At 41.8% G+C, this 54,470-nt stretch carries 47 protein-coding genes and 5 pseudogenes; 16 read left to right on the plus strand and 36 right to left on the minus strand.

Annotated features, from left to right (window positions below):
* On the minus strand, window positions 1-292 hold a 292-nt coding region (locus H509_RS25915; RefSeq protein WP_036698163.1), incomplete at its 3' end, for a transposase.
* A gap of 189 nt (window positions 293-481) precedes the next feature.
* Between H509_RS25915 and H509_RS0118735 the strand changes: the two genes are divergently transcribed.
* From H509_RS0118735 to H509_RS27315, 6 genes and pseudogenes are all read left to right on the plus strand, one after another.
* Window positions 482-676, plus strand: coding sequence for a hypothetical protein (locus H509_RS0118735; RefSeq protein WP_028546432.1), 195 nt, complete (start codon window positions 482-484; stop codon window positions 674-676).
* Window positions 677-1,191: 515 nt separating this feature from the next.
* Window positions 1,192-1,974 carry an MBL fold metallo-hydrolase gene (locus tag H509_RS0118740; RefSeq protein ID WP_028546433.1) on the plus strand — a complete coding sequence of 261 codons (783 nt, stop codon included), beginning with the start codon at window positions 1,192-1,194 and terminating at the stop codon, window positions 1,972-1,974.
* A gap of 112 nt (window positions 1,975-2,086) precedes the next feature.
* Window positions 2,087-2,524: a tyrosine-type recombinase/integrase gene (locus H509_RS28490; RefSeq protein ID WP_245596180.1), complete on the plus strand. Its 438-nt coding sequence runs from the start codon at window positions 2,087-2,089 to the stop codon at window positions 2,522-2,524.
* Window positions 2,525-2,750: 226 nt separating this feature from the next.
* Window positions 2,751-2,930, plus strand: coding sequence for a tyrosine-type recombinase/integrase (locus H509_RS28495; protein WP_245596212.1), 180 nt, complete (start codon window positions 2,751-2,753; stop codon window positions 2,928-2,930).
* Between the two features lie 368 nt (window positions 2,931-3,298).
* Entirely contained in the window at window positions 3,299-4,156 is an 858-nt protein-coding gene (locus H509_RS0118750) for a P-loop NTPase family protein (protein WP_028546434.1), read from the plus strand.
* 105 nt (window positions 4,157-4,261) lie between these two features.
* Window positions 4,262-4,348, plus strand: a pseudogene (locus tag H509_RS27315) (NUDIX pyrophosphatase); the annotation flags it as partial.
* Window positions 4,349-4,566: 218 nt separating this feature from the next.
* Here H509_RS27315 and H509_RS0118755 read toward each other — a convergent pair.
* Complete coding sequence (locus H509_RS0118755) at window positions 4,567-5,655, minus strand: alpha-helical endospore appendage domain-containing protein (RefSeq protein WP_028546435.1); 1,089 nt, start codon at window positions 5,653-5,655, stop codon at window positions 4,567-4,569.
* Between the two features lie 409 nt (window positions 5,656-6,064).
* Here H509_RS0118755 and H509_RS27320 point away from each other — a divergent pair.
* Window positions 6,065-7,172 (plus strand): annotated as a pseudogene (locus H509_RS27320) (IS3 family transposase).
* A 36-nt stretch (window positions 7,173-7,208) separates the two neighbouring features.
* Window positions 7,209-7,553: pseudogene (locus tag H509_RS25925) on the plus strand (NUDIX domain-containing protein).
* A 582-nt stretch (window positions 7,554-8,135) separates the two neighbouring features.
* On the opposite strand, the gene H509_RS0118770 reads toward H509_RS25925, so the two are convergent.
* The 4 genes from H509_RS0118770 to H509_RS0118785 all read right to left on the minus strand — a co-directional run bounded on the left by H509_RS0118770 (window position 8,136) and on the right by H509_RS0118785 (window position 10,159).
* The gene (locus H509_RS0118770) at window positions 8,136-8,579 is read right to left on the minus strand and encodes a GNAT family N-acetyltransferase (protein ID WP_028546437.1); all 444 of its coding nucleotides are present in this window, start codon (window positions 8,577-8,579) and stop codon (window positions 8,136-8,138) included.
* A gap of 168 nt (window positions 8,580-8,747) precedes the next feature.
* Window positions 8,748-9,143, minus strand: a complete 396-nt coding sequence (locus H509_RS0118775; RefSeq protein ID WP_028546438.1) for a VOC family protein — start codon at window positions 9,141-9,143, stop codon at window positions 8,748-8,750.
* 177 nt (window positions 9,144-9,320) lie between these two features.
* Window positions 9,321-9,548 (minus strand): hypothetical protein, encoded by a 228-nt coding sequence (locus tag H509_RS0118780; RefSeq protein ID WP_028546439.1) that lies wholly within the window; start codon window positions 9,546-9,548, stop codon window positions 9,321-9,323.
* 116 nt (window positions 9,549-9,664) lie between these two features.
* Complete coding sequence (locus tag H509_RS0118785; protein WP_028546440.1) at window positions 9,665-10,159, minus strand: DUF6022 family protein; 495 nt, start codon at window positions 10,157-10,159, stop codon at window positions 9,665-9,667.
* Between the two features lie 161 nt (window positions 10,160-10,320).
* Between H509_RS0118785 and H509_RS25930 the strand changes: the two genes are divergently transcribed.
* Window positions 10,321-11,070 carry a MerR family DNA-binding transcriptional regulator gene (locus H509_RS25930; RefSeq protein WP_051287393.1) on the plus strand — a complete coding sequence of 250 codons (750 nt, stop codon included), beginning with the start codon at window positions 10,321-10,323 and terminating at the stop codon, window positions 11,068-11,070.
* A 31-nt stretch (window positions 11,071-11,101) separates the two neighbouring features.
* On the opposite strand, the gene H509_RS0118795 is transcribed toward H509_RS25930, so the two are convergent.
* The 6 genes and pseudogenes from H509_RS0118795 to H509_RS25940 all read right to left on the minus strand — a co-directional run.
* On the minus strand, window positions 11,102-12,103 hold the full coding sequence (locus tag H509_RS0118795) for a hypothetical protein (protein WP_028546441.1): 1,002 nt from the start codon (window positions 12,101-12,103) through the stop codon (window positions 11,102-11,104).
* Window positions 12,104-12,247: 144 nt separating this feature from the next.
* On the minus strand, window positions 12,248-13,090 hold the full coding sequence (locus H509_RS0118800) for a hypothetical protein (RefSeq protein ID WP_028546442.1): 843 nt from the start codon (window positions 13,088-13,090) through the stop codon (window positions 12,248-12,250).
* 134 nt (window positions 13,091-13,224) lie between these two features.
* Window positions 13,225-14,382: a phosphotransferase gene (locus tag H509_RS25935; protein WP_051287395.1), complete on the minus strand. Its 1,158-nt coding sequence runs from the start codon at window positions 14,380-14,382 to the stop codon at window positions 13,225-13,227.
* Between the two features lie 176 nt (window positions 14,383-14,558).
* On the minus strand, window positions 14,559-17,249 hold the full coding sequence (locus tag H509_RS0118810; protein ID WP_028546443.1) for an S-layer homology domain-containing protein: 2,691 nt from the start codon (window positions 17,247-17,249) through the stop codon (window positions 14,559-14,561).
* A gap of 539 nt (window positions 17,250-17,788) precedes the next feature.
* Complete coding sequence (locus H509_RS0118815; protein WP_028546444.1) at window positions 17,789-18,277, minus strand: DUF2199 domain-containing protein; 489 nt, start codon at window positions 18,275-18,277, stop codon at window positions 17,789-17,791.
* 155 nt (window positions 18,278-18,432) lie between these two features.
* A pseudogene (locus tag H509_RS25940) lies at window positions 18,433-19,620 on the minus strand (alpha/beta hydrolase family protein); the annotation flags it as partial.
* A 306-nt stretch (window positions 19,621-19,926) separates the two neighbouring features.
* Between H509_RS25940 and H509_RS0118825 the strand changes: the two are divergent.
* Window positions 19,927-21,066, plus strand: a complete 1,140-nt coding sequence (locus H509_RS0118825) for a DUF11 domain-containing protein (protein ID WP_028546445.1) — start codon at window positions 19,927-19,929, stop codon at window positions 21,064-21,066.
* Window positions 21,067-21,210: 144 nt separating this feature from the next.
* Here the strand turns inward: H509_RS0118825 and H509_RS0118830 are convergent, their stop codons facing one another.
* Window positions 21,211-21,669: a cupin domain-containing protein gene (locus H509_RS0118830; RefSeq protein ID WP_028546446.1), complete on the minus strand. Its 459-nt coding sequence runs from the start codon at window positions 21,667-21,669 to the stop codon at window positions 21,211-21,213.
* 471 nt (window positions 21,670-22,140) lie between these two features.
* Window positions 22,141-23,001, minus strand: coding sequence for an alpha/beta fold hydrolase (locus tag H509_RS0118835; RefSeq protein WP_028546447.1), 861 nt, complete (start codon window positions 22,999-23,001; stop codon window positions 22,141-22,143).
* Between the two features lie 357 nt (window positions 23,002-23,358).
* Here H509_RS0118835 and H509_RS26895 point away from each other — a divergent pair, with 357 nt between their 5' ends.
* Window positions 23,359-25,422 carry a S8 family serine peptidase gene (locus H509_RS26895; protein ID WP_051287397.1) on the plus strand — a complete coding sequence of 688 codons (2,064 nt, stop codon included), beginning with the start codon at window positions 23,359-23,361 and terminating at the stop codon, window positions 25,420-25,422.
* A 124-nt stretch (window positions 25,423-25,546) separates the two neighbouring features.
* Here H509_RS26895 and H509_RS0118845 read toward each other — a convergent pair whose 3' ends face one another.
* The 5 genes and pseudogenes from H509_RS0118845 to trpB all read right to left on the minus strand — a co-directional run bounded on the left by H509_RS0118845 (window position 25,547) and on the right by trpB (window position 31,658).
* Entirely contained in the window at window positions 25,547-26,077 is a 531-nt protein-coding gene (locus H509_RS0118845; protein WP_028546448.1) for a GNAT family N-acetyltransferase, read from the minus strand.
* A gap of 179 nt (window positions 26,078-26,256) precedes the next feature.
* Window positions 26,257-26,418 (minus strand): annotated as a pseudogene (locus tag H509_RS27325) (alpha/beta fold hydrolase); the annotation flags it as partial.
* 116 nt (window positions 26,419-26,534) lie between these two features.
* Entirely contained in the window at window positions 26,535-28,751 is a 2,217-nt protein-coding gene (locus H509_RS0118855) for an NPCBM/NEW2 domain-containing protein (RefSeq protein ID WP_028546449.1), read from the minus strand.
* Window positions 28,752-29,186: 435 nt separating this feature from the next.
* Complete coding sequence (locus H509_RS0118860; protein ID WP_028546450.1) at window positions 29,187-30,392, minus strand: hypothetical protein; 1,206 nt, start codon at window positions 30,390-30,392, stop codon at window positions 29,187-29,189.
* Window positions 30,393-30,497: 105 nt separating this feature from the next.
* Window positions 30,498-31,658 carry a tryptophan synthase subunit beta gene (gene trpB, locus H509_RS0118865; RefSeq protein ID WP_028546451.1) on the minus strand — a complete coding sequence of 387 codons (1,161 nt, stop codon included), beginning with the start codon at window positions 31,656-31,658 and terminating at the stop codon, window positions 30,498-30,500.
* Between the two features lie 262 nt (window positions 31,659-31,920).
* On the opposite strand from trpB, the gene H509_RS0118870 reads away from it, so the two are divergent.
* Window positions 31,921-32,253 carry a DUF1904 family protein gene (locus tag H509_RS0118870; RefSeq protein WP_028546452.1) on the plus strand — a complete coding sequence of 111 codons (333 nt, stop codon included), beginning with the start codon at window positions 31,921-31,923 and terminating at the stop codon, window positions 32,251-32,253.
* Window positions 32,254-32,611: 358 nt separating this feature from the next.
* On the opposite strand, the gene H509_RS0118875 is transcribed toward H509_RS0118870, so the two are convergent.
* Window positions 32,612-33,952, minus strand: a complete 1,341-nt coding sequence (locus H509_RS0118875; RefSeq protein WP_028546453.1) for an erythromycin esterase family protein — start codon at window positions 33,950-33,952, stop codon at window positions 32,612-32,614.
* Window positions 33,953-34,128: 176 nt separating this feature from the next.
* Here H509_RS0118875 and H509_RS0118880 point away from each other — a divergent pair, with 176 nt between their 5' ends.
* The gene (locus H509_RS0118880) at window positions 34,129-36,390 is read left to right on the plus strand and encodes a PQQ-dependent sugar dehydrogenase (protein ID WP_028546454.1); all 2,262 of its coding nucleotides are present in this window, start codon (window positions 34,129-34,131) and stop codon (window positions 36,388-36,390) included.
* A 113-nt stretch (window positions 36,391-36,503) separates the two neighbouring features.
* Here H509_RS0118880 and cysC read toward each other — a convergent pair whose 3' ends face one another.
* Genes cysC through H509_RS0118910 form a run of 6 tightly spaced genes read right to left on the minus strand, consistent with a single transcriptional unit; the run spans window position 36,504 to window position 42,147 of the window.
* Window positions 36,504-37,013 carry an adenylyl-sulfate kinase gene (cysC, locus tag H509_RS0118885; RefSeq protein WP_028546455.1) on the minus strand — a complete coding sequence of 170 codons (510 nt, stop codon included), beginning with the start codon at window positions 37,011-37,013 and terminating at the stop codon, window positions 36,504-36,506.
* 17 nt (window positions 37,014-37,030) lie between these two features.
* Entirely contained in the window at window positions 37,031-37,885 is an 855-nt protein-coding gene (locus H509_RS0118890) for an STM4011 family radical SAM protein (protein WP_028546456.1), read from the minus strand.
* On the minus strand, window positions 37,882-39,258 hold the full coding sequence (locus H509_RS0118895) for an STM4012 family radical SAM protein (RefSeq protein WP_028546457.1): 1,377 nt from the start codon (window positions 39,256-39,258) through the stop codon (window positions 37,882-37,884). Before H509_RS0118895 ends, H509_RS0118890 begins: the two co-directional genes overlap by 4 nt.
* Window positions 39,259-39,276: 18 nt before the next feature.
* Window positions 39,277-40,062 (minus strand): STM4013/SEN3800 family hydrolase, encoded by a 786-nt coding sequence (locus H509_RS0118900; protein WP_028546458.1) that lies wholly within the window; start codon window positions 40,060-40,062, stop codon window positions 39,277-39,279.
* Between the two features lie 19 nt (window positions 40,063-40,081).
* On the minus strand, window positions 40,082-41,299 hold the full coding sequence (locus H509_RS0118905; RefSeq protein ID WP_028546459.1) for an STM4014 family protein: 1,218 nt from the start codon (window positions 41,297-41,299) through the stop codon (window positions 40,082-40,084).
* 2 nt (window positions 41,300-41,301) lie between these two features.
* Window positions 41,302-42,147, minus strand: a complete 846-nt coding sequence (locus H509_RS0118910; RefSeq protein WP_028546460.1) for an STM4015 family protein — start codon at window positions 42,145-42,147, stop codon at window positions 41,302-41,304.
* A 280-nt stretch (window positions 42,148-42,427) separates the two neighbouring features.
* On the opposite strand from H509_RS0118910, the gene H509_RS0118915 reads away from it, so the two are divergent.
* Window positions 42,428-42,976, plus strand: coding sequence for a methylated-DNA--[protein]-cysteine S-methyltransferase (locus tag H509_RS0118915; RefSeq protein ID WP_028546461.1), 549 nt, complete (start codon window positions 42,428-42,430; stop codon window positions 42,974-42,976).
* Window positions 42,969-43,682, plus strand: a complete 714-nt coding sequence (locus H509_RS0118920; protein ID WP_028546462.1) for a 2OG-Fe(II) oxygenase — start codon at window positions 42,969-42,971, stop codon at window positions 43,680-43,682. The genes H509_RS0118915 and H509_RS0118920 overlap by 8 nt, the downstream gene beginning before the upstream one ends.
* Window positions 43,683-43,954: 272 nt before the next feature.
* Here H509_RS0118920 and H509_RS0118925 read toward each other — a convergent pair whose 3' ends face one another.
* Complete coding sequence (locus H509_RS0118925) at window positions 43,955-44,590, minus strand: pentapeptide repeat-containing protein (RefSeq protein WP_028546463.1); 636 nt, start codon at window positions 44,588-44,590, stop codon at window positions 43,955-43,957.
* Between the two features lie 263 nt (window positions 44,591-44,853).
* On the opposite strand from H509_RS0118925, the gene H509_RS0118930 reads away from it, so the two are divergent.
* On the plus strand, window positions 44,854-45,666 hold the full coding sequence (locus H509_RS0118930; RefSeq protein ID WP_028546464.1) for a class I SAM-dependent methyltransferase: 813 nt from the start codon (window positions 44,854-44,856) through the stop codon (window positions 45,664-45,666).
* Window positions 45,667-45,809: 143 nt separating this feature from the next.
* Here the strand turns inward: H509_RS0118930 and H509_RS0118935 are convergent, their stop codons facing one another.
* The 9 genes from H509_RS0118935 to H509_RS25950 all read right to left on the minus strand — a co-directional run.
* Window positions 45,810-46,595 carry a stalk domain-containing protein gene (locus H509_RS0118935; RefSeq protein ID WP_245596184.1) on the minus strand — a complete coding sequence of 262 codons (786 nt, stop codon included), beginning with the start codon at window positions 46,593-46,595 and terminating at the stop codon, window positions 45,810-45,812.
* A 236-nt stretch (window positions 46,596-46,831) separates the two neighbouring features.
* Window positions 46,832-47,482 carry a HEAT repeat domain-containing protein gene (locus tag H509_RS0118940; RefSeq protein WP_245596186.1) on the minus strand — a complete coding sequence of 217 codons (651 nt, stop codon included), beginning with the start codon at window positions 47,480-47,482 and terminating at the stop codon, window positions 46,832-46,834.
* A 235-nt stretch (window positions 47,483-47,717) separates the two neighbouring features.
* Entirely contained in the window at window positions 47,718-49,121 is a 1,404-nt protein-coding gene (locus tag H509_RS0118945; RefSeq protein ID WP_028546467.1) for a hypothetical protein, read from the minus strand.
* Window positions 49,122-49,190: 69 nt separating this feature from the next.
* Window positions 49,191-49,811: a suppressor of fused domain protein gene (locus H509_RS0118950; protein WP_245596187.1), complete on the minus strand. Its 621-nt coding sequence runs from the start codon at window positions 49,809-49,811 to the stop codon at window positions 49,191-49,193.
* A gap of 356 nt (window positions 49,812-50,167) precedes the next feature.
* Window positions 50,168-50,647, minus strand: coding sequence for a DUF4265 domain-containing protein (locus H509_RS0118955; RefSeq protein ID WP_028546469.1), 480 nt, complete (start codon window positions 50,645-50,647; stop codon window positions 50,168-50,170).
* Between the two features lie 74 nt (window positions 50,648-50,721).
* Window positions 50,722-51,441: a suppressor of fused domain protein gene (locus tag H509_RS0118960; protein ID WP_028546470.1), complete on the minus strand. Its 720-nt coding sequence runs from the start codon at window positions 51,439-51,441 to the stop codon at window positions 50,722-50,724.
* Window positions 51,442-51,481: 40 nt separating this feature from the next.
* The gene (locus tag H509_RS28035) at window positions 51,482-51,646 is read right to left on the minus strand and encodes a hypothetical protein (RefSeq protein ID WP_169450960.1); all 165 of its coding nucleotides are present in this window, start codon (window positions 51,644-51,646) and stop codon (window positions 51,482-51,484) included.
* Between the two features lie 5 nt (window positions 51,647-51,651).
* Window positions 51,652-53,619, minus strand: a complete 1,968-nt coding sequence (locus tag H509_RS0118970; protein ID WP_028546471.1) for an AraC family transcriptional regulator — start codon at window positions 53,617-53,619, stop codon at window positions 51,652-51,654.
* Window positions 53,620-53,809: 190 nt separating this feature from the next.
* Window positions 53,810-54,470 (minus strand): exosporium glycoprotein BclB-related protein (locus H509_RS25950; RefSeq protein WP_281169758.1); only part of this gene is annotated, 661 nt, incomplete at its 5' end.

The raw sequence follows: 54,470 nt of genomic DNA on the forward strand, positions 1-54,470 counted from the left end.
CGTTAGAACGCCTATATGGAGCTACAGTCTGCTGCTTAAATTCGCCATTACGATCTCTTGGAATGTTGAGTCGTAAGTCGCCATACTCCGTGTGAAGTGTACGCGTATATCCACCGTTACGCGAGTTTCCTGAGTTCACTCCAATGCGGTCATACTTCTCATAGTCAAGAAATGCAGTCAATTCGGTTTCTAATAAACGATTCATGGCTGCTTCTAGATGAGAACGAAAAACTTCAGTCACATCTTGCTTGGCGACTAGAGCTTGGACTAAATCTGATGTAAAATGATTCATAGGGAAGACCTCTTTTCTGTGAATTGTGTTGTGGTGACTTAATTTTACAAGAAAAGGTCTTCCTTTTTGCTATTTATCTATTTACACAAGATATTTTACGCTCTCAGGATATGATGTGTCACATCATATCTTATTATTTTATTTAAAAAGAATAGGGTATAACAAGCCTATCAACAATGGTTACAAGTAGTGGGGCAAATCGCAAGTGGGCATGAAAAATATGTTGAAACAAAACTTACTCAAGTTGGCCTGATTCAAAAAGAGTTCGAAGGCGGAATTGTAGAAGGTGAGGGCGTTGGAAAACCGGTAATAAAACTAACTGAATTCGGTAAGAATCTGATCAATTACTTCAAGATTCTCGAGATTGATCAAATTCAGGAATAATGCAGGCGGTTTGTTTTTGGATTATTCCCCGGGTTTGTCCATTAATTCATGAATATCATTTGGGCATGGTAGGTTGAATGAAGGAACGTGGAAGCGGAGACTCTTGAAGGATCAACGGAGTATGTTTCTGCGCTTTCTTCCCCTTCATATATTTCATTTAGTTCCATTAGATACTAAAGACTAGTTGTCCTTTAACTAAGAAACATGACTAAATTCTAAGAAAACATGATATCTTTATTTGTGCGACCTAGAATGGAATGTAATTGGTGACACCATACACTACTTACTACAAGAAGCAAAAGAATGTGCTACCCAAATCAAATATGTCCACTATAAAGTGAAATGATACAAAAAGTTGAACCAACAAGACACGATAGCTAAATAAAAACTAAAACGTGGCTGCTAGCATAGATCGGCAGCCATGTTGCGCTAACGGGCAGAATAGTTCGAATCTATAAATACGGTATTATATAGGTTATAACAAAGACTTAATTATCAGCAAGCGGGAGGATACTATGATTAAAGATGACTGGTTTACGGTGCAATTTATTGATGAAAATACGTACGCAATTAGTGAATATGGACATTGGGAGAAGGTTCATTCATTTTTATTATTAGGAAGTAAGAGAGCAATTTTAATTGATACAGGGCTTGGTATAGATAATATTAAGAGGATAACAGACCAGTTGACCACTATGCCTATCGAGGTTATTACTACCCATGTGCATACTGACCATATCGGAAGTCACGCTGAATTTGCACGTATCTTTGTTCATAAAGGAGATGAAGACTGGTTAATCAATGGAATTAAAGGATTGACGATTGAACAGATTAGGAAAGACATAAGACGAGATATAACTATACCTACACCAGTAACATTTAATCCTGACACATACCGGCCATTTCAAGGAAAGCCGACAGGAAATTTGAATGACGGCGATGTATTTGACTTAGGTAACAGAAGATTAATTATCTATCATACTCCAGGTCATTCTCCTGGGCATATTTCCGTTTTTGATGAAACCAATGGTTATCTCTTCACAGGGGATTTGCTGTATGATGAAACGCCAGTATATGCATTTTATCCTTCAACAAACCCTGCTGATCTAGTAAAGTCATTAGAAAGAATTACTGGGATACCTAACGTTAAAATGGTATACGGTTCTCATAATACATTAGGATTAAAACCAGTAATATTAGAAGAAGTAAGAAATGCAGTTGAATATATGAGAGATAATGATCTCATCAAGTTCGGGACTGGAATTATTACCTTCAATGGTTTCAGCGTTCAGTTCTAATGCGCAAAATGTTAAGCTAATGTGAAACGCTAGTTCAACACGCCCTGCTAATTATTAAAACCTCTCCTTATAAGCAAACTAGATTTAATAGCTTCTATAGGGAGGTTTTGTTATGAAATTAAATGAGCTGTGGAGGTTGTATGAAGCTGACAAGCGCATTCAAGGATTCAGTACGAGAACATTAAAAGCATACGCCCTTCAGCACAAAATGTTGATGCAAGAGCTTGGTAATCTCGATATCACAGAGGTAACGTTAACCATGCTGAAGGAGTACTTGGCAAAACAAGCTGATCGTTTGAAGCCAAGCAGCCTGGGTTATCGCATTCGGTTTGTTCGTTCTCTTTTCCGTTACGCTTATGAAGAGACGTATCTGACTTCAAATCCTTCTCTAAAATTAAGAGAACCTAAATTAGATAAGTGCATTCCAAAATTTTTGATTGAGGAAGACGTCATCTACTTAAAGATCTCTTGTCAGTCACTCAGGGAAAGAGCGCTGCTGGAGTTTCTGTACAGCACCGGCTGCCGTGTTGGAGAGATGGAAAAAAATTAACATCGATAATCTTAACTGGGAGAAATGTTCAGCAATTGTTAGTGGCAAGGGATCGAAGCAAAGAGAAGTTTATTTTACGACAGAGTGCAAAGTATGGTTTAAGAAGTACCTGGCCAGCCGTGAGGACTCCTGCAAAGCCTTGTTTGTTACTGATACGCATCCAACAAAATGAATGGCCATACCTACGATTAGGTGAGCCTTAAAACGGCTTGCAGACCGGGGAGAAATTGAAGCGAACGTATACCCGCATCGCTTTCGGCATACTTATGCATGCCAGCTCCTTGATAACGGTGCCCCCTTAGATTTCATCCAAGGCATGCTCGGTCATGAGAAAGCATCGACCACTCAAATTTACGCACAGCTCCGCGGCGAACGTAGGAGAGAGCTTTATCGACGGTTCTTTTAAGTGTTCATGGCGGCGGATCCCATTTAGAATTCCGCCGCTGTTCAACTAAAGGGCAGATTTGTTTAGAAACTGATTGTATTTATCTATACCTAATGCTAATCTTAACATTAGAGATGCAAACAAAGGAGCATAAACCTTATCATGTGGATTATTCTGTAAAGATTAACAATTCGAAAGGATGCCTGTAATAGTGACTACACTATTTTATTAGGCGTGCTTTTCTTTAATCTTACAGGATATGCAGGGAAAGGTGTATCATAAACCCATGCTGCGGATACCTGATGGTATCCGCTTTTATTCGTGGGAAACCGCGTCTCTATTGATTCTTACCTGCTTATCCTCCTACTAGCGAATGGAGGAGCTTTATTATGAGATCGAAGAAGTTAGTTTTGATTGAGGGAATTCCAGGATGTGGGAAAACAACAACTACTCAACTCGTTCATGAAATTCTTACGGAAATGAACATTACATCCCAGCTGTTTTTAGAAGGAAATCTGGAACATCCTGCTGATTATGATGGAGTCGCTTTCTTTAAGAAAGATGAATGCGATGAATTATTGAGTACCCATGAAAAGTTTAAAGATTTGTTGAGTAATCTCATGATTAAACAAGGTAACGATTACTTCCTAGAATATCGGAAAATAAAAAATGAATACGGGTCAGATTTTCCAGATGAATTGCTTCATACAGTTTTCAAACATGATATTTATGAATTGTCGCTAGATCAAAACAGGAAACTGATAACAGAACGATGGAAGAAGTTTGCGGATCGAGCTTTGAATGGCACAGACACCTTTGTTTTTGATGGTTGTTTTATACAAAACCCTGTAACCATAGGGATGATTAAATATGATGCGAAGAAGGAAGACGTTATAGGTTACGTTTATGAACTGGCAACAATTGTGGAGCGACTGAATCCCTTGTTGATTTACGTAGATCAGAACGATCTTGATCATTCTTTCAGAAAAGCTGTAAAGGAAAGACCTAAGGAATGGTCTGAGGGATTTATTGAATATTATACGAACCAAGGGTATGGTAAAAAACAAAATTACAAAGGGTTAGAAGGAACGCTGCAGGTTCTTAAAGCAAGAGGGGAACTAGAAGAAGAAATTTTTAAAGGCTTAAACATAAACAAGATAAAAGTTGATAACTCTTCTTATAATAAAAACGATTATAAACAAGATTTAGAGGGCATTTTATCACAATATTTCAAACAAACAAACTAACGAGAAAATTAGATTCTAATGCTTGCAGGCTGAAAAAGATGAAAGTCTATTAAGCTAACGGTACACGATAGTTGAATAATGGTATATACAAAAGATATATCTTAATCAAAAGAGCACCTCAACTACAATTGGTTATGTTTTGAAGAGGCGGTAACGCTTTGGGAATGGGATAGTAATAAAACGGCGTCATAGGAATTGAACAAAGAAAAAGTTTGTGAAAGATTAGCTAAAGAAGGCTCATTTAATTGATCAATCTATTAATAAACGTTTATAAATGATTATAAAAAACGCTTAGAATATAAAAAATAACGTTTTTTATATTCTAAGCGTATATTTTCGTTAAAATGTGAGTGGTACCCCTATTATTTTCATCATTCTACTCATATTACACTCCAATCTATCAAAATCTGTTATGCTAGTTTTACTACCTGAACAGTTGCTCCATTTATAGTTTTACTTTCGGTAGAAAGGTTGTTTAATGTTAGTACATTCGGTCCTGCTCCTGTATTTATTACTGCGCCTGCAGATACTGAAAATTGAGCGTTTGCAGGTAAACTACCTGCTCCTGAGAAACTACTTCCCGATCCTGGTACTAAAATTCCATTCAAATCAAAAGCTAACTGTCCTGCTCCAGTTCCCACTGAAACATCAGCTTGATAAGAAATATAATAAGTCTGATTTGGTGCTAACATGATATCTGTGGAACCTGGAGTATGCGTAATCGCTGTTCCATTAATAACATCGTTGCTAATTAAAGGGACATTTGCTCCGCTAGCAACAGTTACAACCATACCAATATTACTTATGCTAGCATTATTAGCTGTAATTAATGGACCGGTTGCTCCCGTAGCTCCTGTAGCTCCACTTGGACCGGTTGCTCCCGTAGCTCCTGTAGCTCCACTTGGACCGGTTGCTCCCGTAGCTCCTGTAGCTCCACTTGGACCGGTTGCTCCCGTAGCTCCTGTAGCTCCACTTGGACCGGTTGCTCCCGTAGCTCCTGTAGCCCCACTTGGACCGGTTGCTCCCGTAGCTCCTGTAGCTCCACTTGGACCGGTTGCTCCCGTAGCTCCTATAGCCCCACTTGGACCAGTTACTCCCGTAGCTCCTATAGCCCCACTTGGACCAGTTGCTCCCGTAGCTCCTGTAGGACCCACTGGTCCTCCAGCAGGTCCGGTAGCACCAGTAACACCTGTTGGGCCTGTTAAAGAGGGGGCAGCTAAGATGTTCTCCAATTTAGATTGGAGAAGCATTTCTTTCTTAATTAATTCCTGCATGGTACTTTTTACACTTGTATCAACAGCGAGCAAATCGCTGATGGTTGCTGGAATAGTGAGTCCTGGCAGCGTACCGACGGCGTATTGGATTTTTTCAGCTTCGGCATTAATAACGTGACCCAGTCCTAGCTCTTCGATAGCAATCGATGCCAACAAGAGATTTAAGGCATCATCTCTAGAAATAGAAATGCTAGGCGTAATATTAGGAATATTAGCTTGTGTCAAGTTTAATCATCCTTTCGATACTCTATTTGGTGTTACTATATATCTTATGTCTTTTGCATTTTAAAGTTCGGGCTAAATGAATGATCTATAATTTTGAACTCTTGCTTTCCATAATAGATTAGAACTAGGGTGCACGGAACCGTTTCCAATAGGGCATATGATTCAAGGTGCAATGGACGTGCCTTAGAAAGTTATCATGTATCATATATGTGGTCAGTTATTTCGGGGGGATAGAATTGGTCTAGGTGAGTATTTTTCTCAGAATAGATTGAGTTTGATCGTCCAAGTGCTCGTGCTACCACTCCTCACGCTTAGGACTCTAGGATCGATGTGAATCGGCTACACTTAGTTGGACATAAAAAATAAGGGCTAGTAGAATAAGAGCAAGATGACAAGGAGTGGATCTACTATGCCAAGACAAAGACGTACATTTACTTCCGGATTTAAAAAACAGATGGTTCAATTATTCGAGAATGGAAAACCTAGAGCTGCTATTGTAGAAGAGTATGAACTGAGTGCTTCCGAATTAGATCGTTGGATTAAGCAATACCAACAGTCCGGATCTTTCTCAGAGAAAGATACTCGTTCTGCAGAAGATAATGAACTTATTAAATTACGAAAAGAGAACGAACGTCTTAAAATGGAAGTAGACATTTTAAAGCAAGCAGCGCTGATCATGGGACGAAAGTAAGTGTCATCAAGCGAAATCGTGACAAATACTCGGTATCAGCAATGTGTGACGTCCTGAAAATATCGAAAAGTACATTTTATTACGAAGCCAAGCAGCGAAAAGCCGAGGACGATGTGACTTAGCCAATTATAAATATCTTTAAAAAGAATCGTAGTGTGTACGGAACAAGAAAGATAAAGTCCAAACTGAGCGAGCAAGGATTAACGGAATCCAGGCGTCGAAATGCTCGCATCATGAAGGAACAAGGATTAGTATCTACTTACAAAGTGACACAGTATAAACCACATAAACCGGCTTGTAACGAATCCAAGCAAGCTAATGAGTAAACCGTCAATTCCAGCAATCAGAGGCTAAACGGGTCGTTGTAAGCGATCTAACGTATGTAAAAGTTAGAAACAGATGGCATTACATCTGTGTATTTGTCGACCTGTTTAATCGAGAGATTATTGGATCTAGCGCTGGTCCTAACAAGGACGCAACTCTAGTCGCTCGTGCCTTCGCCTCTGTAGAAGGGGATCTCCGACAAATCCAGTTATTTCATACCGACCGTGGCAGTGAGTTCAAGAACAAACTGATTGATGAGACACTAGCGACATTCCAGATTGGTCGCTCACTAAGCATGAAGGGCTGCCCTTATGATAACGCAGTGGCCGAAGCTACATTTAAAATCATGGAGACTGAGTTTATTCATCAGATGCATTTCAAGAATTTACACCATCTCAAGTTAGAGTTACGTGATTACGTACAGTGGTATAACAAACATCGTATTCATGGAACCTTAGGTTACATGAGCCCAGTAAACTACAGAAGGTTAGCCCTTAAATAAGTTGTTTGATTTTGTGTTGACAGTCCAGAATATGCAATTTTTCAGAGAAGTGATTATGGATATTGGAAGGGATTGGCTGGTGGTGGAGAGGAGGGTGAGACTCCTATTGAATCAGTTGAACGAGAAGCATTTGAAGAGGCTGGTATTAAAAGAGATTATCCATATATTGAATTAGATTCTATGTCTTCACTACCAGTAGAAGATGTAGTTGGGAACTTCCTTTGGGGAGAAGACGTTTATGTATTAAAAGAATTTTCTTTTGGTATTAAAGTTCCTACAAAAGATATATCTTAATCAAAAGAGCACCTCAACTACAATTGGTTATGTTTTGAAGAGGCAGTAACGCTTTGGGAATGGGATAGTAATAAAACGGCGATATAGGAATTGAACAAAGAAAAAGCTTGTGAAAGATTAGCTAAAGAAGGCTCATTTAATTGATCAATCTATTTTATAAAAATCTCATACTTAGTTAAAAGATTAACTTCATTTTGATCAATCTTTTCTCAAAAATGGAGTTTTTGTATTGGTGATAAATAAATGGTGAAGGGAATTTTTTAATCAATCTTTATTCTAAAGCTACAACAACTAGTTTTTTGTAGGAGATGATGTGACACATCATATAAGAACCCTTGATACATAAGGGTTGATATCATTTTATAGATATATGTACAAAATACGGGTTTTGTGAAACAGTGTATTCATTAAACAGCAAACTCATCAGATTGACCTCATATATTTTGTCTGCCCCGTTGGTAAATCTATTTTGTTCGAGTCTCGACTTTACGTGTTTGATTTTTTGTTCCACGCTCCTTTCATCGATGTTCCGATAACAAAATTGTTCAAGCACCTAATTAGTTATGTAACGTTATGAATTGCAAAAACATTAAAGTTCTGTGTGATGTCAAAAAATATTTAGTAGTTATTTAAAAGGCTGCCGATTTCTCGACAGCCTAGACAGATGGATTACTCCTGCTGTTTCATGTATTTTAAATGTAAGATGGGATAAGGTCGGCCTGCTCCATCCGTCAAATCTTCACCGGTTATTCCGAAACCGCTTTTTAAGTAAAATCTTGTTGCATTCTCATTTTGTTTATTCACATCTACGGATGTGATTCCAAAACTATTGATGCATGTTTGCATAATTTGTTTCCCATACCCTTTTCCAATGTTATCGGGATCAAGAAACAGTGCTTCCAATTGATTATCATTGATAGCGGTAAAACCAATGATTGAGTCTTCGGTATACCAGAGACGTACCTCAAGATGAGGAAAATACATCGGTAATTCTTTTTTGATTTCTTCTTTATCTTTGAAACTCAAAAAATGATGAGTGGTCATTACCGATCTTTCCCAAAGATTTATAATCATATCATAGTCATTAACGGTTGCTTGTCTGTTTTGTATCATTTCATTCTGCTCCTTTTTCTTTTTAATTTATCACGCTCCTTTCATCACATTTTTGTAGATGGTAATCGTATATCTCCAATTGATATATAATTTCATGCTTACCGCTCTCTTCCGAATGATATTAATCGATTTGCGATCAAACAGATTTCACTATGTCATTCACCGTCTCTAGCTTGCTTCTGTATAGATGGAGTGGATGTTTCCTTCTGGATCGGCAAAAAAAGCGGCTATATGTCCCCAGGGCATGAGCGTAGGCTCTTTAATTGCAGTCCCGCCATTTGAAATGATTTTCTCATAGGCTAATTGGACTTGTTCAGGCGAATCATACGGGAAGCATAGTTCCAATGCTTGTCCCCTGTGTGCTTCGGAATAAGAGTGATGGCCATTTGTAATGGACGCCATTAATTGTTTGGAGCAAATGGATAGGCGAACACCACTATTTTCAAACTCAACGTACTCCTCAGAGTCGACAATGGTTGGGAATCCGAGCACATCCCGATAAAATCGTGTCATTTCGGGAATGTCATTCGTTAACAACGTAATTACGGTTACTTGCGGTTTCATATATAAAACTCCCTTTCCGGATTTTTTGTTTAAGACATAATACTTAAGGTGTGCCTGCATTGAGATTGAGAGTGATATTCCAGTGAAAATGATCATGCCCTCGTATTTTGCATGACTTTATTTTCTTGTCATCCGAAAAGTGACATTTATCGTAAAAAGGAGCCAGTGAAGCTCCCTTTAACTATTTAACTTCTGCTTTCTAACTTGCATACCGCCGATGATAAGCATGATAACGCCAACTACTGCTAACACAATCCGAACTAAAAAAGGACTTACTGAAAACAACGTTTCACCTTGCCAATGCAGTCCGAACAACTTTTCATTCAGCCCGACAATCGCCAATAATGGCTTAAGGAACAGACTGAGCGCTAATAATACGATTCCCCAAATAATATTGCTATTCATGGATTCACACCCTCATTTCCAATTAAAACAATTTCCTTTCATCGTTTCTGTCAGGATGGAACCAACAATCCTATCGGTTCCATCCTTCGTAGATATACAACTCTTTTCAACTGAACTTAACCGGATTCCTTTATGCGTCTGATTCCTTGTACGATCCCCTCCTTGAGACTCTCCCTCAGCGAATAAATGACTGGTGCTGAAGGGATGTCAAATTTCAGATGGGAATGGGGAATTTCCGTAAGTAGGGTGCCGATCGGGTCGCCCTGCTTGTTATAAATGACATTCCAAAATATTCTCGATCTGTTGTCTTCCGTCCCCCATTTTTCAATGGAATTTCGGAAAATCAAACACTTGGCGATAACGAAATCATTCTCTTCTGTCTTCTCCATTACGCTGAAATCGGCATCCTCCAGCTGCTCGAATAAGACCGGCAACAGGCGATCCAAGTAAAGGCCATAAGCCGCGTCTTCGATTTCAATAAAAGCAGCTGTCAATTGTTCATGCATGGACTCGTACAAGGGTCTCCACTCAGACGCAACATACTTGTTGGCCACCTCACTTATTTCTTCGATCGACATGTCTTGCCGGAAAATCGGGAATCCATTTTCCACAATCAAACGCCTCCTTCTCTTTATTTCAATTTCATTGTACAACTTGCAAGCAAATTGAAAGGTTAGGCAAAAAAAGAGAAGGAAGATCAACTGTTTTATAGAAAACCTTATATAGTTGTTTAATCTTGATCTAATGTAATGAGGGAGATGATGACTTCACGATGCGCCCCAACAAAATGGCAGCTAAATTCATGATTAGCACCAGTACCATAAGGAATTACGAGGCTAAAGGCCTAATCCCCCCTGCTGAACGATCAGCAAATGGCTACCGCATATATACAAACAAGCACGCTGCTTATCTGTCGTGTATCCGAGCTATGATTCCGGCATTCGGAATGGAAGTGACGTCTGAGGTGATCCGTTGTCTCCAACAGGACAAGCCGCAAGATGCATTGTGGATCATCAGGGAAAAAGAAGTCGCTTTATACAAAGAAAAACAGAAATTAGAGCGGTTAATTCAGGATATTCGGATATACAACATCGAAAATAAATCCCCATATGCCGAGAGCACATTCTCCATGAACGAAGCATCCGAACTTACACAGGCTTCCAAATCAGCGATCCGCTACTGGGACGAAGCAGGATATGTAAGGGCGGATCGCAATCCTAACAACCGTTATCGTCAATACAGTGGATCTCATTTGCTAAAAATCAGGTTGATTCAAATGCTGCAAAGCTCCGTGTATTCAGAAGAGACTGTTCTGTTTAAGCAATCCATCTCCGCTGCCAAACCTACGGATCTGCAGGCGATCATGAAAGTGGCTGAAAATATCAGGTCTTATTTAGATAAGATCATCGAATCCCAGATGTGTGGGATATCTTTTTTACATCAGCTCATTCAGCTTACCAAAGCCTCACGCCTCGGTGGAGCTAGTATCATTCAACCGTACCTGAATGGACCCGACAATTAACAAGTAGATTTTTTTCATTCTCTAAGGTTCATTACAGACGGACAACACGACGATAATACAAGTATTCGGCACGGTCCTCCCACTCCAACTCCTCCTCATAGGGGTCACGATAATAGGTAGCGACAGGTAAATAACCCCATGTTACTCCCATGCCGCCACAGATAAGCACACCCCCGTCCCCGCCTTTGCCGCGCACGATTCCTCCAGAAGACACGGTCAGTTCCTGTTTGTACGGATCTCCAAGGAATTGTAGCCCCATGCCGCCAGTTTTCTCCAGGTCAAATGGTCTAGCGTTCACTGGCAGTTCTCCCTGCCCGTTCTGCTCCAGCTCTCCGAAGTGCCTAACCTTCATACGATAGTCAAAGCTGTCGCCCCAAGGAAATAACGTTCGACAACCTCCGCCGTACACATACTCCCATTCCTCTTCTGTTAACACATCGAAGCCATCGGGCAGTTTGTCTCTAGCCCACGCCTGCTGGCTGGGACTGTCAGCAAACAACCAGATGCGGATAAGCCCATCCTCTTTGTCCAATCGAAAAGACTGATGCTGCTCATAAGAGTCGTAGTTCGACGTACTCAGTTGTTCAATCGCCTCTAGCACATCGCTGTCGTCTCCCGGATCCAAGTCAGCTAGCTCCACCTCGTACCAGGCGACAGGGCGGGTTTGGCGTTCAATTAACATCGGATCGATATGGGCCTCCCGCACGGGAGACATTTGCTCTCGTAGCACCTGTACCAACGCTACAGTCTCTTGATTTAGATCATCCAAGCCGCGTTCGAACTCTCCTTTCGTCTTTTCATCTGGTCCGATTGCCCATTCTTGCCAGCCAAGTGTAACACGGTCTCCAGGCACATAGACGAACTCGCAGCCTTCATACATAAAGATACCCGTTTCTAACTCAAGGCCAAATCGCTCGAAGCGCTCCATTTTCAGAAACGTGAAGCCCAAAGGAAGACGTGCATGCAACTCGCGCAACAACTGTTCCTTACATTCACTTGTCTGTTTATTCCAAGTTGCTCGATCCTTTATCATGATTGTCTCTCCTTTTTTGTATTTATTTGATTGTACGTTCATTTTGCCGCTAGAGTATATCACCGATGAAATTTTCGTCTTAAAAGATTGTGTGGACGCGTCATTCATTGACTCGACTGTAATAAACATTTATTAATTTGTGCGCTACTTTGAAAATGTGCTAAGTAAAGACGGCCATACGGAAATTTTTTCGCGACAGGACGGACATAATGTCTCACCAGCTAAATAATACAGATGGCTAACCAATATGGGTTCCCCGATCGCTTCCGCCCGCTCCGCTAGTGTTCGTATTTCTTCATCTACAAATGACGTCACCGGGACGATCACATGGGATTGCTGATCAGTGTGAAAGGCGGGATCCTGTTCATAGGCGTAAAGTATACCGTTTTCTGCAAAATCATCTTCCTGAGGCCACATAAATACATCACTTTCGCAGGCCGGACACACAGCCACATACTCATCACCGTTAATAAAAGTCATCAACATATTGGCAAGTATGTACGAACCTCGATAAGCGGCATCCGCAGCTAGTAAAAAACGTTTCTCCGTCTCATCGGTGGATTGGCGGGCTGTATAGGTGAATACTTCCTCAGTAAGCGTCTTGAATTTCTCAATGGCTTCTAAATATCCAAAATACAATTCAGTGCAGGCTGAGCTGCCTACCTCTTCAACCAGTTCTGCCCAGGATTCTGGAAAGGGTTCCTCGTCGTGCCCATCACGGCTGGCCTCGATTATACCGCAATTTATAAACAGTTCTTTGCGCACTTCTGCATTAGATGTAGAACATGCTATTTGCGCCAAAAACGGCATCGCTGCATAGGTAGTCGTATATATTGTATTTTGATGGTACAAGTACTCTTGAAAGAGTTCATCAAAAATTTCCTGACTATATTCATGCATTAGCTCCTGCAATAAAGCAGGTACGGTATTAGCAGAACTGTACGGCCCTGTAAGTTTCCCCCATATATCGCTATGCCAATTAAGCAAGCTTTCCCTCCGTTCTTAATTTCCAATTTATACTCTTTTATTTATTGTATCACATAAAAAACAGGGGAATCAGGGCCAACTTCCAGCGTCTCTAGCTCCTTTATACGATGCATAACGACCGATGCTCTGTCAGTTTACGCTAGAGCATGTTGATACTGAAGTGAATCCGCTTCCATAGCCATTTCTTTATGTATAGTAACAATACAATCAAGGTGGTTTAGTTTTTCTTGAAGATCAGTATTTTGGGGATCATCCTCTAACTGAGCTAATATGGAAAAAAGCTGTGGAACCTCCCAAACACTTCTCAATGCGGTGCTTAGACAGAAGCCATATCTCACTAATTCTGCGTCGCCCTGCCATCCTATGTCCCGCAGCCCCGCTAGGTATGCATCATATATAGAAGTTTGAAACCTTATATAGTGGTCGGGCGGAATAATACCAAGACTCATGTTTACGCCAAACAATTTTCCCAAATCTTCGCCAATACCTGATATACTCATGAACTGCCAATCGATAAGCACAAGTTGACTTTCACTGGCCTCATTTTTAACGAGTAACATATTCATTTGACTCAAATCTTGATGTGCTAGTACACGCGGCAGCTGCTGAAGGGACTCTAAAATAGAATCAATGTTTTGGAGGATTTTTTGATACCAGATCCATGTTCTTTGCTTATTTTCCGATGATAAGCGGCTTACATATGCCTCCATATTAGGCGCGTACATACGGCTTGCAGTCGTCCATGACTTGAGCCAGCTCCTGCATATCCACTTATGATCGGGCAGCACTGTTATGCCTTTAAGATAAGCCCCATTAAACCGACCTAACTGTCGAGCAATAAAAGAAAATTGTTCAACTGAATATGCGTATTCACCTGTTACATGTTCCAACCACATCCAAATTGTCCCGTCTTGTTGTTCTTCAAGCAAATAGCACTCTGGCGCGCAAATAGAATCAGGAAGATTCCTTAATACGCCTGACTCGAATACAAGAGCTTCACGTCGCCAGTAGTTGTGATGATCGGAATCATCTTTCTCGGCTGTGTCCGGCTTAATGATTTTTAAAATAACACACCAAGGCTTCAATTGATGATGTAATTGTACCAAACCATGCAAGCGGAATATTCCAGAGGTCGTGAAGTTTGGAGTCTTATAACCCATATCATCACACGTTAAAGTTACTAGTTTAAAAGTTACATGCCTATGGATAGATTGGATACAAGCTTTAATCTGGTCGATCTTATTGTGAAACGGAATATTAGTATTATTTTTAAATACAAGTTTGGTGTGCATCCAGTCTCCTCCCTTATGATTAAAACGTACCCTTTATCAAAACTAGTCCATTAGGATTGATTACGCAAAGCAACAGCAGGCATGGACTTTATAGATACCAATGGACATTAAAGAAGATGATTCCTAATGAATATAGGAATCATCTTCTGGCTGCATACTCCTTAAACACGAATGGGTTATAGCTGTAAATAAAGACGATATAGCATTCGTGCGGCTTCCCCACGTGTAACAGCCTCTTTAGCTTTAATCTGTTTATTGGCGGGGACATCGATCAGGCGCTGCTTCACCGCCAAGGACATTGTTGGCTTGGCCCAGTTTGATACTGTTTCTTTATCTGTAAATTGATTTAAATACTCCTCTGGATTCGATGGGTAATAATAATGCTTCCTCTCATGCAGGAATCTTGCCCCGATGGCGGTCATTTCTTGTCGGGCTATCGTACGATCCGGCTTAAATGTACCGTCAGGATAACCTTCGACGATATGGTTTTTTTCGGATGAAGCGATAAATGGATGATGCCATTGCGGCGGTTGTACGTCCGAAAAGCTCTCCTTCGCCGTTTTATCCATAACGTTAAATGTTCTGACCAACATGGCCGTGAACTCTGCACGGGTGAGCAGGGAATCGGGCTCGAAATTGCCTTTGTCTGTTCCAGTTACGATTCCTTTGGAGCCTAGAAATTGTACCGCTTGCTTTAACTCTGGATCTCGATCATCCATATCAGGGAATGATTTCGAATTATCGCCCACGAGATACATTCCGGAACGGTTGATTTCTGCTACCATGCCGTTTTGGGACGGATTATACTTCCCGCCGACTGGCTCCTTTGTTTTCCCATTCACATAGAACATGCTGCTATGTGCTGCTTCTGCATAATTCGCAGGCAAAATGAGCTGAATGTTGCTTGCTATACCTGAAAGCTCCTGCCCTTGCTCATCCATAAATTGTATGTGATATCCGCCGCTATTCTCTTTCACCAGATGAATGAAGATAACCGATTGCGATTGGAACAGGCGTTCTGCGGTTGCAACATTGACTACGAGTTTCGCATCCCCTGCATACAAGGTAACATAGTCAATATTCTTCTGGCCAACCAATCCATTCTTATTGAGTTTGAACATATATTCATTTTGTGCAGCTAAAGATAGTATTTCCGCGTTTACGATCAGCTCTCTCGGAGTAACAATCCTATGTTCTGACAACGCCTGCTGAACCACTGACTTGGCCTTTAACGCATTTCTTGCTAGCCTATCAATCAATTGAGGGCTTATGTCGAGCTGACCGTCAACTGGAGTTGGCTTTTCACTGCTTGCGGCTGTGATCACCAGCTCCCCTGCTTGCATCAGTCCTTCTACGATAACCGAGTTCTGCTTGTCAGCGTCAGGAATAGACTGGACAGCACTGAAATACGTATCTGATACTATGCTGCCGTCCACAACATACAATAATATGTAAGTCGTCGCATCTGGAAAACCGGCTCTAGTTGTCGTCGCCCGTACGATGGTTTGTCCGAATTTATTCGCTGTTATGACGGGTATGCCATTGACATTCGTTATCGTTCCTATGCTTGGATCGTCAATGGTATACGTTATTTTAGTTCCGGGTAGCACATTGTTCGCAGAGATGAACTGTTGTCCGCCAGGTTTCAGCATCGTGACAAACGGATTAAGGCTGATTTCTGGAGAAGTCAACTGTGTCAACTCAGGTTGAGTTTTGATCTCAGCACGATCATCTGATGATTTTTCTTTAGACCCAGAATGATTTCCAGTTGAGTTACCTTTCGTGAACACAACAAGCTTCGGATAGTCAGAAACCTTATCGTTCCATGCCCACAAGGTCTGATCCTTTTTTAATAAATAGTTTTCCATATAGCTGCCCTTGTCCTTGTGGTGTACGGAAGCGATATTGGAAAGCTCGGGGAACATTTTCTCGCTGTCTATTGACCAAAGCTTATCGTCTGCTCGCAAAGCATAAGTAGAATCGATATTCGAATCTTTCAGTCGTGAGTTAAATTGAACAATTCCCTGTACGCCGGTTGCTTTATGTAATTGGATTGGAATACTCATAGGGTCATAAGTTTTCCAGGACCAGACTGTGCCATCTTTTTTATAAGCATAGTTTGTAGCACCACCCATCTCTAGGTTGACGATGCCGTCAAGCCCTTTGATTTGCTCTGGACCTTTGTTATAAGCTTGGTTATTATTCGGCCAGTACATGTAGGTTCTCCACTTCCAGACCGTACCATCTTTTTTAACTGCGTAGATGTGACCGTTCACAGATTTTATAGATGCGACATTGTCCAGAATCTTATAATAAGTCGTTGACGAAGCTTTGCCCTTTACAGCTATCCAGCACCAAACTGTACCATCTGATTTTAATACAAACAAAGTCTTATAATTTTTAGAGTTGCCAGTATAATCAGCGACAAGTGAAGTTACGTGATTTAAATCTTTAATAGGCTTTGGAGAGATCTTGGAATCTACAGGATAGTTGTTGTTCCTAGAATCCCAAAACCATACGGTTCCGTCTTTTTTTAACGCAGCATAATTCGTCATTAATCTACTTTCCCCGTACTTGCCCTCAAACGAGAATTGCTTCACATCGAGTAAGCCTGGAATTTGCTTGAGTCTGGCTTGGTAGAATGGATCGGAATCATGGGCGGTATAAGCAAGTGTGTCCCAATACCATACAGTTCCGTCTTTTTTTGATATGAGCATATTGCCATCAAGTATTTCGTAATCCTCGCCGATACGTGTATAATGCTGTTCGCTAACGGTACTTTCAATATTCACTTTGGCTTGCACCGTACCTGTATGAGCCGACAGGATTAACGTAATGGATAGCAACACTGAAATCAATCGTTTCATTGGCGACCTCCATTAGAAATGTTAATGTTTTTCTCAATGCTGTCTTTCGAATTTCTAACAGTAAGCCGATTGCTTATCCTTCTTTTCAATTTTGTTGCCCTCTCTTTTTTCTATATTTCTAACTATCCTTTCATCGGTTCATAGCGGCTTGGATTTAACTTTTCTATTTTTGCTATCCATAGCTCTTTTTTATTATAACATATCCCATTTTTATGTAAGAATAAAGGAGATTCATGGTTATTAGATTCCTCAGTTTCAACAAACTTGAAAGTACAAAAAAAGAGCCGCACTGGCGACTCAAATCAATGAAAGTCGAGACTACAAAAGTCTTTTCGACCAAATAACACTGTAATCACGGTTTACACTAGCGGAGGAACAGACTGTTAATAATTCGTATCGTATCCCTCGCTGCGTAAAAATCTCGCTCCCTTGTTTCAATATTTTCTTAGCACAGCCAAGCTATATTTTTTACATTGTAATTTTATTTTATATTGTTGCAGTTTTAAATCAGCCCCACTATATATTTCCACAATGTTTACTTACTGACGATGATTTATGAAATGAGCAATTTCTTTTACTCTATCCATTGTAATTCCTTCTCTTTGTTCGACTGCAAGTGGATGGTTTGTTTGTTCTAACTCGATTATCGGAACCGCACCAACCTCCTGCGTATGTACCATTGTCTTTAACGATAATGTCGTTATTGGATATACGGAAAGCTCAGTCGATAACCAACCAAAATAAGGATTTTCAGTTTCCCTGCCTTGTACGTGCAATAGTTCATTAGATTTCAAAAAGTTTTCCCCACTAATGGAAACCCACACACTCCAAATAAATTTCTCTGGACTATCGATTATGGGGATTTCAATATGCCCTCTAATAAAGAAATGCTGTTCGTCAATTACACAAAAATCTCTAATTAATTCTGTTCGTTTCTCTTCAGGCACAGTGTAAAAATAATAGGGCGCTTCACTTCCATAACATAAAGGAATTTCACTTAATTCGTTGCTACAGTGAGGGCATTTCATATATTTGCTCCTTATATTTTCTTGCCAATTTATTTACGTTTCCACTACACTTTCCTGTTCAGTAATATTAATGTGAAGGAAGGGCCGCATCTAGCTTGTTCTCTACTGCCCAATGTTACTTCAAAATACCCTAATAAGGGTAGCTTTTTGTGTGTTTATTGTAACGAGGTGACGAACTTCATCTCCGGAAAGCTGAGAGATGGTCCTTTCATTAAGACTCCGCCTTCATTTTTCAAATACAAATCGAAGAAATCCAGCATATAGGCATTGATAATGTAGTTCACTCTTTCAGGCGCGATCTTTCCTGTAATGCCCAGCATTCTGAAAACAGGAGAAACGTACTGTATGTCGGCAAAATTCAAATGTTCTGTATTTTCAATATAGAGCATTTGTCCCCCTGCGTCGACCGTTTCGCGTATCCTTTTAAGTTCTAACTTTTTATTTTCCGTTACTTGATCTATCCACTCTCTTGTTGAGCCCATACGGTTAAGGTCTGCATCCGTGTAGACCCGGTTATCCATAATCATTTTTAATTTTTCGAATCCGCTTTCCGAGTTGATGAACAAAAACGGCTTGCGCAGACCCTCTCTGTCCCGAAGTCTATATAGCCCTCCATCAAAGTCTATTCCAACCGCGATTCGCGGATCGTAAGAAGCGTCATAGGCTGTCGCTCCGCCGATGGAATGACCGAACACCCCGACACGACCGAGATCAATCTTTCCTTTTAGATGACTTGGAATCTGCCCTGATTGGATGAGCTCGAATTGGTCCAGCGCAAACGCCACATCGCCGGATAAAACTTCTCCCAACTTATCGCGATTACTGCTTTCCGTCCGGTAATCATGGTTGGGCGAGAATAAGTCGTTGGTTGTGCTAGTCGTAATCCTACCGTCAGGAAACGCGGTTGCAAATGTATTGTAGGTGTGGTCGATTGCTGCCACAATATATCCGTGACTCGCGAGACTTTCGGCTTGCAACGTGTGAAGGAATCTGGAGGAACCGAAGCCGTGACTCGCTAGGATCAGTGGGTATGAAGTTTGTACCGAAGAAATTTGGGCCCCCGAATAAGCATGGCTGGATACGTACTTCAGATGTTGAAAAGTAAACCCAGGAAGGCCATAATTAGCGGCCATATAACTTAATATTTGGGGGTCGGGAATAAAGGGAGCGTACTTGCCGGTGCTAGCTTGAGCCGGATACCATACCTGAACCATTAATTCTCTCTTCCCATTCTTCGCTTTGTCGAACATCTCTTCCCTATTTGGATCCGCGAAATGAAAAGTTTGCGTTCCTACCTTAAATTCACCTGTCGGTTCAGGCAGTTTAAATACAGGAAAAGTATACCCAGCTGCTTCAATCCGATTTGGAGAAATACGGGTATCGAGTTGAAGCGGTCCATAAGTCCAAACGAGTTATGGATTCGTTAAATATACTTTAAAAAGAGTTGAATCGTGGTGTGGATAGAGGAGTAATAAAATAGTCTAGTCCATGAATCGATCAGTGTTTATGACAACTTAGACTTTCTTGTTGTTAAGGAATACTTAGTTTCATTCCCACATAAAAATGAAACTAAAAAGCACTACAACTGCCAACTTTTGTATGTGCACTTCCCTTCAAACAACATCACAAGAAATGGGGTGGCGTGAAAAATGTTATTCAAGAAAACAGATCGACTAGCGCTAAAAGTCATAGGAAATTTGTTTGGCAAAGCAAGCGAAATTTCATTAGATCGATCTAGTTATATCCGTCATGCCCAATTAATGTTAGTGGCAGATGTACATTCACATTTTAACGATGACATTGAGTTGAAAGTATATGGAAAATCACATGTAATTCCCTACAAAAATTTAGAACAAACCAAATTTTCTCCAATAGATTTGTTCACCATAGACATTACGTCTTTGGTTACTTACGCCGGTAGCACTACTTTCGTAGTGGATAAACTTGCACAAAAAGTTGAACCTGTAACCGGACAACAAGATCCTGCATGGGGTCTTGTCATTATTTATGGTGATCCATTTCTTCCTGTCCGTCACGTTTCTCTGAGTGTTGGTGAGAGTGCCTCTGTAACTAATCCCCTTATCTTCTCTCAGCTATTAACATCCTCAATAGGTCCTAATAACGGTACATTATTTTTGTTTGGCAAAATTAGAGCGGAGTTTTCATCCAGTCCATTACTATTTTTCGGACCAAATATGGAACAGCTATCTAGTATTTATCCTTTAGTTCGTGTAACAGACCCAATCACCCCTTTCTCCAAGAGTATGCTCAATCAAGAGATTGATATTTCTGCAACGTTATTACCTGCGCAAACAGCGGCTATTTTTCATACACCAATTGAATCTAACGATTTGATCCGCTTTCTGGCGATCGGCTTACAAATTGACGCTGTGGAACCGAAGATGAGTCTGGTTCATTCGGCCGATAAAGAGCACGTTCAAGTTGGTGAGAGTGTAACCTACACAACAATTATTAGAAATACGGGAACCACTGTTGCTGAATGCGTTCAATTTCGAACTGGTTTTCCAGATGGGACATCGTTTATTTCAGATAGCTTAACGATCAATAACATTCCAATTGCGATCGATCCAAGTGACAAGCTGCTTTTACGCAACATGCCTGTTGGTGACACGTTAACCGTTAAATATAAAGTAAAAATCGTTCACAAACCTTCATCAGCTGCTATTCTTCATCAAACCGTGCTCGATTATAATTTCACACCTTTAGAAAACACCATTGCAGTCGGTAATCAGCCTAGTAATATTAGCACCGTGCATGTGCATCCATAATCGGTTTGTGCTAATACAAAAAATTATAGTTGAGCCACTAAGAGCGAGCGGCCCAACTATAATCGGTTTGCTAATACCTAGCTATCTCCTTCATACGCACCATCCGATATAATCGCTTATCCTCAGCAAGTAGAAATTAGAATGTTAGGCTTGTTCTGCCCAGTTAGCTGGGTATGTTACATAGATAAATCGCGCATATTCTGGCACCGAAAATTGAATCTTACTTCCTTTTGGAATCAGAATCACTTCTCCTGGACCAGCTGACACCTTAGTACCCTCAATGATCACATCCAGATGTCCCTCAATTACATAATCTATTTCATCATAGTTAAGTGTCCAGTCAAAGGTTGTTTCTTTCATCTCCATAATTCCGCAGCCAAGTCTTGGACTTTCCTTTAGAGAAAAAAGATCTTTACAATAGACGATATCATTAGGGTTACCTGTATCGAGACGATCCTCTTCTGTTACTTTCATATTTGGCACTTTAACAGAAGTAATCCCTCCAGGACCTTTATGAACGTTCTGTTCAATAGCATCAGCCTCTATTGTTTCCATAATGATTTTACGAACCATCTCTTCAATCCTTTTTTTATCGATACTCATAAGTACCCTCCTCTATTTCTTAGGTGTAGTTGGTTGGAACCATTTTACTTGCACTGAGCATAACAACCATTACAGCAGTTGTGTTGCTGATATTCCCCTATCTGCTCTTACACTTAACAATTCTTTTGCCATTTCCTCGTTTCCCATACCACAAAAATAAACATAAAGAGGCCTAAGGTTATATCGCTTCCTATCAAGTAGGAATGCTATAACCTTAAGCCTCTTTGCTTTAGTACGACTACGCCTTTGTAGTCCTCTATGATATTCTTAACGTGGATGAAACTGTTGTTCCACACGCTGTAAATTAAATTATATGCTCCCTTATATTTTATCCTCTACATAGCTTTTTACAATAGATAAACCTAAACTTTTTTGTGAACATTATGGATCGGCAACAAAGTGCACTATTATGCTGTCCAATTTCATTAAAATAAAAGTCTTTAATGGAAAGATCAGAATAAAAGAATGTTACTACACATTAAAGAAATCAACGATCATGTTCTTTTCACGCTCTGTCATCCTATGCATGTGTCCGCACCCTTCTAACAAATGAGTGGTGTGATTTGGTATAATTCTTTTTGCTCTTTGTAATACTTTTTTTGCTGGAAATAAACAATCTTTTTCTCCTGCCATAATAAGAGTCGGTGCTTTACACTGCTGCATTAATTGTTCACTTACATTGGATGGCATGCCTACTTTTGTTTTCACATGATCAAAACTATCTTTCACCATATCCAAAGTATCTTTGTCAATAATTTCTTCTTTAATAGCCATAAATAAAACAGTTTCTTTTATATATTTTTCTTTCTTTGTTAGTTTATATTTGAGCAGTGGTATCATCATTTTTACAGTACTGATTGGAAAGGCATTGTTAATACCTGATGGCACAATTAATACGGACTTTTTTACTTTCTCCGGTGCAGTACACATCAGCTTTGCCAGAACTCCGCCTCCAAACGAAGTCCCAATACATGCTATTTTATCAAATCCAAGCGCTGTTATAACGTCACTTGCCCAATTTCCATAATCATAATTGCGAGGAGAGAGATTAACCTCGTCACTTTTTCCAGGGTGCCCAATAATATCAACCGCATAGATGTGAAAATGCTTAAGCAGGAATTTGTACATTAATAAATTATAGGCAGTCGTACTATTCCCACCATGAAATACTAACAATGGTTCACCCGATAGATTTCCAGTTTCAATGACATGTGTTCTTCCAAAACGAGTATGAACGTAAACATCTTTACATAAATAATCCAATTTCTTTAATTGAGCATCATAAAGCTTTAGTGACATTTCTCTTCCAGCTTGTGTTTTGTATATACTCATATAGACCTCACTTATATCCATATATTGCTTGTTGTGACTTATTATTCGCTAATACATTATAAAATCCTTCTTCCACAAACCTGCACCGATAGTTTAAGTACAATTTCTCACCAGACAAACATCAGAATAACAAAGATACCCATAAAAAAATCACCTCTCAAAATAACTAAAAGGGAAGTATTCGACTTCATTTCCTACTGAACCTATGTGAAATAAAGAAAATAGAAGTTTTAACGTGATATTTGTATATTAACGTCGTTGTTTACGCTTACCTCAGAATTGATCCAATATTTGCCTTGACTTATAATGACATTTGTTAGTCTATTTATTCAGTTAGCAACAACAAAATTTCAGAGAATGGAAAGGAGAAAGGAAATAATTGTATTCGCATTTAATCCGACGTATTCTATCACACTCGTTTACTCTTTATTACTAGCGTTCAGCTTTTTAATTGCTTTTGACTTTGAAACGATAGTGCTCGGAACTAAAATACGGAACGATTACAAAGGAGAGATTACGATTATACACACATATTCCCGATTTAAAAAAGCGTTGTCCATCGCTTTAGCCTCGACCTTAATTTTATCTTTAGGTACTTTGCCAAATCTAGCACACGCTTCAGAGAGTGGACTTTCCTTTCCAACGAATACATCATTCTCAAACACTTCAACTCCAACATTCGAAGAAAAAATCGTTGTCAAAATTAAACAACAAGCCTTCCTTCCAAGTAAAGAAGGAAAACTACAATTGCAACAAGAATTATCACCGCTATCAGCTGTGCCACAATTATCGTTTGAACCGCTAATCTCGGAGCAATTGTTACCGTCAGCTAACAAAGGCATTGCTGCTAACCATTTTGCTTCCGTGTTTGATCGCTATTATTATTCCAAAATTCCTGCTGGCGCTGACATCGAGCAGTTGTTACAAAAGTTGCGAAGCGTCTCGCTCGTTGAGGAAGCATACTTAAGTAAAAAACCAGAATTAGCCAATGCCCCTATTCCGAACACAACACCTGTCCTTCCAGGCGACGATCCACGCTTCTCATTACAAAATTATGCGCAAGCAGCTCCTCTAGGGATTAACGCGCCATATGCTTGGCAATTTGAAGGTGGCGATGGCAAAGGCATTAAGTGGGCCGATGTCGAGTGGAATTGGGCTTTAAATCATGAAGATCTAGTCGCCCACAACATACAGCTTTTGCCAGGGGGCACTAATGATGGAGATGCTAGTCACGGTACGGCTGTAGTTGGGGTTGTCTCCGCGGTTGACAATGCTATCGGCAATATCGGGTTAGCGAACAAAGCAACGCCGATTGTATCCTCTTTAGTTCGTTCAGGTGGTACAGCAGAAGCCATTTTAGCGGCCACACAAGTATTATCTCCAGGTGATGTTATTCTGCTCGAAATACAGATCGGTTATGGCGGTCCTTGGTTACCTATCGAAACACAACCGGCAGAGTTTGATGCAATCCAATATGCAACAAGCTTGGGTATTGTCGTTGTAGAAGCAGGAGCAAACGGTGGTGCTGATCTTGATCAGTACAAGCATTGGGATAATAAATACATCTTCAATCGAGATCTCCCCGATTTTAAAGATTCTGGAGCAATACTTGTAGGAGCAGGATCATCAACTGTACCTCACTACAGACTCGGATTCAGCAGTCATGGCAATCGAATCGACGCTTACGGTATTGGTGAGAACGTTGCTACCTTAAGTGCAACAAGTACTGCATCGACAACTGGTTATACCGACTATTTCAACGGAACATCTTCCGCTTCTCCTGTCGTTGTAGGTGCGATTGTACAACTGCAAGGGATCGCTAAAGCCAAATTCGGCGTGCCGTATTCGCCAGCTGAAATTCGTAGAATTCTGAGATGGTTACCGTTTAATACCCCGACTGCCGATATAGCAAATGATAGAATTGGGATGCTCCCCAATTTGAAACAGATTATAACGAATTTACCTACACCAGGTGCTGTACCTAACGATACAACAGCACCACTAGCACCAACCAACCTAGTTGTTAACACTACCTCTGGCACAGTTAACTTGAATTGGACAGCTTCTACGGACAATGTTGGATTGATCGGCTATGACATTTATGTAAATAACGATCCTTTTACTAAAGCCAGATCGACTAGCAACTCCGCAACGATTAGTGGATTACCAAATGGTTCATATACATTTACTGTAAAGGCTCGGGATGGGTTTAGTAATTTGTCTACGGCAAGTAACTCGGTGACGGTTCAAGTTCAAGTTGATCCCTGCCCTGCACCATGGAGCGCCTCCTCCACTTATGTTCAAGACAACATTGTCACTTACAATGGAGTGAAGTATCAAGCCAAATGGTGGACGCAAAATGATCGTCCGGATCTGAAAAGTGGTCCCAACGATGTTTGGACTGTGCTCGGTCCTTGCTAAAAGAATAAATCTTTGATTACATAATAGAGAGGTAGGGAATTGATATCCCCTACCTCTCTATTGTTATCCTCGATAATCCTTACTTCAGATACTGCAAACAATCCAAAATAGGCAAAAAATCAAATCAATCAGATATTAATTTTGAATAAATATTGAGGTCGTTAAACTTTCCATCTACTCTTTCATATTGTCTGAGTGTTCCTTCAAACGTAAAGTTGAGCTTTTGTAAAAGATTCATAGAATTCGCGTTTCTGGGATCAACCTTTGCTTCGATTCGATTCAGCTTTAAAGATGAAAATCCATGTTCTAACAAAGAAAAGATAGCTTCTGTAGCGTATCCTCTTCCCCAAAATGATTTCGCAATGTCGTATCCAATTTCTGCTTTGCCATTTTCAAAATCTATGGCATTATAACCACAAGAACCTATAATTTCATTGGACTCTTTTTTGATGATAGAGAAACGAATAGCCTTACTATCTCGAGAAAGATCATCAAGGAGATTAATCATTTCCTTGGCTTGATTTTCATTAGTAAAACAACTAACATTCATAAATTTAGTAACGTCTGGATCAGACCAAATTTTAAACAAACTAGACGAATCCGATATCTTCATTTTTCTCAAATGTAAACGTTCTGTGTGTAACTCTGTAATCAATACTTTTACCTCCATTATATTTTAATAGTTAGGTTGAAAATATTGACATCTGCGCATAGTTCAGTCCCTTCATTTTTGAAGATAGTTTCATTATATAAGAGGCAAAGGAAATGTTATATAATTATTTTATTCCGCCCGTAAAATCCCTTGTTTATTCATATCAAAATGATTTACATAGAGACTTTGTAATATGGAGATAACTCTGCTATGAGTGGTTTAAAATCAAGTGCGGGTGCCGCTGTTCCAAAACCGGATAGAATCACGACGGTTTCTTCGCCTTGTCCCTGAATGGATACATTCATCTGTTTCCCGTCTACAGACACATGTTGACCGTAAGATTGCATACTTTTTGCTCCGGAATTAGTTGTTCAGTGAAAATAAAGAAAAGCAAATAGCCCTCTTCTTGATAACAAGGTGTGGGCTATTTGACGCTTACTAGTAAAGTTACATAACAATACTATTTAATTAGACGGGCATTTACCCAATCGGCATGGTCACTATTAATACCATCTCCACCATCTGTTACAATAAGTTTTAGCTCATTCTTTCCAGTAAGACTAATGTTTACCTCTTTTGGCGCTATATTATTATGCATTTTACCACTAGTGAATACAACTTGATTGTCTACAACAACTTGAAACTCCACAGAACCTACAGTACCTACCTCATTATCTACCCCAACTAGCGCGGCAAAGGATGTGTACTGCCCATTCAGTTTGTAGACGATTTCACTGTTAGCATGTGTGCCCAAACCTTTTGTATAGGTGATGTTATTTAACTTGAGTGTATTTCCATCAACACTACGATCTTTTTGGACTGTTCCCCAACCTGCTGTGGCAGAAAACCAGTTAATATCGCTCAGATACGTTGTAACAGGTTGTGGAGTTTCAAAGATTTTAATCTCACTTGCAGATGCAAAACCATTTGTGCCACCACCTTGAGGTACTTCAAGTCGAACATATTTAGCAAGAGTAGGTGTGAAAGTGGCTGTCTTTTCTGTTTTGTCCTTTGCCCAAGTGCCTGTTGCAGCCTCATTGAAGGATACTCCATCAAGACTCGTTAGGATTCTATATTTTGTAATAATGCCATTTTCTTCAGTTTGTCGTGGTAGATAGGTTAGTTTGGTGAAAGTTGAGGGATTTACATACTTTGCTGTAATGTGGTAAGGATACTGATTTGGTTTATTCCATTGACTGTGCCAGATACTATTTGTATCTTCATCAAATGCATATGCTGCGGCGTTATTACTACTTGAAGTCTCTTGGCTATTTGTTGTAGCGGCAATGATGCCCCCAATTCCTTTTACCTTATCCATTCCATCAGTCGGTTTAATGATGTTATACTCTGATCCAAACCAAATTGGAGCAGTTAGAACAGGTAAACTCAATGCATTCATCTTGTTTTTTGTTTCGTTTGTTGCAGGTAAACCCCATTTGTCAAAGAAAGGCGTCAAGTCATAGTGAGCTACTTTTGAAGTGTTTAGAATAAATGCCTGTTTTTTCTGATCATCTGTAGTTGGCAGATCCGTTTTTGCAATCTCACGATATAATCGGTGTAATTCTGGGTAGAAGGTATCCCCAAAAGCAAGATGAAGCTGCCACAACATTTCTAATTTTGAATTAGAGTCTGTAAAATTTTTGGTTGGCTGATCTACAAACGTGAAAGCAGCTAAGTACTCGCCTTGGGACCTTGCAGGCTCAGTAGGTTTAAGAACCTTCTTAGCAGCTAGAGAATATAGATTTACTGTCACTTCAGTCATCTCACCCCAAGTCCAAGGCCCTTGTTGTCTCAAATGACCTGCCTCATGATACTGCCCCCAACCCATTCTTGTAAGGTCTAAAGCATCCGCATTTGCTCCATTCCTTGTAGGCATAATCGCCCCATCATAAGTTGCCATTGCATAATACGATCCTGTATCTGTTGGTGATTCTATAAAGCCAATCAAATGCTTATCTAACCGATGTCTAGGATCAGAATCAGAATTTGATAATCCAGAAATTTTATCCTGTGCTGCAATAAACTTATCATAAGTCTGCAAAACAGGAGCTGGGTCTTGATTCAAGATATGGTCTTTAGCAGAAGCATATGTGAAGACTAATAGGGCTTTTTCTGATTGAAGGACAACAGAAGGGGCATTAGGATAAGCACTCATCATTGCCTGCCAATCCTCTTTTGTATTTTTGTCTAATACAAAGTATGGAACAGGACTACCCCCACTTACTACATTTACATTAATACTACCTTCATTATTGCTGTTATCAAATGACAACAAACCGCCATTTGGTGAGGAAATTGTGTTTATACCTGCTTGTAATGGATACCTGATCGCCCACTCTCTATCATGACGATGTGTCCCAATAATCGCTGTAATTGGTTTGTCACCTGAGACTTCAATCACAATTTGTTCATTGGCTTTTGCATATAGACCTGTTGGCTGAAATATTTTCCGACCGTCTGCATACCCCGCCGCTCTACGCTCTCGCGCGCCTTCCGCCCATATATCTCCAAGGGCATTTACTTCAAAATTTCGCTGTACAACAAGAGTACTTTGCTGTGTAATGCCTGCCTCTGAGGTTTGGGCTAGTGCCCCTATTGGTGAGACAGGGACTACGACTACAACGGCTGTTACCACCAATAGGGATAAAATCTGAAGTGACTTTTTAAGTTTATTCATCAAATCCTCCTAAAATAAATAAATTTATGCATAGCTAGCATATAAATGCTGGCATATTCATCTTTGTACATATGAAATAAAGTTCTGATTAATATGACATCATTATATACCATTAAATGTCATATAATTAATGACACCATTTATCTCTATTGCTTTAATCCCATCATTATTCTTCTATTAATAATAAAAAGAAATGCTTCGCTACACGGTCCACATTGGCTTTGAAGATCACTATCGAATCGGCACTGAATATATCCCATAATATGGGGTGGAATGTACTCAAGTATTAACGGGGCAATTTGTGGGGCAACCGGACGGGCCGTAAGCTTTAATTAATTTCCAAAAATCCCCGGCAGCGTAAGCAGCGGGGATTTTAGTAACGGTCGAATGGTTGTAATTTACTGCCTCTATTACCTGCTCATAGACGGTTTGTAATCAGTATTCGCGAGCTGCATCAAACCAACGTTGAGCCATCTCCTCCGGTATAGGCTGGCCAATCAAGTGATCAGACTGGCTGAGTTGCCATACTGCTTCACCAAGGTCTTCTCTTTCTGTGGTTTCAATGCCCTTCAGGGTATTAAAGCGTACGGTGAAAGCGATAATGGCTGCCTCGGCATCGGCAAGGCTGCGGGCTTGGGCCAAGGATGCCTGTGCAACGTTGTAGGCTTCGTTAGCCAGTTTGGCAAGACGTTTAGGCCAAGACGAGAACGGGCGACCAAATTCGGTCGTCCACCACTCAGGCTTTCGCAATTGGCTTACTGAAGCATGATCGGTCCACGGGCGAGTTTTAGCTCGTGCTTTCATTTGCTGCCTTAGGCGCTTGCCCGTGGTTTCTTCTACATTGTAGGCGATAAATCTATCAAGCAACGGCCATGTATCCAAGGAGGGCAAGTCCTCCAAATCAGACATGAAGCGCAGCTCCAGATTCGTTAGCCGGGCATGACGAGCCAACGAGTCCATGTTACAGAAGTTCCCCCACAAACTTAAGGAATCAAGATTGGGGAACCGGTCCAGACAGTCCAGCGAGATAGGCTGTCCCAACGGTGTGTTATGCAGCGTCAGGTTTGTCACTTGGTGCAGTTCACCGACGTCAGGCAGTATGAAAGGAGGATCATCCTTGCGTCGGCTGGTGCGCGGCGCTAATGTCAGTGCAGACGGCATATTTCCAGTGGCTGATAAGCGTAATAGCTCGCCGGACACGTTCAGGCGGAAATGTCCCTTAGGGAGCTTCAAGATCAGGCGTCCTCCATCCTGATCCAGTTGGATATGCAAGCCATATATAATGGACTGGCTGGCGTCCACCATCGTATCGCCAGACAGAACAGGAGCCCATGTCATCTCTTCAATAGGACGTTTCTGCGCCCAATCCAAGAAGCCTGTGTCATTGCCTGAATAGTACAGAAATCGTGGCCAAGGTGAGCCCGCCGGCGTAGCAAAAGCATTAAATACGGTCCAATCGATAGGCGCTTCTGGTACGACATGAAGGTCCACCTTTTTTCCCAGTTGCGACGGTCCGATAGATAGGCTGCCTACACCTAGCTTTCGGACGAGCGTGTGGCTGCGTGGGCCTGTCAGGTTAATGGGATAACAACCATCTTTAAATTCATATTCAGCAGGCTGCATTTGGTTGTCATTTGGCATTTCCGTCATCCTTTCTCCTAACCTTGATGTTGTATGGTCACCGTATAATGTATAGAGCGAAATCAAAAGACGCCCCGTGGACGCCTTCTGACTTGCACACCTGTTTTATTTGAGCATTTGATACACTTGCTCAACATCTTTATCCCCGCGGCCGGACAAATTGATGATCATAATTTGATCCTGATCCATCATTGACGCCACCTTCTTCGCATGGGCAACCGCATGCGCGCTCTCTAGGGCAGGGATAATACCCTCTGTGCGGGACAGCTCCTGGAAAGCGGCCAGCACTTCCTCATTGGTGACGGTTGCATATTCGGCACGGCCCGTCACCTTCAGGTGACTATGTTCCGGCCCAATGCCTGGATAGTCAAGGCCTGCGGCGATTGAATAGGTCTTCTTAGGTTGGCCCTCCTCGTCCAGCAGCACTAAACATTTGAAGCCATGAATGATGCTCGGGACACCTTCGGTTAAGGATGGCGCTTGATCGGGTTCAACACCAATTAAGCGGACGGTCGGCTCGTCAATGTAGTGGGCAAACGCACCAATCGCATTGCTTCCGCCGCCTGTACAAGCCACTACCGCATCAGGCAGACGGCCTTCTTTCTCCATAATTTGCAGCTTCGATTCCTCGCTGATAATCGCCTGAAAGTGCTTGACCATCGTCGGAAACGGGTGCGGTCCAACTGCGGAGCCTAGCAAATAAAACGTATTTTGATAGTTTCGAACTAGATCGTCCAGTGCTTCATCTACCGCATCTTTCAGTCGCCCTTGGCCTTTATGAACGGGTACAACAGTTGCTCCTAACAGTTCCATTCGAAACACGTTTAGTGCCTGTCGGCGCGTATCTTCCGCTCCCATGTAAATGATGCACTCCATATTAAACATGGCGCAGGCCGTTGCTGTAGCAACACCGTGCTGTCCGGCACCTGTCTCCGCGATTATCCGTTTGGCACCCATCCGCTTAGCGAGCAAAATTTGGCCAATAGCATTGTTAATCTTATGTGCTCCAGTATGATTCAGATCCTCACGCTTTAAGTAAATCTTTGGCCCGCCCCAAGCCTGGGTCAGCCGCTCCGCATACGTCAGCGGATTCTCACGGCCAACATATTCGCGCAGGTAGTAGCGAAGCTCTTCCTTAAAGTCCGGGTCTTCACTAAATTTGTAAAATTGCTCACTCAAATAACTCAACACTTCCTGCAATTCCGGCGGGACGAAGCTGCCCCCAAACTCACCGAAGTATCCCTCTTGTTGCAATTGTTGGTCCATAAGTAAGCCCCTCCACTAATCGAAATAGAAATGGTAATCCATACCTAGCATTCTACCATAAATTACAACGGGTCTGAATGACCTTAGAGCTCCCAAAATCATATTTTGATCGATGTCGTATACAATTGGATGTTTAATGCCATCATCCTGCTGCTTCACAATGAGTTAAAAACCATCTTAACTCATAACTTATTCTCCGATTGCTATAGGCAGAGTTGTACCTATACAATAGTAAAATGATAAACCGATAGGAGGATATTAGATGCCACAATTAATTTTTAGAGGAATTCCAGCCGAGGGCATACGTGCAATTAGCATCCCGCTTGTAAAGGAAATGGCCGAAATTTGCCAATGCGGAACAGATAATTTCACCTTAGAGTGCCTGCACGTCACCGCTATATTTGACGGGAAATATACCGATTCGTACCCTTTCATCGACGTTTGGTGGTTTGAGCGGGGAGACGAAGTGCGCGACAAGATGGCCGAGGCGATCGATAAGCATGTCCGGTCTCTCGGTATAGCCGATCTGGAGATTTCCTTCCGTGTTGGTCGCGAAGACAATTTTTATATGAACGGACGCCGTTATGATTACTAGTTGATCAAACAAATGCAAATGACCACTGATGCAAGTACCACAGTATGTAAATTCAATGGTCCTCAGGAAGAAAACATTAAATCAAAGGCATAGTGAAAACAACACCTCACGTTGATTTGAAGGTATATAATACCCGTTATTCAACGTAAGGTGTTTTCTTTGTCTCCTAATTGGAAGTCAATACTCCGCTTGTCTAACTGGCTCTGGTTGATCATATAGGTCATAATGTCTGTAATGTACTGCTACTTCCGAATTATGATTTATTACATACTTGAAATAATCATTTCCAAATTGAGCATGGTTAGGTAGAATACTTGCTTAAACAACTTAACTACTAAATAGCCTATCATTAGGTTCATCATTTTGTTTGACTAAACTGAGATGGATTCGTTTCACGGATGTGTAAAAGGATATCGAATTGCTCTGACAGAGCAGCATCATAATACTGCGTCCGATCAGGGATAATTTGAGCGATGCCGTCAAAGAACGGCTGCTTTTTTTGTGCCCATTCCTTTGCTTGATTCGTGAGCTTGCGCACATCCAGCATAAACATTTCATATGGAACTTCGCCAAGCTTATAGTTGGAACTGGACACATTTTGCTGAATCGTATCTGTCGCCAGCTTGCCGTCGCTGAAGGCGGTAAATTTCCCCTTTGTTGTAGTAGTTCCTATCGCTACATATTGATCGCCAAAGCGTTCTTTCAAAAACTGCCCTGCCACTTTGGGGTACATTTCCGTATCAATTACGCCTTTTGCTACGTGGATATTATGTCCCCACACCATCGTTTTACCGCCTAATGTTTGCTGAGCCCATTGTGCGTGATCAGCTAAGTATTGATCGTGCAGCGTTACAAGCTGCGCATAATCACTAGGAATCATCATGGCCGTAAAATTCTCGATCACCTTAGCTGTTCCCTTCACCCAGACAAGCTCCTTTGCGGTATTCCCATTGTTCATCTGTTCTGTCTTATTTTCGAGCAATGTTACGACTTTGGCTGCATTCGCGTTGAATGTTTTCTTTTTCTCCGGAGTTAGCTTCATATATTCCGATAGACTTACAGCTGCGCCCGTTAACTCCCTATAGCTTTCCTCGACTTCAGAACGTATTTCTGGATGATGTAGTTTCACGTAGTCAATCACTTTTTGAAAAACAGCAGGCTCAAACGATTTTAAATCGAGCCCAATAAATTGGATTTTTTGCTTGTGTGCAGGGTCTGCGTTATAGTCCTTCATCCATTCAACCATGGCAACCATTTCATCGTTTGGATATAGCAGCTTCAAAAATTGCCTTGGGTCGCCTTTTCCTGTATGAATATATTCATTCAGCTTTAAGCCATTTCCCCAATCCTCTTCGATTCCGAAATTCGTATAACCCATCTCAGTAACTAAAAACTTAACGAGACGAAACTTCATCGTAAATATTTCAGAGCTGCCGTGTGAAGCTTCGCCTAATCCGACATATGTAGCATTCCCAATCATGTCTTTCAGCGGCATAACATCATCGTATGGCTGCATAGGATCAATTGTTTTTAACTCTATTGCCTGTGATTGAATAGATTCGACGACACTTAATTTGTCAGGCTGCGTGACTAGGATGGGTTCCACCTGTTTATTTTGCATCTTCTCCCCGCACCCTCCAGTTATTACCGCTGCTCCAATCATAATAGACATCCCGACGTTCAACATTTTCTGATTCATTTGATTCCACCTTTTCTCTTGTTGGCAATTTGTGTGCTGCTACGTTCTCTAGTTTATGATTCAAATCTCTCAATTTTCTAACTTGATTCTTACGAAATCATTAAGTTACAAACTTCGAAGAATGGCTGCTGTATTTGACCATAGATATAATAAGAAAACGATCAGGAGGTGTAGTGATGATCATACGTAACAAAAGGATGGCTTTGAGTCTCTGTTTTTGTATGTTGCTCGCTTTGTTACCTGCATTAGGCTTCGCTGAAGCAAAAGTAGAAGTTGAAGCTATGGCAGCAGCTGTACCCAATCCGTGGAAGCAACAAAATATCGGATCACCGGCGTTAGCAGGTAGCGCTTCTTATGATGCGGAGCTTGATCAATTTACTGTAAGCGGAGCAGGCACTGACATCTGGGGCAAATCAGATCAGTTTCATTATGTGTATCAACCTTGGACGGGAGACGGTGCTATCATTGCCCTTATTTCATCTCAGACTCATTCGCACGATTTTGCGAAAGCGGGAATTATGATAAGGGAGTCGCTGAATGCCAATTCTAAGCATGTTGATTTGTTAGTAACACCCTCCAATGGGTTTACCTTTCAATACCGGACTGAGACAGGCGGAACCTCTCAAAGTGTAAAAATTGCTTCGACGAGTCCGGCTTGGGTAAAGCTTGAACGCAAAGGTGATGTGATCAAAGGATACGTATCCAATAATGGATTAAACTGGGGCGATTTAGGGAACTTAACGCTTAAAATGAAGGCTACGTTGTATGTAGGCGTAGCTGTCACGAGCCATAATGCATCCAGCCTGAGCACGGCTACCTTTGACAAGGTGAAAGTTAATGCAACCGGTGATGTGTTCCCGCCTACTGAGCCAACCAACTTGCAAGCAAATTTAGTAACAGATACAACTGTAAAGCTCTCATGGACGGCCTCGCTGGATGATATTGGTGTAAAGGGCTACGACCTCTACAAAAATAATGTTCTGGTGAAAGCGAATGTTCAGGATACGACCTACACCTTTACTGGATTAACACCAGATACGACCTATCAATTTACAGTCAAAGCTAAAGATGCCGCAGGGAACATCTCCAATTTTAGCAGCCCGCTCACTGTTAACACGACAAATCAGACCGATACTCAGGCTCCAACTGCCCCAACAGGACTTGTTAGCCCGAGCAAAACATCTTCGTCAGTCCAGCTAAGCTGGACGGCATCTACAGATAACGTAAGCGTTTATGCGTACGACGTTTATGTGAATGGTACAATCGCTGGCAGTACGCCTGCGACATCTTTTCATGTAACAGGTCTTACGGCTAATACCTCTTATTCCTTCACCGTAAAAGCGAGGGACTTAGCAGGAAATATATCTACAGCAAGCAAGTCGTTGTCTGTCAAAACGAGTCCAACCTCTGCCGATCCTTATACACCACAGGTTGTTGCTAACAACCTGGAAACACCTTGGGCTGTTGATTTTGCACCCGATGGGCGCATTTTTTTCACCGAACGCAACAGTGGCAAAGTTCGTGTTCTGGTCAACGGCAAGTTGCAAGCTACGCCAGTTATTACGTTAGGCTCACCTTTCTACTACATGCCTAAAAGTGAAGGCGGCTTGCTGGGCCTCGTGCTTGATCCGCAATTTTCCACCAATCATTATATGTATATCTACCACACCTACAAAACATCAGACAATAAAGTTGCTAATCAGGTCGTTCGACTTAAAGAGAATAACAACATCGCAACAGTAGATAAAGTGCTTATTACGAATCTGCCGGGTGCAGTCTATCATAATGGTGGCAGGTTGAAAATAGGTCCCGATAACAAGCTGTATTTCGCTAATGGCAACTATGGCAATAAGGACGATACACTTACATACCTAGGAGGGAAAATATTCCGACTTAACTTGGATGGCACCATTCCAAGTGATAATCCGTTTGCTTCCTCACCTATTTATAGTCGAGGACATCGTAATCCTCAAGGACTAGCATGGCAGCCAGGAACGAATCGTCTTTTTTCGTCGGAACATGGTGAATCTTCTAAAGATGAAATTAACTACATCCAACCAGGTCACCATTACGGTTGGCCTAAATTCGAAGGTGGAAACCAGCAGCAGCCAGGTATTACGCCTCCACTCATTTATGCGAGTGGCACAACGTGGGCACCTTCAGGTATGACTTTTGTAACGAAAGGGCCGTGGGCAGGAAATTTGCTCGTAACTAATTTAAAAGGCAAACAGATCATCCGTATGCTCATAGGCGAGCAGAATGGCCAACCGACAATCAAGAGCAGTGATCTTACTTACTTGTTTGTAAATAAATACGGACGTATTCGCGATATTGTCGAAGCGCCAGACGGATCACTCTACGTTGCCACCAGTAACAACGGCGATAAAAACGGTGACGGTACCCCAGATAAACTTATTCGATTGGTTCCTAATTTTTAGCAATTAACCATTTGTGCAGTAAATGGTCAGTCGCTATTGCTTGCAACAAAGAATAGACCTCCTGTACATACAGGGGCCTATTTTTTGTTGCATATAGAATGTAGTTGTGCGTATCACTTGTTTAAATACTCCAAAATGTGACTCACGTTAGACTCCACACTGCTAATGTGCGTATGTATCGTAATTTCCGGATGCACTGGTTGTTCATAGACATCAGAAATACCAGTGAACGCGGGTATCTCGCCTTTTATGGCTTTTGCATATAAGCCTTTCCTATCTCTTTGCACACATTGCTCCAATGGGCAATGCACATACACCTCTACGTAAGGTTGCAGTTCTGCTCGGGCATAGTCCCGCATTTCCGTATAAGGTGCAATCATCGAGATAATTGTCGTCACACCATTCCGATTGAGCAGCTTGCTAATATAGACGGCACGACGAATATTTTCCATTCGATCTTCTTTGCTGAACCCAAGCTCGCGACCTACTTTATGTCTAAGTTCGTCTCCGTCTAAGCATTCGACCCTAACGCCTCTTTCCTGAAGAGCTGCTGCCAGAGCTAACGCTGTAGTTGTTTTGCCTGAACTTGGAAGGCCTGTCAGCCAAATTGCCGTCCCGATCAATGCTTTATGCCCCTTTACTATAAAATAGCGATCCGTTCGAGAATATGCTTTCCATAAACAGAATCAAGTTCCTGCTCGTCCATATGAATATAACCGATATAACAATCACAGTGCTTCATACGACACGGGCGTATTTTAGAGATGCCTGTTAACCCATCCTTATACAGATTGCCGATCACTTGCCGATCCTTATAGCAGCGCTTTACCCGACCGTCCCCTTGGACATAAAATACATGCTCCCCCGCTTGGCAAGGTTTACCCATACTGTCGTAATCTTGGGCATTTAAGGTAAAATAAGGGTCCAGCTCTGTCAAAAAAGCGATGTCCTCAGCGGAATAGTATTCAGGCTTATCTTTGTAGGCATTTACCCACATATAAACATCCTCAGGCAGTGATTTCCGTAAGGAGGTGATGGAATGAAAAGCACTTTTGACACCAACAACACCGACACTAAAGGGAATTTTTTGAACGTAAAGCTTGTTGCACTGCTGTAAAAATCGCTTTTCTACGGTTTGACCAGGATGATAGGTTACCCAAAATGCAGCTGTTTGTGGATTCAACTCACGCGTCCAATCCAGTTTAGCCGATAAGTTGGTCTGGATGGCCACTTTATTTACGTGCTCCATGTGCGACAGGTTCACTAAAGCTTCCCGATACCAACGATGGATAAGCCCCTCCCCATAGGGATTAAAAAATAGAGACAGCTGATGACCGCTATCCGCTTGATTTGTTACCCAATCCACAAATGTTTGTACTTGGAGCCGGTCCAACGCGAATGTTTGTTGACTGTCCGTGTTTTTGCTAAAAGGACAGTAAGGGCAATCATAGTTACAAGAGCTTATGCTTCCTCTAAAATAAATGGTTGCCTTCATAACAATATACAGCTTTCCATACGTTCACGTATAGCCGGCGAAATAAACCAATCTCCTATCGAATCAGAGTACATAAGCCCTTCTTCTGTCAGCCGCAGCACTTCTTCTTCTATAACAGCAAGCTCCGTGTGTACAAGTAAATTCAACTCGGGGTAATCGGCGAATGCTGACGTGGTGAATCGCTCTACATAACTGCTTAACGCCAAGCCTTCTGTATGCAGCAGTGCTTTTAGGATAAATCGCCGCTGCTGATCATCTGCGCTTAACACAATGCCATAATCAGCATGGGTGTAATCAGATGAAGCCACGTAGTCCGCAATAATACTAGCGGTAGCCGCTCGTCCTACGCTGTATCGAGATGAATAATGAACCGTTTTGGTGTAGGATCGGGCACCACATCCGAGTCCAATCATTCCCTCTTCCTGGCAGCCATACGGTAGCAATGATTTCGCTGACATTGCATCGGCTTTCGCAAATCTGCGCATGGAATACTGGGTATACCCACGCATAAGCAAGCGCTCCCGCGCTGCTCGATACAACGTTAGCCTTTGATCCTCGCCACTTTGCCTTATTTGCTCCGGTTTTACAATTGTGTGCTCCCGAGTATAAAGCGGATAAATAAATAATTCCTCTGGCTCATAGGACAACGCTTTATCTAGTGAATATAACCATGACTCAAGCGTTTGACCTGGAAGGCCATAAATTAAATCCAAATTGAGAATTGGATAAGAATACAACTTGAGCTGCTTTAGGGCGGATTCAACTTCCTGCGGCTTTTGAGGACGGTAGATCGCATCCGCTTCAAATTCCACAAAGCTCTGAATGCCCATACTAACCCGATCCACCTGTCTGCTTTTTAAAATGTCCAACCGTTCAGTCGTTATCGTATCGGGAGACGTTTCAACCGAGATGGAAGCCTGCGCTGGATCCATGCCCATTATTTGCTGAGCGATATGAAACAATCGATCCAGTTGGACAGGCTCAAGTAAAGTTGGCGTTCCACCTCCAATCGCAAATCGGGCAATTGGCTTATTGGGCATGATTCCAGCCCATTGTTCAGCTTGTCTCTCCAAAGCATCGACATACTGTGTATGGACGTTAACCCGCTTGTCAGGCAGCGTGAACAAATTACAAAAGCCGCAGCGTGCTCCACAAAACGGGATATGCATATATAAGAACAACGTTTCCGCTGCTTCTTGACTCCACAATTCAGAAAGCGGCAGCTTATTCTCCAATTCCCGATAGGAGGTTTTGTGTGGATAGGCGTATAGATAAGATCGGTAAGGCTCTGATGTGAGGTTGTCCTTCCACTTGTGCAGAGCCTCCGCATGCTGAATGATGTCCGTGTAAGTTGAGTTAATCGTATGGCTCATCCTGTTTCCTCCTCCCCTTTACAACATAAATTCACGATAAGGCACGTTCCAGACGACCTCATGTGCTAGTCTGTGACCGTTATAGCCATCCTCGCCAAAGGCGGTACCATGATCAGAAAACGCCATACAAAATACAGGCCGTTCACGTTCACGGAATGCCTGAAACAATCGGCCAAGTTCACCGTCAACATATCGAAGTGCAGCGCGCTGTGTCTCAATGGAGTCTGTTTTAGCTCCAGGTACAAAATAATGATTAGGTCCATGAATCGCAGAGACATTCATAAATAAAAACAGACGCTCTCCCTGATCCGATTGCTGTAACAGCTTGATGGCATGGTTCACCTGATGCTCTGTCGAGCGTTGATTCGTCACACCAAATGTCATCCGCCAATAGCTTTCTTGGAAGTAGCTAGGAAGAACTTTAGCAAGTGGAACTTTTTTAGTAAAAAAAATGACGCCGCCAATACAAATTGTACGGTAGCCTACAGCCTGTAATCCCGATACGATATCTGTTGAATCAAATTGCCAAGTATAGGGGTGTGTTTTTAGTCCCGTATTTTTAGAATGGAACAATCTTACATGTTCAGACTTTGTTGTCGTAGCCGGAGTGGGCAGAAATCCGCCAAAGAAAGCATGATGGGCGGCATATGTGAAGCTGCCAGGCGTGTGCCGCTTTTCCCAGTGGCCCTCTCCGCACAAATTCGGACAGTTGGCCTCCTCCAGTACGGCAGCGTCATATCGCAGCGTATCCAGCGTAATCATCAAAATATCGTGACTGCCTACTATTTCATTCATGTTAAACATGGTGGTGATCCTCTTCCATTTAGATAGTCGTACAGCTTGAGGCCCATTTCATTTCCCATTCATAAGGCTCATGCCCTTCATAATGACTATGATACAGTAAATCTCCGAATGGATTAACATCCAAAACGTAAGGTCTATTGGAGCCGCTGCTCAACAATATATCGATACCTGCAACGGTAGAACGCGGAAATACCGATAACGTCTGTTCGGCGCATTGGCGTATGGCAGCTTGCAGCGGGTCAGGCATGCCAATGTCCTGTAAGCTCATACGATCACTGTCAAGATGAAGATTCGTTATAGGAGTTCTGCTGGCCCTAACAATACTGTGACATGCTTGACCCGCTACTACAAGCTGTCTGATATCAAAGGTGCGATCCTCATAAGACGCCTTAGGAATCCATTGTTCAACATGAGCGCCATGTCCCAATAACCAATTAATGATCTGACGAATGATAGGGCGTTCTTTGTAGCTTTTCAGCTTTTTTACGTTATAGAACATGGGCGGTCTTCGCAGGAAGTTCTCTACCCCTATTGTCGTCACGGCCGATTCTGATCCTGTAGCAGGATTTAGCTGGTACGCAATCACACCACACGCACCTGAACCCGTTGCCAGCTTAATAAATAAACGATAAGTCCGTTCCTTTACCATTACTTCCTGTAACGTATCGTAATCCGGTATGTCAACTGGTGCGGCCAGTCTTCTAGGAACAGGCAAGCCAGCTGATGACAAAATTTGATACGTATGCCTTTTGTCAAACATAGCGGCTATATCTTCGGGTGCATTCATCCAGCGAGGTGAACTCCAAAGCTGAGCTGCTTCCATGTCCAGTCGAGATAACAACTTGCAGTACCCACGAAACCATTGGGAAGGATGGTAGAGTGTGCCCTTCATTTCCTGCAATCGTTTAGCCATCCTTACTGAGATTGGATGCACCACATTTTTGTTATGTAGTAGCCAACGCTCGTCCATATCCATGTTGTCTGCATCAGGAGCACCAAGCGCAATCAACTCCCGCTCCACTTCAAAATGCTCTCCAGGTGCGTCGATTCGCAGCAATGGAGGTTCATCGAATGAGTGCGCCAAGCTTTGTACACATGAACTCAAGGACACACGTCCCTGCAACAGATCCCTATAATTCAAGACAAAAGCTGGGGGCAACCCCAGCCGAGTTCTTGCCGTTTGTAATCCGGTTGTTCTTCTATTACCGGCATTGCCAATAATAATCATCGATTTCATCGTTATTCCGTCAAAGAAGGATAGCGATAATCCTCATCTTCATCAGAATCCTGTTGATCGCTAATATCAACGTTAAGGCCTGACTGCTTCCAACGATTCATCATTTCATCTGACATGTAATGGTAGCTTAAATTAAGATGTTTCAATTTTCTAATCTTTTCACTGTTTAGAAGCGCCTCGGCTCCCTCATCTGTCAAAGTTCCCATAGAGAGATCTAATGTATGTAGTTGATCCACAATTGGTGCATTCGCTACTGCGATCGCGATTTCATCTTGAATTTCACTGTCTTTGAGACCTAAGTAGGTAAGCTGTGGAAATTTACCAGGCTCAATCAACTGAAGCACATCTTCGAGAGTGGCGTCAAACCCATACTCTTCTACTCCTAAATAAAGCTCCAGCTTTTTCAAATTGTTGAAGCTGCCTTCATTTATACTTGTAATGACGTCTTTACCAAGCCCGCCGCAAATAATGGTAAGCTCCTCTAACTTGTCGTGCTGTGCTGGATCTAGGCTGAGACCTGTGCTCCCCTTAATAGTAAGTGAGGTAAGCTCAGGATAGGCAGCTAAAATCGGTCCGATGTTAGATTGGTTAATCCAAGAAACTTCACATTCTTCATAAGACATATCACCGATAAATAAGCTCCGCAGCTTCGGGAAACGGTCTTTCAGCCGCACTAGAGCTGCGACAATTTCACTAGAATCATGCTCGTAGGCACCGCCCCAATCTCCGATAATAAGGCTTTCTAGTTGTAAGCGCTCATCATTGTTTGCGAGCTGCTCTATTAAATCTACGATTTTAACACCACTTTCATACTGATCGTAATCGACAGATAATTTACATTCCGACATAAAGATACCTCCTGAAAATGAATAATAACCTTCTTTATTATAATAGCCGCACGCAACGGTTACAAATGTTTGCCAGTTAATAATAAAATTCTACATTTGTGCTGCTGTTTAACCGAAGCATGGTTCATCCGATGGAGGTTATCGCTTTGTTATCTTGCTCTTCCATTCCCAAAAGCGCACAAATGCCCGCTATTAAGGTTATACTAACTTTGGAATACCAAACTGTGGCGTCTAGCCTGATAACGGCTGCAAACACAATTCTTAGAGGAGGCACTATCAAATGGCAACTAACAGCAGCAGTCCTCTCTATTGGTCCGAGCTTTCTGATAGGGATTGGCAAGTGCACATCGCAGCACATGAAAAAGGTTTATGTTTTGTGGGGTCGCAACATCAACCTTTTGAAGAATTGGCGACATGGGTCAGCAACCGATTTCCAGAAAGTAAGCTCATTCGGAATGATGATAAGCTGCAACCTTATGCAGCTGAGCTTACTCGTTATTTTCAAGGCGAACTGGATCGCTTCACCATCCCGCTCTACTATCGGGGTACTCCTTTTCAGGAGGCTGTCTGGCAGGCACTTTGTGAGATCCCCTACGGTCAAACTAGATCCTATTCGGATATTGCGCAGCAAATTCATAAACCTGCTGCGGTTCGTGCGATCGGTGCAGCCATCGGTACAAATCCGATTTTGATTACGATTCCTTGCCACCGAGTTATCGGCAAAAACGGATCGCTCACAGGTTATCGCGGCGGCATCGATATGAAAACAAAACTGCTGGAGCTGGAGCGTAACGTATTAACTTATGGAAAGGAGCTGCATCGTGTCTGATTCACATATAACCTCTTTAGCCGATTTGAACTGGGCTGAGCTGCATCAAACACTCGATGAACAGGGCTACGCCAAGCTACCACGCCTGCTATCAGCGCCAGCGTGTACAAACCTGATAGCTGGCTATACAGACGAGACCCTTTATCGTAAAACGATCGATATGTCACGCTATCGTTTCGGAAATGGGGAGTACAAATATTATGAGGCTCCCCTTCCAGAGCTGTTGCAGCAATTCCGTGAGGGCCTATACCCTGAGCTCGCCAAAGCGGCCAATCGCTGGCTGAAACTATTAAATCAATCATCCGCATATCCGGATACCTTGACAAGTTTTCTCGATCAATGTCATGAAGCGGGGCAGACTCGTACCACCCCGCTTATTTTGAAATATGATAAAGGAGGCTACAATTGTCTCCATCAGGATTTATATGGTGACGTCTACTTCCCTTTTCAAGTCGTATTTGCGCTGAACCAACGGGAAGACGATTACACTGGCGGAGAATTTTTACTTATCGAGCAGCGCCCGCGGGCGCAGAGCAGAGGCCACGTTATTACGTTAAATCAAGGTGAAGGGCTCATATTCCCAACCCAACAGCGCCCAGTAGCAGGTGCGCGTGGCTATTATAGGGTGACTTTGCGGCATGGCGTAGGCACGATCACATCAGGAACACGTTACAGCATGGGGCTTATTTTCCATGATGCGAAGTGAAGGTCAAAATACTTTTATCATTTTCCTGAGATAAATGGAGGTGTCAGTTATAACTGTGGATATGCACGCACTGTCTTTCACAGCCAGATGTATGACCACCCTTCTCAGGGAGGCTATACATCTGGACTCGCTTTATGAACGAGTGTACACTGACAGCCATAAGACTTCTAAACATGAACCCTTTACAATAAATAACATCTTTGATGTTCGCCATTGCTATTACTATAGTTGATGATTGATCTTAAAACTTGATCACATCTCACAAGCATCCATCACTGTACAATAATGCCCAACAAACCCACAAAAGTTGATGCCTGATGGCTGGCGATCATACACCCTTCTAAATCCTCAGCCTCCACTTTAAGCTCATTAAAGTGACAGTCACTAAGATCGACCCCCTTTAGCTTGGAACCGACCATATCAGATTGATCAAGATGACAACGGGAAAAGTTTAATTTTTGAATTGTAGAACTAAAATAGTCTGCACTTTCTAACCGACAATCTTCAAAGCTCACCTGCTTAAATTTAGCGAGGCGAAAACTCACAAAATCAGCTAAGCAGTCCATAAAACGGACATTTTGAAATCTACTCTGCGAGAAGTTTGTGCCAATGAGCTTACAATTTCTAAATTCAATACGATGAAGGAATGCACTTGTAAAAGTAACATTTGAAAAATCGCATTTCTCGAAAACTATGTCTGTAAGTTCGATTTGTTCCAATGTTGACGCTGTAATAGTTACATTTCTAAACAGCATTTTATCCATCGAAACTTTGACTGCATCCTGATATTCAAGCGTGACGTTTTCAATGACTCCAGTACTGATTTCATCTTTTGATGCTAATGTGTGAATGGATTGGGCTTCAAGTAACTCCACTGGTATTTTAGGCGGGTCAATCTTAAATTTCATAGTATCCTCCATTTTGTTTAAACCGACAATATGTAGCTCATTTAATTATATACACAGTATCTTATGCTAACAAATTTGACGTTTGTACTCGCTAATTCAGATGTTGCTACCTAAACCGTTGTAAACAGCACTACTAACGGATCGGGAATGTCTGCAAGATCATATGGGAATTGAATGGATGATTTTGACTGGAATAGTCCACAGATAACCGATATATTATGGGGGAACAGCACGGCATATTTATAACTACGGAGGGCGCTGGCATGGACGAGAAATCGGTTTACCGAACTAACATTATAGGTGCTCGCGAGGTTGAGGGCACTGTCACAGTTGACATGGACAAAAACACGGTTTACAAAACAAACAGCTTCTATTGGAATACAAAAGGAAGTGATTTTTTAGGAGCAATTGTGTTACCTTTTTATGGCGCATTTGTGTCTGAAGAAAAATGCCAGCTATTTGGTGATGTTTCGGGGAAAAAGATGCTGGAGATCGGCTGCGGCAACGGTCAATCTTTGCAATATCACGGGGAACGCAAAGCAAAAGAATTGTGGGCTGTGGATATATCAGAACAACAAATTGAAAAGGCAGCGCAACATTTGAAGGCATGTGATCTATCAGCCAAATTGATTTGTGCACCTATGGAAGAAGAATGTGGCATTCCTCTGGATTATTTCGACTTTGTTTACTCGATTTATGCAATAGGCTGGACCACCGACCTTGAGGGGACTTTTTGCCGGATCGCTTCCTACCTAAAAAAAGACGGGGTATTTATATTCAGTTGGTCTCACCCTATCCATAAGTGTGTTGTTGCAGAACACGACATTCTCACTTTTAAAAAATGTTACTTCGATGAGTCCTGGTATTCGGTAACGCTTGATGGTGGCGCGCTAACATTATCAGATCGTAAACTATCTACCTACGTGAATGCGCTGGCAAAAGCGGGGTTTGTCATTGAGGAAATGATCGAGCAATCAGATGAGGATCTTATGGAATCGATGGGCGAGAACAACGATTTTGCAGAAAAAGCAAAGATGCTGCCAGTCACTTTTGTAATGAAGACAAGAAAACGATAGTAACCAATAGCATAATGAAAACTAGACGACCGTCCCCTGGTAATAATAGTGAGAAACGGTCGCAGCATAATGGTGTCTTTATATACTTGTCTACTTGCCAGGGGATGATCAATTTAAATCTAATTCATAATTTTTAATTCTATTTAACGAGCAATTACTTCCCGTACATCGCCGGTTCCGTCATCGATAATACGTATAGTTTTGTCATCAATAAGTTGAATGGTGCCGTCCGACTTCAAGCTTTCATGTTTCTCCACTAACCCGTGAGCGACGGATTTGCGAATGAGCCCTTGGTCTTTGAATACTAAAGTATACAGGTCATGCTCGCCAGTCTTTCGATTAGTATATTCAATGGTGAGGAGAAGGAGATTTTTCGGACTCGTATTAAAGGTAAAAGTGAAATTGTGCGTATTTACATTCATATCTTTTATGCCCAACGGAATTGTATGTTGTTTTCCTGTGTAAACATTCGTAATCTCTAAATCTCCTGTTTCAGCGCGAATGATATACACGTAACCCCACATACTGTCATAAAATGTATCCTTATAATTGTTGAGACCCGTTACGGTAATCTTCCCCGTCTTCGTATCTTGATTCGTTACTTCTCCACCTAGAGCAGATGTAAGAAATCGAATCGGCACATAGAGGTGACTAATATACTCCACGGGTTCTCTGCCCATATCCACCTTTTTACCATCAACTTCAGCCATTCTGCTTCCGAGATGAATAACAATGCGCTTTTGATACCCTTTCAAAATCCTCGTCTTTTCTTTACCCATCTCACTAATTAGACCTGCGTCGTTGCCCATCGAGTAAAAATTGCCGTAAGTGACTCCGTCCTTAAGGAGCGTTTCAACATGATTGACCCGGCCGTCTTCCCATTGCACTTCCAATTCGACGTATTTGCCAGCTGCATTCGTTTGTTGCACCCCCAGTGGTAAAAGCAATGACATCATCAGTAAAATGGAAACGGTATGCTTCCAAGCGTTTACTCTCATAAATGCTCACCCGCTACATGGAATTTTATGTTACACAATACAAACGTGTACTACTTATAAAAAGTTGCGGAACAATAGAAACTAGGTACACAGAATGCCGATTTCCGAAGGAGTATATTACTAATTTATCCTTATTCAATATAACACATTTTTTCAAATGTCTTCTTTTAGTTGTTCCTTAGATTGGCTAATGCTCTTTTAGCTGCTAATTTCCCATTATGCATTCCGTTTATGGAAACCTCTATTAATTTTTCCCTAGCTGGTGCATATTTATGAAAACCGATAATCTCACAAGCTCTTTCTTGGACATACATATCATCATCATCTAAATACTTCATTAAGGAATCAATATATCTTTTTGGCGTTAATGCCATAATTGAAAAAATATACTGACAGCGAATCTCATCACTTATAAGTGAGTTAGAATTGATCAAATGGTTCAGCGCGTCAATACAATCTGAGTCATCTGCAAGTTCAGAGTGACTAGATTCTGCATCTGAGGGATAGTCTTTTTTTAGATCATACCAATCGTAGTCAGGATGCAGTTCGAGTGTAGATAGAAATGAACTTATATTTCTATAACATGGTGCTAAATCCGTTTCCTCATGATTAATGTAACTAATCTTGTATTTGCATGCTCCTTGAAAATGTAAACCTATATAGTTCGAATGATCATCGGTCCATAACGGAACCACATTTTGATACACCTCAATGCTAGACATAAAATCAGCTGTTTCAATTATTTCATCGAAGGTCATCAATCTCAATAAGTAAGTTTGAGTCTGCTGTTGCTTATTGTGAGCTTCTAACGCTTCCACTATTGTAATGGGTACTGTGATCCTAAGTTTATTAAAAAGCTCTATGAACATGCTTCGGCTCCTTTGAATAAAATGATCATTCTGCATTTCATTTCATGTCTTGTGCACGAACTTCGTAAATCTGGCTGTCATATAGCAGCAGCCTGCATACAAAGGAACTATCGTGTCCTAGGTTAATTTCATTTCTAGTTTCATCAGTTGGATCTGTACAAGTTGCAGCACTCCTATTTACGCCTTACTCCATTTTTTGCGTCATAAATTGTTTGAATCTTGTAAAATACTGCTCTGAAGCCTCCCAGCGCCGACGGTCCAAAAAGGAAATGTCATGCCTGCCGTATTGCTCAGGCGGCTGATAATGCCGAGAAACATAAGCTCCATGTTCCAGTGAATAAAAATAGTACGCTTCATCAGGCGTTTTGATTTCTATCCGCGCATGGAGGTAGTCTCCATCTTCGTCTGTACGTGCTTGACGGAAGGTGTAACATTTAGAGCCATCCCAGAATCCGTCATCCTCCGCCTCTTCCAAAGACATGGCCTGAATTACAGGGGACTGTAAAATGTCCTGCACATCCTGTACTTCAATGTTGCGTAAATATAGCTCAGCCATATTAACGCAGGTCAGCAGCATCGTCCAGCGATCACGAATCTCGGCTTGCTCTTCTTGAGGCTCTTCTGTGATGTCCTCCCACTCAGAACCTTCTTCTACGGTTCTCCTTAGCAAACCAACGGAAAGATCTTTCTCCACCCAAATAAAATAGTGATGAAGATAATCCTTCATATAAACGCTGAGATTTGGGTGATCCCCGTCAGCATCAACAGGCTCCTTCTGCACTTTGAAAAGTACACCTTGTTCCTGGAAATCAAAGGATGGCTCGTCCTGCGGCATTAAAATACATTCGGTCAATTTTAATATGTTTTCCGCATTGATTGTGTTGTGGGTAAAATATAAAGGAACAGGTTTCTCCTTCATGTCGGATTCATTGCGTTGTTTTAATGCGGAACGACCTTCTTTCATAACGGTTACCAGCGTGCCAAAACAAAAGCCAACCTCATCCTCATACTCATCATCGTCCTCGTCGTCTTCCTTATCCACAAATACTTCATCGATTAACACCTCATGAATGCCTGCTGGAAGCCCGTACAATACGCCGTCCCCCGCCCACACATTTACGATACAAGAGATTGATTTCTTCCCGTCTACATTGAATTTGTACTCGTCATCCTGAACTAAAACCGCAGCGCTGAGATCACCTTTAACAATCGTTTCCCCGTGATTGTAAGAGCCGCACAATATTTCCTCGACCATCAGATTGCCCGAAACATAAATTTCCTGTCCGCCTACAGCTATATTTTTCGCACTCAAATTACCGGTCACCATGAGTCCTATGGCACCATCTGTTTCTTGATTATAGAGATTGTCTACAGTAAAATTACCATCAATAAAAAGGAGGATTACCTCTTTTTGTTGCGGAAATGGCTGCTCCCAATCCAGATTTAGTGCATGCAGCGTCAAATCCCCTTCATAATAAGCGACAAGGTTCTCGTCACTAAAATCATGATAAAACTTCGCCCACCAAGAGCCTTCCGCATACTTATCTGAAAGCTGACTAATTGGAATGAATTGAAAAGAGTTGCTCATACCTATTTTTCCTTTCTTTTAGCAGTTTATAATATTTTCTCAGGAGTACAAATCATATTGAACTACGAATTAATAAGGACGAGTGGGATCTATGATGGAATGATGAAGCTCTTCTATGTAAGCATCAAAAGCATCTATGCCTTCTTGTAAAATTAGATGTGCTTCTTTAGGAGTAATGGGTATGACCCACAAGACACTAATTACTTCTTCACCTATTTTTATTTCTTCTACATGCTCACTTTCGCCCCTCAATTCATCAATTAAGAGAGCTTTTGCAGTCCAGTTCTCTGGTGCGAGTGCGCTCTCACTCATTACTCGTGGTACTTCGGAAGATTGAATATTTTCAATATTATGGGCAATTAAGTCGCAGAAATACGATAATATGCGATCCACACTTTCTTGTCCCAAATCGGGTTGTAAAGCTAGCATCCATTCGGTGTTGATAGGTTTTCCCGTTTTTCGAATGGAATTAGAAAGACCGACAGTTGTGAATCTCGCAGGAGTTTTGTCATTAATGGATGGAAAATAATAAATTTCAACATACACACCAATCTCTGGTTTTGTCATGATGACTCTATATTTTGGCATAGACCATTCTTGCATGTACAAATGAAGAATAATTGTTCTTCTGATGTCGAAGTCCAAAATCTTTTCTTGGCTGGCTTCTTTTTTAATTTGCACATCGATCACCTGTTTTCTCTATTGATATTCGCAGTCAAATTGTTGGCCGATGATTTCCTGCTTCTGTTGCCAGCAAGTGTGCGCAAATGCTCAATGCTTTGTTCAAATGGGAGAAATCACTTCGCATGAGATAAATGCTTGATGACAGTTTCTTTGCTCTAAGGACAATCGCATCTACATTGGAAAATTGAGGCTCAATAGATGCTAGCACCCTCAGTAAAATAAGGCCAACATTTTTGTCTCCTATTAGTCTTGTAAATCTTGCCGCAGAAAATTGCTTGCGCAGAGCATTTTCATGATTTAAAAGGTATGCGCTAAAAGAAATTTCAGCATTTTTGAGTTTGAAGAACAGACATTTAAAACGATTAATCCAGATCTTTAGCCCAACTAACTAACTCTTCATCTTCTATATCATATGGATTTTTGTATATATTAGAGTAATAGTATTCGGATTCTAACAACTCTCTAATCTGGTTGAAAACATGATTGGTGGCACGAAATCCATTGCTGATGGGTGCGGTAAAGGCAAGCGACCCATTATCAAATCCATCTAAAGAACCAGAAAGCTCTTGTTTAACAATAGATTCGACTAATTCTATTTTTTCCTTGCTAGGCTGATCTTTATAAATTTGAATGCAGAAATTACCGCCGTGTTGTATTAATTCAAATTCCCCGCTCGGATGGAGCCTTATCGTATCTCCTTTCGCAAGGCCTAGAGTCAGCCCTGGAGATGCACATAATTTGAATTTGTGATCGCATAGGTATTCTGCTGGAAGCTCTTCTAAAACGGCTACTTGTGAACTTGTGTCGGCCAAAACCTTAATCCATGTTAATTTATGTTCCATTCTGCGCTCCTCAACGACCTCTTTTTATACATGACCTATCATCTTTAACGTATCCACTATTGCCGTCAATACTTCTAGCCAGCTTTGCACGTATTGCGCCGATTCAAATCGACAATCTCGTTAATGCCGTACGCTTCGAATTTATCGAGCAGGGGGTCACTGCCATGCTTCAACTTTAAATCCATTTCTTCTGAATAGAGAGGAATGACGGCATAAAAATGTACGGTCCGCCCATCCCCCATGTCTAGTGAAAGAAATTCCTCGTCCACTTCAAGGGGAGGCAGCAAAATGATTCCGGTCATTTCCATTTGTTGCGAAAGCGGTTCAGCCGGATCTCCATTAGGCATCGTATGCTCCCAGCCAAGCCAAGTGTCGTACTCATGAGGAAAACGGGCCAACATTTTTAGCCATCGAATAGGCCAATAGTAATCCGGATTATGTAAATCTTCTTGCGTGAACCGCCAATCCGGTGGCAAGCAGATCATCAATTCCGCATATTCGTACTCTTCCGCTCCTTCTGGCGTATTCATGGCCTTAAAGCTCATGCCTGTTGTGAATAAAGTATAATAATTACGTTTGGGAGTCGGTTTTATGACGTGGACGTCAATGTGAACGACATCCGATAGGATTTCGTGGAACACGGAATCGATTTCACCGAGATGCTGGCGCACGTGGTCTTCGATTTTCTCGCTCCATCCTACTTCACCGTACTCCGGAGGCTGCCAATTATTCTGTCTATCGTTATAACGATAGATTGGGTACCCCGACTCCGAATATTCTGTCGATTTCGACATAGTCGCCACTCCTTTTCTTCTTCCAATTTCATCTATTTCATCATACCATAATGTTTATAAACAAGGGATAAATCCCCTCTTCCCAATGTTCTTCCAACTCGCAGGCAGCTTCATAGCTCCTCTTCATTTGCAGATTCATCATGAACCTGCCAAAATCGCCAACAAGCTGACGCGAATACAGCGTCAGCTTGTTAATTCGAAACACCTTTTTTATTTTACATCAAAGTACTTCACAAGCTCATCTAGCAGCAGATTCGCCGCTTCATATCCGCCTGCCGAGTTCCAAATGGCTTCATCAACTTGAATGATCTTGTTGTTTTTAGCTACATTCAAACTTTGGAATAGAGGATCTTTTTTCCATTCCTCTACGACCTTTGAGGCATCCTGTTTGCCAGGGGTCTCCGAAACGAAGTAGAAAAGCACATCGCCGTCCATGCTAGGTATTTTCTCTTTGGACATGACCTCAATAAAGGAGTCTTTATCCTGCGACTCTGGGCGCGCAAAGCCCAATTGGTTTAATAGCACACCGGAAAACGTTTGTTTCTGGTAGATACGAACTTGTTTAGCGGAGAAGCGTACCACCGATACTTTCGTTTCGGCTTTGCTGCCTAGTTTTGCTCTGACTTCTGCGACCCGTTTATCAAAGGCGGCCATCATCTGCTCTCCTTCTTTCTGCTTGTTTAAAGCTTCAGAGTAGAGCTTGAAATTAATTTTCCAATCCCCCGCCAAATCTTCAGAAAATATCGTCGGAGCAATTTGCTTTAATTGGCTGTAAATTTTCTCCTGTCTGACCTTGTTTCCAATAATGAGATCCGGCTTAAGGCTTACTATCATTTCTAAATTAGGCTGAAGCTCATCTCCAACTACAGTGACACCCTCCATCTCTTGCTTAATATGGTCATACCAAGGATCGCCACTCCAAGACTGGACGGCTCCCACTGGTTTGATGCCGACTGCCAGCAGTGCCTCCGTTCCTTCATTGGTTAATATAACTATACGTTTCGGGGTACCTGTGAGCGTTTCTTCCCCCATCGCATGTTTGATCACCCTAGTCTCAGTGCCAGCATCTGACGTTGAGCCTGCGGTAGCTGTTACATTGTTAGTGGGTGAACTGTTGTTTGCCGATGTGGCGTTCGTTCCCCCTGTCGTGCATGCGCTCAACAAGAGGGTGAAACAAAATAATAAAGTGACTGCCATTGCTGTTTTTGACCTACGATACATCGGTAATACCCCTTCTCTTCTGTAATGATAACGATTCTCAAACACATTTCCAATATAACGCTGCTTCCTTCTTGCAACAATGGGAGATCTGAACACGACTGATGGATTATTTCGACGCTGTTGCTCCTCTAACATAGCTTCCTTAAAACTGGTGGGAGACATCCCTTCGTATTTTTTAAATATACGGCTGAAATAATAGCTGTCGGTATAACCTACACTCTCTGCAATTTCCTTTAAGGTGAAATCTGTGGATAGAAGCAAATGTTTTGCCTTACTTACTCGTAATTGAATCAAATAGTCGATTGGACTCGTTTGAATTTGCTTCTTAAAGGCACGCAGCAGTTGTCTGGAACTGCAATCAAGGTGTTCTAGCAGTGTCTCCAGCGTGATTTGCTCCCGATAGCGCTCATGAATATATCGTACCGCTTGGGCCACCAGATCAGGCTTGACGGCTATGATACTTTGTCGTTCCATCTGTTCTAGTATTTCAGAGACCATTTGATAAAAAATCGCTTTAACTTGAAGCTTTTCTATGAAATCCGATCGCTTCCATTCCTCGCTCATGGTGGTGACATGATGAAAGATTGAGACAGGGTAATGTGGCTTGAACACATATTGCATACGAAACGGATTATGCTGCTCCATCAGCTTGTCCGTTTCTTGACAAACGGGTAGCGCCAACACTGCTTTATACAAAATCATATAGTAGTCAAGCAACTCATCGGCTGTAATATCAAGATATAAACCTTTGCCGCCATGAATCAATGAAAATCGGCTCACATGGTGGACAATTCCGTCCATTTGGAGCAGGGCACTCCCTCGAGTGATGTATAAAAAGGCGCTTGAGGGTATTCTGTAGGCATGAAGTTCCTCACCTTGTTCCATTGTTGTATGTCGTACATCTATGATCTTGATTAATGCTTGATTCCATAATATTGCTTGATCATTTAATTTCACCGACTTACTCTTCCTTTCTCCTTCACTCTATGATTTAAGCGATATCTAAACCCATCATATATGATATTGATTCTCATTTGCAATAAAAACTGTGTGACGATCTCCTGTTCTGCTATTGGAAATGGAACGAAAAAGGCGAGCCGCCGTTAATTGGGTGCTCGCTTTTACTATTTTATCATTTGTTGTTATTTTAATTAATAGTAATACCGCCACTTGCATATCCTGCAACTGTATTGATTAAGGATAATCCTGATGCAGTTGCAAAGAAAACAAGTAACAGTCGATCTTGAGGTGACACGGGAATGGTCAAGCCTGTCGTTAAGCCGTTACTGACCTGACCTATGGCAATAACCCCAGTTAGCGGAGGGGACAAGGCAACAGTAGCTCCAGGTATCGCAAGAAATGAATTGTTAGGTGTTGTGGATCTAAATAGTTGTGCAGTGATTGTAATTGTAGAACCAATTAAACCAAGAGCTAACGTTGTGCTAAAATATGCCGCAATGTTCGTAATAGTCCCTGCGCGTGGTAATGAAAATGCAAAATTTAATAAGGCTCCTCCAGCTCCTGTTAAATCTATAGTACTTCCAGTGATGTTAACACCCGTTCCTGAGTTTCCAAATCCAACAACACTAGCGGTACCTACAAGTCCGCCTGCAATAGTCGTTAAAGAAACTGGAAGTCCAGACGCATATGGGATGATTGCACTAAAACCAGTTATTCCTGTCGCTCCCGTAGCTCCGGTGGAACCCGTCGCCCCAGCACCCCCAGTCGCTCCTGTGGCTCCAGTAGAGCCCGTCGCCCCGGCACCCCCAGTCGCTCCCGTAGCTCCAGTAGAGCCCGTCGCCCCAGCA

Source organism: Paenibacillus taiwanensis DSM 18679 (genome assembly GCF_000425125.1).
Taxonomy (GTDB): domain Bacteria; phylum Bacillota; class Bacilli; order Paenibacillales; family Paenibacillaceae; genus Paenibacillus_B; species Paenibacillus_B taiwanensis.

What these genes read in the sequence shown, in the direction of transcription:
- H509_RS0118740 (WP_028546433.1), top strand. Translation starts at nt 1,192, where the DNA reads ATGATTAAAGATGACTGGTTTACGGTGCAATTTATTGATGAAAATACG.
- H509_RS28490 (WP_245596180.1), top strand. Translation starts at nt 2,087, where the DNA reads ATGAAATTAAATGAGCTGTGGAGGTTGTATGAAGCTGACAAGCGCATT.
- H509_RS0118750 (WP_028546434.1), top strand. Translation starts at nt 3,299, where the DNA reads ATGAGATCGAAGAAGTTAGTTTTGATTGAGGGAATTCCAGGATGTGGG.
- H509_RS0118770 (WP_028546437.1), bottom strand. Translation starts at nt 8,579, where the DNA reads ATGATACAAAACAGACAAGCAACCGTTAATGACTATGATATGATTATA.
- H509_RS0118775 (WP_028546438.1), bottom strand. Translation starts at nt 9,143, where the DNA reads ATGAAACCGCAAGTAACCGTAATTACGTTGTTAACGAATGACATTCCC.
- H509_RS0118780 (WP_028546439.1), bottom strand. Translation starts at nt 9,548, where the DNA reads ATGAATAGCAATATTATTTGGGGAATCGTATTATTAGCGCTCAGTCTG.
- H509_RS25930 (WP_051287393.1), top strand. Translation starts at nt 10,321, where the DNA reads ATGCGCCCCAACAAAATGGCAGCTAAATTCATGATTAGCACCAGTACC.
- H509_RS0118795 (WP_028546441.1), bottom strand. Translation starts at nt 12,103, where the DNA reads ATGATAAAGGATCGAGCAACTTGGAATAAACAGACAAGTGAATGTAAG.
- H509_RS25935 (WP_051287395.1), bottom strand. Translation starts at nt 14,382, where the DNA reads ATGCACACCAAACTTGTATTTAAAAATAATACTAATATTCCGTTTCAC.
- H509_RS0118810 (WP_028546443.1), bottom strand. Translation starts at nt 17,249, where the DNA reads ATGAAACGATTGATTTCAGTGTTGCTATCCATTACGTTAATCCTGTCG.
- H509_RS0118815 (WP_028546444.1), bottom strand. Translation starts at nt 18,277, where the DNA reads ATGAAATGCCCTCACTGTAGCAACGAATTAAGTGAAATTCCTTTATGT.
- H509_RS0118825 (WP_028546445.1), top strand. Translation starts at nt 19,927, where the DNA reads ATGTTATTCAAGAAAACAGATCGACTAGCGCTAAAAGTCATAGGAAAT.
- H509_RS0118830 (WP_028546446.1), bottom strand. Translation starts at nt 21,669, where the DNA reads ATGAGTATCGATAAAAAAAGGATTGAAGAGATGGTTCGTAAAATCATT.
- H509_RS0118835 (WP_028546447.1), bottom strand. Translation starts at nt 23,001, where the DNA reads ATGAGTATATACAAAACACAAGCTGGAAGAGAAATGTCACTAAAGCTT.
- H509_RS26895 (WP_051287397.1), top strand. Translation starts at nt 23,359, where the DNA reads ATGGAAAGGAGAAAGGAAATAATTGTATTCGCATTTAATCCGACGTAT.
- H509_RS0118855 (WP_028546449.1), bottom strand. Translation starts at nt 28,751, where the DNA reads ATGAATAAACTTAAAAAGTCACTTCAGATTTTATCCCTATTGGTGGTA.
- H509_RS0118860 (WP_028546450.1), bottom strand. Translation starts at nt 30,392, where the DNA reads ATGCCAAATGACAACCAAATGCAGCCTGCTGAATATGAATTTAAAGAT.
- trpB (WP_028546451.1), bottom strand. Translation starts at nt 31,658, where the DNA reads ATGGACCAACAATTGCAACAAGAGGGATACTTCGGTGAGTTTGGGGGC.
- H509_RS0118870 (WP_028546452.1), top strand. Translation starts at nt 31,921, where the DNA reads ATGCCACAATTAATTTTTAGAGGAATTCCAGCCGAGGGCATACGTGCA.
- H509_RS0118875 (WP_028546453.1), bottom strand. Translation starts at nt 33,952, where the DNA reads ATGAATCAGAAAATGTTGAACGTCGGGATGTCTATTATGATTGGAGCA.
- H509_RS0118880 (WP_028546454.1), top strand. Translation starts at nt 34,129, where the DNA reads ATGATCATACGTAACAAAAGGATGGCTTTGAGTCTCTGTTTTTGTATG.
- H509_RS0118890 (WP_028546456.1), bottom strand. Translation starts at nt 37,885, where the DNA reads ATGAAGGCAACCATTTATTTTAGAGGAAGCATAAGCTCTTGTAACTAT.
- H509_RS0118895 (WP_028546457.1), bottom strand. Translation starts at nt 39,258, where the DNA reads ATGAGCCATACGATTAACTCAACTTACACGGACATCATTCAGCATGCG.
- H509_RS0118900 (WP_028546458.1), bottom strand. Translation starts at nt 40,062, where the DNA reads ATGTTTAACATGAATGAAATAGTAGGCAGTCACGATATTTTGATGATT.
- H509_RS0118905 (WP_028546459.1), bottom strand. Translation starts at nt 41,299, where the DNA reads ATGAAATCGATGATTATTATTGGCAATGCCGGTAATAGAAGAACAACC.
- H509_RS0118910 (WP_028546460.1), bottom strand. Translation starts at nt 42,147, where the DNA reads ATGTCGGAATGTAAATTATCTGTCGATTACGATCAGTATGAAAGTGGT.
- H509_RS0118915 (WP_028546461.1), top strand. Translation starts at nt 42,428, where the DNA reads ATGGCAACTAACAGCAGCAGTCCTCTCTATTGGTCCGAGCTTTCTGAT.
- H509_RS0118925 (WP_028546463.1), bottom strand. Translation starts at nt 44,590, where the DNA reads ATGAAATTTAAGATTGACCCGCCTAAAATACCAGTGGAGTTACTTGAA.
- H509_RS0118930 (WP_028546464.1), top strand. Translation starts at nt 44,854, where the DNA reads ATGGACGAGAAATCGGTTTACCGAACTAACATTATAGGTGCTCGCGAG.
- H509_RS0118945 (WP_028546467.1), bottom strand. Translation starts at nt 49,121, where the DNA reads ATGAGCAACTCTTTTCAATTCATTCCAATTAGTCAGCTTTCAGATAAG.
- H509_RS0118955 (WP_028546469.1), bottom strand. Translation starts at nt 50,647, where the DNA reads ATGGAACATAAATTAACATGGATTAAGGTTTTGGCCGACACAAGTTCA.
- H509_RS0118960 (WP_028546470.1), bottom strand. Translation starts at nt 51,441, where the DNA reads ATGTCGAAATCGACAGAATATTCGGAGTCGGGGTACCCAATCTATCGT.